This is a genomic window from Thioalkalivibrio sp. ALE25 (assembly GCF_000377285.1).
Taxonomy (GTDB): Bacteria; Pseudomonadota; Gammaproteobacteria; order Ectothiorhodospirales; family Ectothiorhodospiraceae; genus Thioalkalivibrio.
In genome coordinates this window covers 1-56879 of the sequence record NZ_KB897938.1, presented here as the reverse complement: position 1 = coordinate 56879, position 56879 = coordinate 1, and the positions used below count along the sequence as shown (strand labels likewise).

At 66.5% G+C, this 56879-nt stretch carries 53 protein-coding genes and 2 tRNA genes; 12 read left to right on the top strand and 43 right to left on the bottom strand.

Translation table 11 applies throughout. The annotated features are described in order from the left end of the window. The first annotated feature begins 202 nt into the window (after positions 1–202). The 4 genes from C996_RS0112810 to C996_RS0112795 all read left to right on the top strand — a co-directional run bounded on the left by C996_RS0112810 (position 203) and on the right by C996_RS0112795 (position 4902). Positions 203–1063 carry a diiron oxygenase gene (locus C996_RS0112810; RefSeq protein ID WP_018867827.1) on the top strand — a complete coding sequence of 287 codons (861 nt, stop codon included), beginning with the start codon at positions 203–205 and terminating at the stop codon, positions 1061–1063. 87 nt (positions 1064–1150) lie between these two features. Then, positions 1151–2704 (top strand): membrane-bound lytic murein transglycosylase MltF, encoded by a 1554-nt coding sequence (gene mltF / locus C996_RS0112805; protein ID WP_018867826.1) that lies wholly within the window; start codon positions 1151–1153, stop codon positions 2702–2704. 111 nt (positions 2705–2815) lie between these two features. Then, the gene (locus tag C996_RS0112800; protein ID WP_026279320.1) at positions 2816–4126 is read left to right on the top strand and encodes a TlpA disulfide reductase family protein; all 1311 of its coding nucleotides are present in this window, start codon (positions 2816–2818) and stop codon (positions 4124–4126) included. Positions 4127–4203: 77 nt separating this feature from the next. After that, positions 4204–4902, top strand: coding sequence for a rhodanese-like domain-containing protein (locus C996_RS0112795; protein WP_018867824.1), 699 nt, complete (start codon positions 4204–4206; stop codon positions 4900–4902). Positions 4903–4921: 19 nt separating this feature from the next. Here C996_RS0112795 and C996_RS0112790 read toward each other — a convergent pair whose 3' ends face one another. The 3 genes from C996_RS0112790 to C996_RS0112780 form a co-directional block, all read right to left on the bottom strand. Beyond that, positions 4922–6190 (bottom strand): TlpA disulfide reductase family protein, encoded by a 1269-nt coding sequence (locus C996_RS0112790; protein WP_018867823.1) that lies wholly within the window; start codon positions 6188–6190, stop codon positions 4922–4924. Between the two features lie 92 nt (positions 6191–6282). Further along, positions 6283–6855 (bottom strand): NUDIX hydrolase, encoded by a 573-nt coding sequence (locus C996_RS0112785; protein WP_018867822.1) that lies wholly within the window; start codon positions 6853–6855, stop codon positions 6283–6285. Between the two features lies 1 nt (position 6856). Continuing rightward, entirely contained in the window at positions 6857–7471 is a 615-nt protein-coding gene (locus C996_RS0112780) for a BMC domain-containing protein (RefSeq protein WP_018867821.1), read from the bottom strand. A gap of 264 nt (positions 7472–7735) precedes the next feature. On the opposite strand from C996_RS0112780, the gene C996_RS0112775 reads away from it, so the two are divergent. The 3 genes from C996_RS0112775 to C996_RS0112765 are packed head-to-tail and all read left to right on the top strand — an operon-like array spanning position 7736 to position 11232. Continuing rightward, positions 7736–9760: a site-specific recombinase gene (locus tag C996_RS0112775; RefSeq protein WP_018867820.1), complete on the top strand. Its 2025-nt coding sequence runs from the start codon at positions 7736–7738 to the stop codon at positions 9758–9760. Continuing rightward, entirely contained in the window at positions 9750–10787 is a 1038-nt protein-coding gene (locus tag C996_RS0112770; RefSeq protein ID WP_018867819.1) for an alpha/beta fold hydrolase, read from the top strand. The genes C996_RS0112775 and C996_RS0112770 overlap by 11 nt, the downstream gene beginning before the upstream one ends. A gap of 58 nt (positions 10788–10845) precedes the next feature. Continuing rightward, positions 10846–11232: a YajD family HNH nuclease gene (locus tag C996_RS0112765; protein WP_018867818.1), complete on the top strand. Its 387-nt coding sequence runs from the start codon at positions 10846–10848 to the stop codon at positions 11230–11232. Positions 11233–11247: 15 nt separating this feature from the next. Here C996_RS0112765 and C996_RS0112760 read toward each other — a convergent pair whose 3' ends face one another. Both C996_RS0112760 and C996_RS0112755 read right to left on the bottom strand, forming a co-directional pair. Further along, positions 11248–11829 carry a GNAT family N-acetyltransferase gene (locus C996_RS0112760; RefSeq protein WP_018867817.1) on the bottom strand — a complete coding sequence of 194 codons (582 nt, stop codon included), beginning with the start codon at positions 11827–11829 and terminating at the stop codon, positions 11248–11250. 25 nt (positions 11830–11854) lie between these two features. Then, entirely contained in the window at positions 11855–12892 is a 1038-nt protein-coding gene (locus tag C996_RS0112755) for a DUF21 domain-containing protein (RefSeq protein ID WP_018867816.1), read from the bottom strand. Between the two features lie 225 nt (positions 12893–13117). On the opposite strand from C996_RS0112755, the gene C996_RS0112750 reads away from it, so the two are divergent. Then, positions 13118–13567: a host attachment protein gene (locus tag C996_RS0112750; RefSeq protein ID WP_018867815.1), complete on the top strand. Its 450-nt coding sequence runs from the start codon at positions 13118–13120 to the stop codon at positions 13565–13567. A gap of 100 nt (positions 13568–13667) precedes the next feature. Here C996_RS0112750 and C996_RS0112745 read toward each other — a convergent pair whose 3' ends face one another. Both C996_RS0112745 and C996_RS0112740 read right to left on the bottom strand, forming a co-directional pair. After that, positions 13668–14252 (bottom strand): histidine phosphatase family protein, encoded by a 585-nt coding sequence (locus tag C996_RS0112745; RefSeq protein ID WP_018867814.1) that lies wholly within the window; start codon positions 14250–14252, stop codon positions 13668–13670. Positions 14253–14365: 113 nt separating this feature from the next. Next, on the bottom strand, positions 14366–14962 hold the full coding sequence (locus C996_RS0112740) for a histidine phosphatase family protein (protein ID WP_018867813.1): 597 nt from the start codon (positions 14960–14962) through the stop codon (positions 14366–14368). A 164-nt stretch (positions 14963–15126) separates the two neighbouring features. Here C996_RS0112740 and C996_RS0112735 point away from each other — a divergent pair, with 164 nt between their 5' ends. Then, the gene (locus C996_RS0112735; protein ID WP_018867812.1) at positions 15127–15951 is read left to right on the top strand and encodes a proteasome-type protease; all 825 of its coding nucleotides are present in this window, start codon (positions 15127–15129) and stop codon (positions 15949–15951) included. Positions 15952–15990: 39 nt separating this feature from the next. Here C996_RS0112735 and C996_RS0112730 read toward each other — a convergent pair whose 3' ends face one another. Together C996_RS0112730 and C996_RS0112725 are read right to left on the bottom strand one after the other, a co-directional pair. After that, positions 15991–16950: an alpha-E domain-containing protein gene (locus C996_RS0112730; protein ID WP_028485126.1), complete on the bottom strand. Its 960-nt coding sequence runs from the start codon at positions 16948–16950 to the stop codon at positions 15991–15993. 1 nt (position 16951) lies between these two features. After that, positions 16952–18400: a circularly permuted type 2 ATP-grasp protein gene (locus C996_RS0112725; protein ID WP_018867810.1), complete on the bottom strand. Its 1449-nt coding sequence runs from the start codon at positions 18398–18400 to the stop codon at positions 16952–16954. Positions 18401–18530: 130 nt separating this feature from the next. On the opposite strand from C996_RS0112725, the gene C996_RS0112720 reads away from it, so the two are divergent. Further along, positions 18531–18809 carry a hypothetical protein gene (locus tag C996_RS0112720; RefSeq protein WP_018867809.1) on the top strand — a complete coding sequence of 93 codons (279 nt, stop codon included), beginning with the start codon at positions 18531–18533 and terminating at the stop codon, positions 18807–18809. A 125-nt stretch (positions 18810–18934) separates the two neighbouring features. Here the strand turns inward: C996_RS0112720 and C996_RS0112715 are convergent, their stop codons facing one another. From C996_RS0112715 to rlmE, 31 genes are all read right to left on the bottom strand, one after another. Further along, entirely contained in the window at positions 18935–19552 is a 618-nt protein-coding gene (locus tag C996_RS0112715; RefSeq protein ID WP_018867808.1) for a class I SAM-dependent methyltransferase, read from the bottom strand. Between the two features lie 67 nt (positions 19553–19619). After that, positions 19620–21707 carry a polyribonucleotide nucleotidyltransferase gene (gene pnp / locus C996_RS0112710; RefSeq protein ID WP_018867807.1) on the bottom strand — a complete coding sequence of 696 codons (2088 nt, stop codon included), beginning with the start codon at positions 21705–21707 and terminating at the stop codon, positions 19620–19622. 121 nt (positions 21708–21828) lie between these two features. Continuing rightward, on the bottom strand, positions 21829–22098 hold the full coding sequence (gene rpsO / locus C996_RS0112705; protein ID WP_018867806.1) for a 30S ribosomal protein S15: 270 nt from the start codon (positions 22096–22098) through the stop codon (positions 21829–21831). 124 nt (positions 22099–22222) lie between these two features. Then, complete coding sequence (truB, locus tag C996_RS0112700) at positions 22223–23182, bottom strand: tRNA pseudouridine(55) synthase TruB (RefSeq protein ID WP_018867805.1); 960 nt, start codon at positions 23180–23182, stop codon at positions 22223–22225. A 31-nt stretch (positions 23183–23213) separates the two neighbouring features. After that, the gene (rbfA, locus tag C996_RS0112695) at positions 23214–23681 is read right to left on the bottom strand and encodes a 30S ribosome-binding factor RbfA (protein WP_018867804.1); all 468 of its coding nucleotides are present in this window, start codon (positions 23679–23681) and stop codon (positions 23214–23216) included. Next, positions 23681–26416: a translation initiation factor IF-2 gene (gene infB, locus C996_RS0112690; RefSeq protein ID WP_019592989.1), complete on the bottom strand. Its 2736-nt coding sequence runs from the start codon at positions 26414–26416 to the stop codon at positions 23681–23683. The genes rbfA and infB overlap by 1 nt, the downstream gene beginning before the upstream one ends. A 63-nt stretch (positions 26417–26479) precedes the next feature. Continuing rightward, positions 26480–27976, bottom strand: a complete 1497-nt coding sequence (gene nusA / locus C996_RS0112685; RefSeq protein ID WP_018867802.1) for a transcription termination factor NusA — start codon at positions 27974–27976, stop codon at positions 26480–26482. A 74-nt stretch (positions 27977–28050) separates the two neighbouring features. Then, the gene (gene rimP / locus C996_RS0112680; RefSeq protein ID WP_018867801.1) at positions 28051–28506 is read right to left on the bottom strand and encodes a ribosome maturation factor RimP; all 456 of its coding nucleotides are present in this window, start codon (positions 28504–28506) and stop codon (positions 28051–28053) included. A gap of 213 nt (positions 28507–28719) precedes the next feature. After that, positions 28720–28796 (bottom strand) — tRNA-Met (locus tag C996_RS0112675). Positions 28797–29141: 345 nt separating this feature from the next. Continuing rightward, positions 29142–29486, bottom strand: a complete 345-nt coding sequence (locus C996_RS0112670; RefSeq protein WP_018867800.1) for a DUF2818 family protein — start codon at positions 29484–29486, stop codon at positions 29142–29144. Positions 29487–29489: 3 nt separating this feature from the next. Beyond that, on the bottom strand, positions 29490–30938 hold the full coding sequence (gene nuoN / locus C996_RS0112665; protein ID WP_018867799.1) for an NADH-quinone oxidoreductase subunit NuoN: 1449 nt from the start codon (positions 30936–30938) through the stop codon (positions 29490–29492). Between the two features lie 13 nt (positions 30939–30951). Beyond that, positions 30952–32466, bottom strand: coding sequence for an NADH-quinone oxidoreductase subunit M (locus C996_RS0112660; RefSeq protein WP_018867798.1), 1515 nt, complete (start codon positions 32464–32466; stop codon positions 30952–30954). 52 nt (positions 32467–32518) lie between these two features. Next, the gene (nuoL, locus tag C996_RS0112655) at positions 32519–34528 is read right to left on the bottom strand and encodes an NADH-quinone oxidoreductase subunit L (protein WP_018867797.1); all 2010 of its coding nucleotides are present in this window, start codon (positions 34526–34528) and stop codon (positions 32519–32521) included. A 6-nt stretch (positions 34529–34534) separates the two neighbouring features. Continuing rightward, entirely contained in the window at positions 34535–34840 is a 306-nt protein-coding gene (gene nuoK, locus C996_RS0112650; RefSeq protein WP_018141813.1) for an NADH-quinone oxidoreductase subunit NuoK, read from the bottom strand. 99 nt (positions 34841–34939) lie between these two features. Continuing rightward, positions 34940–35596: an NADH-quinone oxidoreductase subunit J gene (locus C996_RS0112645; RefSeq protein WP_018867796.1), complete on the bottom strand. Its 657-nt coding sequence runs from the start codon at positions 35594–35596 to the stop codon at positions 34940–34942. A gap of 15 nt (positions 35597–35611) precedes the next feature. Continuing rightward, on the bottom strand, positions 35612–36100 hold the full coding sequence (nuoI, locus tag C996_RS0112640) for an NADH-quinone oxidoreductase subunit NuoI (protein ID WP_018141815.1): 489 nt from the start codon (positions 36098–36100) through the stop codon (positions 35612–35614). A 10-nt stretch (positions 36101–36110) separates the two neighbouring features. Beyond that, complete coding sequence (nuoH, locus tag C996_RS0112635) at positions 36111–37175, bottom strand: NADH-quinone oxidoreductase subunit NuoH (RefSeq protein ID WP_018867795.1); 1065 nt, start codon at positions 37173–37175, stop codon at positions 36111–36113. Between the two features lie 12 nt (positions 37176–37187). Further along, the gene (nuoG, locus tag C996_RS0112630) at positions 37188–39587 is read right to left on the bottom strand and encodes an NADH-quinone oxidoreductase subunit NuoG (protein WP_018867794.1); all 2400 of its coding nucleotides are present in this window, start codon (positions 39585–39587) and stop codon (positions 37188–37190) included. Positions 39588–39620: 33 nt separating this feature from the next. Next, positions 39621–40901, bottom strand: a complete 1281-nt coding sequence (nuoF, locus tag C996_RS0112625; RefSeq protein WP_018867793.1) for an NADH-quinone oxidoreductase subunit NuoF — start codon at positions 40899–40901, stop codon at positions 39621–39623. Position 40902: 1 nt separating this feature from the next. Beyond that, entirely contained in the window at positions 40903–41433 is a 531-nt protein-coding gene (nuoE, locus tag C996_RS0112620; protein WP_018867792.1) for an NAD(P)H-dependent oxidoreductase subunit E, read from the bottom strand. Next, the gene (locus tag C996_RS0112615) at positions 41433–42686 is read right to left on the bottom strand and encodes an NADH-quinone oxidoreductase subunit D (protein ID WP_017941350.1); all 1254 of its coding nucleotides are present in this window, start codon (positions 42684–42686) and stop codon (positions 41433–41435) included. The genes nuoE and C996_RS0112615 overlap by 1 nt, the downstream gene beginning before the upstream one ends. Then, positions 42679–43398: an NADH-quinone oxidoreductase subunit C gene (locus C996_RS0112610; RefSeq protein ID WP_018867791.1), complete on the bottom strand. Its 720-nt coding sequence runs from the start codon at positions 43396–43398 to the stop codon at positions 42679–42681. Before C996_RS0112610 ends, C996_RS0112615 begins: the two co-directional genes overlap by 8 nt. A gap of 17 nt (positions 43399–43415) precedes the next feature. Further along, a complete protein-coding gene (locus tag C996_RS0112605) occupies positions 43416–43892 on the bottom strand; it encodes an NADH-quinone oxidoreductase subunit B family protein (RefSeq protein WP_012982122.1) in 477 nt (158 codons plus the stop codon). After that, positions 43883–44239, bottom strand: coding sequence for an NADH-quinone oxidoreductase subunit A (locus C996_RS0112600; protein ID WP_017941353.1), 357 nt, complete (start codon positions 44237–44239; stop codon positions 43883–43885). The genes C996_RS0112605 and C996_RS0112600 overlap by 10 nt, the downstream gene beginning before the upstream one ends. 265 nt (positions 44240–44504) lie before the next feature. Further along, a tRNA-Leu gene (locus C996_RS0112595) sits at positions 44505–44589 on the bottom strand. A gap of 22 nt (positions 44590–44611) precedes the next feature. Continuing rightward, the gene (secG, locus tag C996_RS0112590) at positions 44612–44992 is read right to left on the bottom strand and encodes a preprotein translocase subunit SecG (protein ID WP_018867790.1); all 381 of its coding nucleotides are present in this window, start codon (positions 44990–44992) and stop codon (positions 44612–44614) included. Continuing rightward, the gene (gene tpiA, locus C996_RS0112585) at positions 44989–45756 is read right to left on the bottom strand and encodes a triose-phosphate isomerase (protein ID WP_018867789.1); all 768 of its coding nucleotides are present in this window, start codon (positions 45754–45756) and stop codon (positions 44989–44991) included. Before tpiA ends, secG begins: the two co-directional genes overlap by 4 nt. Before the next feature lie 179 nt (positions 45757–45935). Beyond that, a complete protein-coding gene (gene glmM, locus C996_RS0112580; RefSeq protein ID WP_018867788.1) occupies positions 45936–47276 on the bottom strand; it encodes a phosphoglucosamine mutase in 1341 nt (446 codons plus the stop codon). Then, positions 47276–48169 (bottom strand): dihydropteroate synthase, encoded by an 894-nt coding sequence (gene folP, locus C996_RS0112575; protein WP_018867787.1) that lies wholly within the window; start codon positions 48167–48169, stop codon positions 47276–47278. Before folP ends, glmM begins: the two co-directional genes overlap by 1 nt. Positions 48170–48247: 78 nt before the next feature. Further along, positions 48248–50212, bottom strand: coding sequence for an ATP-dependent zinc metalloprotease FtsH (gene ftsH / locus C996_RS0112570; protein ID WP_018867786.1), 1965 nt, complete (start codon positions 50210–50212; stop codon positions 48248–48250). A gap of 42 nt (positions 50213–50254) precedes the next feature. Next, positions 50255–50881: a 23S rRNA (uridine(2552)-2'-O)-methyltransferase RlmE gene (gene rlmE, locus C996_RS0112565; protein ID WP_018867785.1), complete on the bottom strand. Its 627-nt coding sequence runs from the start codon at positions 50879–50881 to the stop codon at positions 50255–50257. A gap of 68 nt (positions 50882–50949) precedes the next feature. Here rlmE and yhbY point away from each other — a divergent pair, with 68 nt between their 5' ends. After that, a complete protein-coding gene (gene yhbY / locus C996_RS0112560) occupies positions 50950–51249 on the top strand; it encodes a ribosome assembly RNA-binding protein YhbY (RefSeq protein ID WP_018867784.1) in 300 nt (99 codons plus the stop codon). An 18-nt stretch (positions 51250–51267) separates the two neighbouring features. Here the strand turns inward: yhbY and greA are convergent, their stop codons facing one another. From greA to carA, 3 genes are read right to left on the bottom strand one after another with little or no spacing between them, the layout of a single operon-like run. Continuing rightward, positions 51268–51747 carry a transcription elongation factor GreA gene (greA, locus tag C996_RS0112555; protein WP_018867783.1) on the bottom strand — a complete coding sequence of 160 codons (480 nt, stop codon included), beginning with the start codon at positions 51745–51747 and terminating at the stop codon, positions 51268–51270. Continuing rightward, complete coding sequence (gene carB, locus C996_RS0112550; RefSeq protein WP_018867782.1) at positions 51744–54977, bottom strand: carbamoyl-phosphate synthase large subunit; 3234 nt, start codon at positions 54975–54977, stop codon at positions 51744–51746. Before carB ends, greA begins: the two co-directional genes overlap by 4 nt. 49 nt (positions 54978–55026) lie before the next feature. After that, positions 55027–56160, bottom strand: a complete 1134-nt coding sequence (gene carA, locus C996_RS0112545; RefSeq protein WP_018867781.1) for a glutamine-hydrolyzing carbamoyl-phosphate synthase small subunit — start codon at positions 56158–56160, stop codon at positions 55027–55029. A gap of 490 nt (positions 56161–56650) precedes the next feature. Here carA and C996_RS0112540 point away from each other — a divergent pair. Next, positions 56651–56879: transposase (locus C996_RS0112540; protein ID WP_026279318.1), on the top strand; the 229-nt coding region annotated here is incomplete at its 3' end.

Sequence of the window (56879 nt, the reverse complement as noted above, 5' to 3'; positions counted from 1 at the left end):
CCGCTTGCGGGTAGAACCACTACCCGCTGCACGACGCGCCTTGTCTCGGAAAACAGGGGGCACCAACGCGGACGTGCGATTCAATCAGCGTCTCCTTAATCATGGGGGAGCAACCGCAGATTGCAACGGGTTGGCGTTGGTCCGGACGGGCAGAGCCGGTATGATTCCCGGCGTCATCCGCATGGGCCCCGGCACGCCAACGATGAATTCCTCCCAGGAGCTGCTCGATCACTTGAGCCGCAACAGTTCGCCATACCAGGATCCGCTCACGCGGATTCGCTGGGATGCGCTGTCGCCGGAGGACTTCTGGATCCCGGAAGAGGCCGTCTCGCTATTCGGTACGCCGGAATACTCGGCGTTGTCCGCCGAGCAGAAACGCCGCCTGTCGCAGTACGAGTTCCTTTACTTCATCAGCGGGGCACTGTGGCTGGAGGGCCTGTTCATGGAGCGCATCTCGCGCATCTCCATGCACTCGACCGGCCGGCTGGACCGACTGAACTACCGCCTGCACGAGCTGCGCGAAGAGGCCGGGCACAGCCTGATGTTCATCGAGTTCATGCGGCGCAGCGGCCTGGAGCTGCCGGAGAAGCGCTTCCCGAAGCCACGTCTCGCCACGCTGGTCGGACGCTTCGCCCCGTTCGAGTCCTCGATCTTCTGGATCGCGGTGATGATCGGCGAGGAAGTGCCGGATCGGATGAACCGGCTGATCCACCAGCGCCGCGACCAGATAAGCCCCACGGTGCATGACGTCGTCACCACCCACATGATCGACGAGGCCCGCCACATGGCGCATGCCCGCGACACGCTGGAAAGCTACCTGGACTCCCTGCCCGCCTGGCAGAAGACCACCTACCGGCCGCTGATGCGCCGGGTATTCCGTCAGTTCGTGCACGCCTTCTACTACCCGACGGCGGATATCTACCAGCTCGCGGGCCTGCCCGCGGGTCCGGACTACCGCCGACTGGCACGCGACAATCCGCGCCGGGCCGCCTTCATCGACACCTGTGTCGACCCCGCGCTGCAGATCCTGCGCGCTCAGGGGCTGGTCCTGAACTGGCGATAGGGAAACATTCCGGCCAGGACCAGCACCCGGACCCGGCGCCGCCGCGTCCCGCGCGGCCACGCCGCTTGATTGGGTATCATCCAGTCCATGGCCCCGCACCTTCAGCTCCGACCTCCAAGCACGACCTGGCGTCAGATCGAGCTCGGCATCTTCATCGTGCTGCTGGTGATGATTGGTCTGCGGGTCTGGTTCCAGCCACCCTCTGCACTGGAGCAGCTCACCTTTCGCGAGGAGTTGCAGGTCGTTCTGGTGGACACTCCACTTGGCCGTTCGGAACTGACCATGGCCAACGGCCACGACCAACTGGACCTCGACTTGCTGCACGGCTTTGCGCGGGAGCTGGGCACGCGCATCCGGGTCACCCGCGTGGACACAGCGGCCGAGGCCCACCAGCGTCTGCGCGAACAGCGCGTGGATCTTGCCGCCGGCTTGCTGGTCGATCCCGGCGATCCCGCGGTCAAACCGGGCCCGGAGATCCTCGCGATCCAGCAGCTCCTCGCCTTCTGGCGCGGCAACGAAGCGAACGCGGCCCTGTCCGCCCTCGACGATCTGCCTGCCGGAACCCGTCTGGGGTTCACCGCGCAATCCCCCTTGCCGGAACGCCTGCGGGACCACCTGGCCCAAGTCGAGGCCTCAAGACAACGGAGCTCGACCCTGGCGGAGGGTCCCGAATCCGCCGATCCGGAAGAGAACCCCTTGGAAACGCTGAGCGACGAGCCACCTGACCCAGCGATCGACCTGGTACCGCTGGGCACCGCCGAGGCGCTGCGCCAGGCCCTGGCCGCAGGCGAGATCGACTATGCCCTGATGAACTCGCTGGAGTTCGGGCGGCTGCGGCGCCTGCATCCGGAGCTGCGCACCGCGTACGAGTTCGAGCGCGGTGCGACCGTCACCTGGCTGTTCCCGTCCGGGTTCGACCACAGCCTGATCGAAGCGGCGGAACGCTATATCGAGCGCCTGCGCGAGAGCCGCGAACTGGAGCTGATGACCGACCGTTACCTGGGCCACCTGGAGACCCACGACCTGGTGGACGCCCTGACCTTCGCCCGCCGAGTGGAGGACCGCCTGGATCGCTTTCGCGACCTGTTCGAGAGCGCCGGCGAGCAATACGGCCTGGATTGGCGCTTCATCGCGGCGGTGGCCTATCAGGAGTCACACTGGAATGCCAACGCCGTGTCGCCCACCGGCGTGCGCGGGCTGATGATGCTGACCCAGAACACCGCTGCGGGTCTCGGCATCGACGACCGCACCGATCCCGCATCGAGCGTGGACGGTGGCACGCGATACCTGCTGGATCTGCGCGAACGACTCCCGGAGCGAATCCCGGAACCGGACCGCACCTGGATGACCCTGGCGGCCTACAACGTCGGCCTCGGTCACCTGCACGACGCCCGTCGCCTGGCGGATGCGCATGGCGACGATCCGGATCGCTGGCTGGACGTGATGCAGTGGCTCCCGCGCCTCGCCGACCCCGAATGGTACGAGCGCACCCGCTATGGCTACGCCCGTGGCTGGGAGCCGGTCGTCTACGTGCAGAACATCCGCAGCTACTACGACAAGCTGATCCAGCGCTTCCCCGAAAGCGGCGACCACAGACCGCCGCCCCCCGAGCCGTATCGCCGGGTCCCGGTGTCGCTCTAGGTGTGGAATCTCACAAGGATGTCCACGGGACGACCGGACTGCATTCAGCACCGGCGGATCAATATCGAGCCCTCGTGCGTCTCTCCCCGAACACCCTCCGGAAAGGCCTGCATGACCCGTTCTCTCGCCGTTGTTTTGCTCACTCTGGTAGCGCTTCTGGGGACGCCGCTTATCGCCCTGGCACAGGATGCCGGGGATCCAACCGGCGCTGCGAACGCAGCCGCCATCATCGAGGCCGGCGGCGCCGAAGTGCCGGTGGAGCGCTATCGCGCCGACGGCGACGCCGTGCTGCTGTGGTTCCCGTCAGAGCACGGGTTGCGCGACGGCCACCGCACCCAGGCCCTGGCCCTGCAGGCCATCGGCATCGAGGTCTGGCTGGTGGACCCCTTCAGCGGCCACTTCCTGCCGGAGGCCGCCTCCAGCTTCGATGACATGCCCACCACGACGGTCGCGGACCTGATCGAGTCGGCCCACGCCGATACCGGTCGCGCGGTCTTCGCGTTCGGCCACGACCGCGCCCTGCCCTGGCTGCTCACCGGGCTTTACCAGTGGCAGCTCGCCCACCCGGATGCGGGCCACCTAGCCGGTCTGCTGATGGCCAGCCCCTACCTGCACACCGGCGTGGACACCGAAGGTACCGAGCTGCAGGCCATCGTCGGGCTGACCAACCTCCCCGTGTACATCCTGCAACCGGCGCAATCCCCTCAGCGCCAGCAACTCGGCCGCATCCGCGCGGGTCTCTCGGAGGGCGGTAGTGCCGTGGGGGCCCGCCTGCTGCCCGGAATCCGCGACCGGTTCTTCGTCCGCCCCGATGCCACGGCCGGCGAGCAACTGGCGAGCGAACACTTCCATCGCGAGATCGCCTTCGGCATGGAGATGCTGTCGCGCCTGCCCCGCCAGCGGACGCCGGCCGTGGCCGAGGCGGACACCGACCTGGCCGTGCGCACCCCCACCGGCGGCGACGCGCAACTGAACACACTGGACGAACCCGTGGCCGCCCCGCCGCTGGAACGGCCCGACCTTGCCGGCGACACCCGGCGTCTGGAGGACTATCGCGGCGAGGTCGTGCTGGTGAACTTCTGGGCCAGTTGGTGCCCGCCCTGCGTGCACGAGATGCCATCCATGCAGTTGCTGGAGGATGAACTGCGCGCGGAAGGCTTTCGCATCCTCGCGGTGAACCTCGGCGAGGACGAGGCCACCATCCGCCGCTTCATCGAGGACGAAGTGCAAACGGACTTCACCATCCTCCTCGACCCGGACCAGGCCTCCCTGAATGACTGGCGCGCGATGGCCTACCCCACCAGCTACGTCATCGACCGCGAGGGCCAGCTGCGCTACTACCTGTTCGGCGCGATCGAATGGACCGAACCCGGCGTCATCGACCAGATCCGCAAACTCCTCGACGAACAGGCGCAAGGGTAACCCCGCGATCGCTCGAAATACCCGCCAGGCGTGGGCCCTTGCGCGTGCTCGTCAGCATTCGGGACTACGCTCAAGGAATGGCGGATGCCGAGGAGAATCCGATGAAAAAGCCCGAGCCCGCATCGCCCCTTGTACGCGGCCTGCTCGCGAGCCTGGCACTGCTGGTGGCCTCGCCCACCTTCGCGGAGGTGGAGGTGGGCATCACCACGGACATGGCCGAGTTCGAGGTGCGCCACGGCGACGAGCGCGTGACGGTGACCCGCGACCAGGACACCTTCGCGACCATCGATCTCGACTATGCGCAGATTGCGCGCCCCTGTCCGCCCTTCTGCATCCAGCCGATGAGCCTGGGTCGCGGGGTCGAGACGCTGGGTGAACTGGAGTTCATCGATTACCTGCGCCAGACCACCGAGCGCGACGACCTGCTGATCATCGATTCACGCACCCCGCGCGAATATCGCCGCGGCACCATCCCCGGGGCCATCAACATCCCCTGGGATCGCCTGCACTTCGCCTCCGGGGCCGACCCGGACGACGTACGCAATGTGCTCAGCGACCGGTTCGACGTGGTCTTCGACGGGGACTTCTACGACTTCAGCCACGCGAAGACCCTGGTGCTGTTCTGCAACGGCCCCTGGTGCGGGCAGTCCCCCACCAACATCCGCACGCTGACCAACCTCGGCTACCCGGCCGAACGCATCAAGTGGTACCGCGGCGGCATGCAGATGTGGCACGCCTTCGGCCTGACCACGGTGGAAGGCTCCACCGACGAATAACGCACGACCGTCCGGCCGGCTATTCGGGCTCGGTCATGAGGGTACGGACGCGGTTGATGACGTCGGGGTCGTCCCATTCGATGGCGCTGTTGACGGAATAGCGCACGCGGCCGTCGCGGCCAAGGATGAAGGAGCTGGGGAAGGCGAATACACGCCAGTCGGCGGCAACCCGGCCGTCGAAATCCATCAGCACCGGGAAATCCACCTGGACCTCGTCCATGAAGGCGGAGATGTGCTCGGCGCTCTCCTGGTAGTTGACCGAGACGATGGCGAAACCCGTGCCCAGGGTCTTGGCCATGCGGTTCATCGACGGGATCTCGTGGACACAGGGCGGGCACCAGCTGGCCCAGAAGTTCAGCAGGACCACCTGCCCTGCGTAATCGGACAGCGACTGCTCATCGCCCAGATGATCGGTGAGCGTGAAGTCGTCGACTGGTGGCGGGTGATCGCGCGCTACCAGCCCCCGGCCGGCCTCGACCTCGTGCGCGAGTTCCGGCATAGGCGCCGCCGCCAGCGGGCTCGGGACACTCGCCAGCAGCCGGCCCGCCTGCAGCAACTGCGCGGGCAGACGGGCCGCCATGGCCACTTCCTCCGGTTCGGGGTCGGAACGGCGCAGGTAGTAGAAGTCGCGCACCCCCGGGATCATCCGCACGAATACCGCGCTGCCACCCCGGCGCAGGTCGGTCAGGATCTCGTCCAGGTGCCAGCGGTAGACGCCCTGGGTCGGCTGCAGCAGAAACACCGGAAGGCTGGTGGCCCGCACGACATCCACAAACTCCGCGGGCGCCCCGGCGACTGGCGTGTCCACCATCAGATTGGGGAAGGCCAGGGCCGCACCCAACACGTAGGCCGCCTCGGGCCCGTCTTCCTGCCACTGGCGCAGGCCGCGCAGCGCGGTGATGGCCGGCCGACCGGAGGCCACCAGCATGACCTCCTTGCCCGTCTCTTCATGCGCGGCGCGCAGCAACGCGGCCACGCTGACACCATCCAGGCTGCGCATGCTCTCGTTGGTGCGGGGGAGGAAATGGGCATCCAGCAGGTCCACCTGCCAGACCTCAATGCCCAGGGCCGCCAGCTCGCGGCCGAACTCGGCATGGTTGGCGTGTGCGCCCGCCTGCGGCAGCAGCCAGAGGTAGAGGCGCTCACCCTCGGCCGGGTAGACGGTCACGTCCAGCTCCACGCCGGCGGGATCCGTCACGGTCATCGAACGCGGCTCCGCGACGTCGGCCAGCACCGGCGCAGCCAGAATCAGGCACAGCAGCAGGCCAAGACGTGGCAGAACGCTCATCGACACGGGACGCACGGATCAGGGAGACGGAAGGCGACTATAGCGCCCTGTCGGGCGGGCGGAAACATCGCCGGCCCATCCAGCAAACGGGATCAGCGCGGGTGAATGTGCCGGTAGGTACGCAGGCGGCGGGTCTTCTCCACCATCCGCCACAGGGAACGGCTGTTGTTGTAGCGCGAGACATGCTGCAGCGGGACCCACAGGATGTCGTGCGACTCGTGGCTGCCGGGCACCGGCAGGCGGTCATCGATCTCCAGCAGGAAGCGCACGTCGATGTGCTCGTGCATCGGGAAATGCGGGCTGGCGGGGATGGTGTGGATATCCAGGTCGAAGATGTCTTCCTCGACGAGCCGGATATGCTCGGGGGGCAGGCCAGTTTCCTCGTGTGTCTCGCGCAGCGCCACCTGCAGGATATCCGCCTGACCGTCGGCATGCCCGCCCGGCTGGAACCAGCGATGGTGCTTGCCGTGCAGCAGCAACAGGGCCTGCTCGCGATCCGGGCTGACCACCCAGGCCGAGCCGGTCACGTGGGCCGGCGTCAGGTCGCAATTGAAGCAGTCCGGGTGGTCGTTGACGAAATCCAGCGCGCGGCGGACGAAGCCGGCCTCCTCGATGAAGGTCGTCTGGTGACGGGCCAGCAGGTCCAGCAGCTGCGCGCGATGCATCTCAGGTCCCGGCGGGGTTGTGCAGCGCGTGGATCGCGGCGCGCGCCGCCTCGTCCACGTCGCCTTCGCGGCCGGCGAGGGTCAGGCGCCCGAAGGCACCCACCGCGCGCACATCAATCAGCGACACATTGGCCGCCTTCAGCGCCTGGTTCGCGGCGTAGATGATGTAGCCGGCCGGCTCCGCCTCGAGGATGAACATACTCTGGTCCGGCAGGATCATGTTCCCGCGGCGGTTCTGGCGGTTGATCAGCACGGTGTGGTCCGGGGTCATCCCGCGGATGGTCTCCTGCCACGGGATGCGGCAGGGCTGACGATCCTCCTGGCTGGCGCCCAGGCGCGAGAGCAGCACGCGACCGGCCTCCTGCACCTCGCTCTGGTCGCGGTGGTGGATCACCATGGAACCGAACTCGCGCTCCACGACCTGCTGCGCGAGGTGCACGTTGGTCGCCTTCAGCGCCACGTCGGTCAGACGGTGCACCGCCATCCCCGGCGAAACCTCCACCCACAGGCAGGAGTCCCCCGGTACGGGCAGAAAGCCCTGGGAGACCGTAGCCATGTATTCCGCCAGCTGCGGCTGGAGGGAATCCATGTAGACGTAGGTACGCAGCTGGATCATCGATTCGCTCTGGGCCGGGGCCTGGGCCCCATGGGTCCCGCGCGTCGCGGCCCGAACCCGCGCGGGGCGTCCGCGCACAGGTTACGCAAGCCGCCTGCTACCGCCGGCCTGCGTGAGTACACGGGAGAATTGAGGGGCGTATTGTGAACGCAGCGGGCCTCAAGCTCAATCTCCGGGCCGCATCGGAGCCCCTGCAACGCGCCGACACAACCCCCGTATGGCCTCGTATAATGCTACGCCAGCCCAGCCGCCACAGGGATTGTCATGACAAAGCAGGACGCGGAACACCTCCTGGCCCGCGTGGAAGATGCCGACCTCGACCTGGCCGAGACCCTGCGCGAACTCGTCGACTGGCTGCGCCCGGAAGATCCCCTCAATGTGGCCCCGGTTATCGGCCGGATCGAACAACTGACCCTGGCGCTCGCGGACCACCCGGGCCTGCAGGAACGGCTGCGTCAGCGACTGGAGGACGGGCTGGAGGACGCCCGGCACCTGACGCTGTACACCGGGATCGGCCTGTTCTCGCGCAAGGGATTCTTTCGCGAGGCGGCGGAGCTGATCTACGAGCGCATCAACCCGCGCCCGATGGATCGCCAGGATCTAAAAGATGTGCTGTTTCACGTCTTTCACCAGACCGACGATGCCGTATGGGTCGCCGCCCTTCCGGACGATGCCTGGTGGCGCCTGCTGGAGGCACTGGGCTGCCTGTCCGGCGAGCATCCCGGGGTCCTGCACCGGGCCCGCGAGGAGATCCTCTACGCCCTGGAGATGCTGTCCATCTGGGTGGCGGCCGAGGAACTGGAACCGGAACTCCTGCGCCTGGACCCGTCGATCGCGGAGCGCAACTCGGCGTTTGTGGCCCAGGAGCGCGAGATCTCCGCCTACGTGCGCGACTATCGTGCCGCGCTGGAGGACCCCAACCGCGAACGCATGGACGACCGCCACGCCCGCGTGCTGCTGGAGCAGTGCGGCGAGCAGATCGCGCGCCTGCGCCAGCTGGCCATCACCCACGGCAACAGCCTGTCCCTGACCCACCTGCTGGAACGCCTGGACCAGACCCTCCGGCGCATCCACAAGCTGCTCGACCTGCTGGAACCCGATGCGGAGCGCGATACCCGCGCCGCCTCGGTCGGCGTGTTCCGCGAACTCATCACCATCAGCGCCCGCCAGCACGGGGTGCGCGCGCTGTGGCAGGACAACATCAAGCTGGTCTCGCGCAGCATTACCCAGCATGTCAGCGACACCGGCGAGCACTACATTACCCAGTCGCGCGGCGAATACTTCCAGATGCTGCGCTCCGGGGCCGGCGCCGGGCTGATTATCGCGGTGATGGCGCTGATCAAGATCCAGATCGGGGCCCTGGATCTGTCCCAGGCGGCCTACACACTGTGGACCAGCCTGAACTACGGGCTCGGTTTCGTGCTCATCCACATCCTGCACTTCACGGTCGCCACCAAGCAGCCGGCGATGACCGCTGCGCGCCTGGCCGCCGCCATCGAGGAGAGCGAACGCGGGACGGCCGACCCGCGCAAGATGGCGGACCTCCTGATGCGGGTAGGACGCTCGCAGTTTGCCGCGGTACTGGGCAACGTGGGCATCGCCCTGCCCACCGCAATCCTGATCGGGCTGTTTTCCGCCCGCCTGCTCGATGCCCCGATCCTGTCCGGCCAGGAGGCCGACTACCTGATGGACGGCCTGCGCCCGATCATGGGGCTGGCGCTGTTCTTCGCCGCGATCGCCGGGGTCTGGCTGTTCGTCTCCGGCCTGATCGCCGGCTTCTTCGACAACCGCTGCGCCTATCTCGACCTGCCCGGCCGCCTGCGGGAACACCCTTGGCTGCGCCGCCTGCTGCCCACCGGCGCCCGCCACCGCCTGGCTGACTGGATCGGCTACAACTACGGGGCCCTGATCGGGAACTTCCTGTTCGGCGTCCTGCTCGGGGTCACCGGATATGTCGGCTACCTGCTGAGCCTGCCGCTGGATATCCAGCACGTGGCCTTCGCCTCGGCCAATCTCGGCTATGTCACCGCCAGCGAGGCACCCGGGCCGGGGATATTCACGCTGTTCCTGGTCTTCGTGCTGCTGATCGGGGCCGTCAACCTGTGGGTCAGTTTCGGCCTCGCGCTGTACGTCGCGCTGCGCGCCCGGGGCGTGCGTATGGGGGCCTTCGGCCGCGTCTTCCGCGCCTACGGCCATCATCTGCGCGAACGCCCGCGGGAATTCCTGTTCCCCCCGCGTGCCGTTGCCGCCGCCGACGACAACGACAACGACAAAGGCGATGCTCGGTAGCCACGCCCGGGGTCTCCTGCTGCTGCCGCTGGCCATCCTGTGGCTGGCCGGCTGTGCCGGAGCGGTGCCCAACCCGTCCGGCGGCGAGTCCCGCGTGCCGATCCTCGCCCCGGAGGTCATCCACACCGCGGACGGTGATCGACTGCCGCTGCATCGCTGGGGTCCGGAGACCCCGGATCAGGTGGTGCTGGCCCTGCACGGATTCAACGACCACGGCGGCAGCATGCAGGCCCTGGGCGAGGCCCTCGCCGAGCATGCCATCGCAGTCTACGCCTACGACCAGCGCGGCTTCGGCGGCACGCGCAATGCCGGCTACTGGTCCGGTCATCGGATCATGGCCGAGGACGCCCGCACCGCGCTGCGACTGCTGCAGGCGCGTTATCCCGATCGCACGCCCTACCTGGTCGGCAAGAGCATGGGCGGCGCGGTCGCCCTGCTGGCCGCGGCGGAGGCGCCCGACGCCGGGGAGGGGACACCGCTCGTGGCCGGCACGGTGCTGATCGCCCCGGCCGTCTGGAGCCGGGGCGACATGCCCTGGTATCAGCGCTTCGGCCTGTGGCTGGGAGCGCGCCTGGCCCCCGGCTGGCGCCTGGACGGCGAGATGGCGGCGGAACTGGATATCCACCCGACGGACGACCCCGCCGTGCTGCAACAGATGCGCGACGACCCGCTCGTGCTGCGCGACGCGCGCATCGATGCCCTCGACGGCCTGACCACCCTGATGACCCACGCGCTGGAGACCGGTCCCGACCTGCCCGCGCCCAGCCTGACCCTGTACGGCGCGCGCGACGATCTGGTGCCACCGCGCCCCCTGGCGCGCCTGCTGGAGGGGCTTTCCGCGCAGGAGTCCGGTGCCCACCGCGCCGTGCTCTACCCCGAGGGCTACCACATGCTGACCCGCTACACCCGCGCCGGAACTACCTTCGCCGACATCGCCGCGTGGCTGCAGGACCCGCAAGCCCCCCTCCCCTCCGGCCACGAACGCAGCCTCGATGCGCTAACGCAATACCTTCGAGACCTGGACTGACTGGCACCGCCGGCGCATCAAAGCTACGCTCGATGCAGCAACCTCTGGAGAACGCCCCATGAGCCACTCGACCTCCAACCGTCTTGACGACCTGGTGGCCCGCAGTCGGCGCGACCAGGCGGAGCGCGAACGCGGCTATCGCGAGCAGGCCCTGAAGATGTATCCGTGGGTTTGCGGGCGCTGCGGGCGGGAGTTCACCCGCGCCAATCTGCGCGAGCTGACGGTGCACCACCGCGACCACAACCACGACAACAACCCCCCGGACGGCAGCAACTGGGAACTGCTGTGCCTGTACTGCCACGACAACGAGCACCAGCGCTATACCGATGCCACCCCCGGAAGCGGCAAGACGGGCGGCACCACGGCCACGCACAACCCGTTCGCCGGGCTGGCCGGCATGCTCAAGGGGGACAACGATCCGCAGGGCGACGACTCGGGGGCGTAACCCCCGCGACCGCTTTCACAGCCGGCGCCACCAGAACTGCAATGGCTTGTGGGTTTCCTGCGTCTCGCCAATATCCGGCCAGGGAAACTGGCAGACCAGGCCCTCGGCCCGGGTGTAGCCGCGCCTCCTCCAGAAACCGTCCAGCGGCCGATAGTCCGCCGGGCGCCGCGGGTGATCCTGCGGGCGCACCACCGCACAGAAGGTGGCATGCGCAAACCCCAACCGGCGGGCCGCCGCCTCGCGCGCGGCGAAAAACCGGTGCCCGGCTCCCTGACCACGAAACTCCGGCTCCAGCACTGACTCCGCGAGGTAGTAGTACGCCGCCGGGTCCAGCCCCTGCTCGCGAAACGGGGCCTGGAATTCCGCCTCGGCCGCGGCCAGAGGCAACGCGGTGGAGGCGCCCACCACACGGCCATCTTCCAGCGCCAGCACCAGCGTGCTGTCCGGGCAGTCCGCGTAGTCCTGCAGGTACCGCGCCTCGTACTCCGCACTGCCGTCGTAGAGGTACGGCCACTCGCGGAACACCGCGATACGCAGGCGTGCCACGGCGTCCAGATAGGGCGTTATACCCGCCCCGCCCACGGTCCTGAATTCCATTCGTTTCGGCCTCCTGCGCTCGCGCTCAGACCGCTCCCGGGGTGTCGGCCGGGGCCGGCTGCCCCACACCGCGCAGCAAACGGCCCAGGATATCGGTCCCGCTCAGGATGCGGCGCTGATCATCGGTCCACAGCAGGATGACATCGTCGCCGACCACGGTGTCGCCACTGCTGGCCGGGCGCACCTTGAAATGCGGCACCAGCCCGCCCAGACGTCGGCCCCCATCACGCACCACCAGAGGATGATGGCAGTGATGGTGGGGATCAAAGCGTTCCGGTGCAAACAGGGCCTCGCGGGTAAACTCCGGGACCCGGATCACCGTGCGCGGCTCGCCTTCGGGGTCGGTAATCACTATCCAGCCCCGCCCCGGCCGATTGAGCCGAACCAGGAACGGATCATCGGTCCGCGGCGCGATCGCGGGGAAGACCGGGCGCCCGTCCGCGAATTCCATGGCGACCACGCTGTCCGGATCCAGCGCCTGCCCCTCGTGCTGCACCAGGATGTCGTCCAGCTCCAGGAAATTGCGGGCACCGCGGCCCTCGACCCGCGTGATCTCGCTGCCGTGCGCCTGCATATGCAGATCGATCAGATAGTGCAGATCGCGCTCCGGAAAGAACCGGATCTCCTCGCCGCCGAGCCAGCGATCCAGCACCCAGGCCGTGGGGCGCGCCACCGGATACATCAGGAACTGGTAGAACCGCAGCAGCGGATAGAGCGCCCCGGCCACCTTCAGCGCGTGCCGGGAGAAATAGGACTGCGGCAGGATCTCGGCAAAGATCGTGATCACGACCGTGGAGAACAGGAACGCCGCCACGCCCCCCATCACCGAGCCCGACAGCAGCGCCAGGAGCACGTTGACGGCGACATTGCCCCAGAGGATGGTCACCAGTGCAAAGTTCGCATCGCCGCGCAGGGCCAGCAGGCGTTCCGCGCGCGGATCCCCCTTCTGCGCCTGGACCTCCAGTTCCAGCTTGCTGCGCGAGAACAGCCCGAGATTGAGCCCGGACAGGATAGCCGATTGAGAGAGGCAGACGAGGATACCCAGCCAGGTCAGGAGGCTCATGGGGTCTTTACCTTGGCTCGCGCATACATGGCATCAGGGTACCGCGCCGTACGCCGTGCGCGCCCGCACGGAACAGGCCCTGCGCTTTGCGATACCACCCCAAGCCGCTGCAGAGCATCTACACTCGAAGACGGGGCCGGTGCCTGCCGGGCCGGCCCCGCAGCGGTCCCGTCGCCCCGTCCAACGGGTACCCGGGGCCACCGTCTACGCCACAGGAGGATCTGCATGGACACTGTCTGGATCGTTGTCGCCGATGCCGCGCGCGCCCGCATCTTTGCCTGCGAGGGCCGCGCCTGTCAGGGGATGCACGAGAGCGAGACGCTCTCGCACAGCGAGTCCCGCGCCCACAACCAGGATCTCGTCTCGGATCGCCCCGGGCGCAGCTGGAGCAGTGCCAGCGGGGATGCGCGGCACGCCATGCAGGAGAGTACCGATCCCGCCGCCAACGAACGCAACCGTTTTGCCCGCCAAGTCGCCGAGCGGCTCAAGGCCGCCTATCACGAGGGCACCTTCAAGCGACTCGTGATCGTCGCCGCGCCGACTTTCTTGGGCGCCCTGCGCGAGGTACTGGACCCGACCGTCGCCCAGAGCGTTACCGCCGAGGTGGCCAAGAACGTGACCAAGTCCACCGACGCCGCCAGCCTGCGCAAGCACCTGCCGGATTTCCTCTACTGACCGACCCGCCCCGGCCCCGACCCGGGGCCGGCCTTCACCACGCGCGCCACACCCAAGCGACGGGCGCGCGATTGTGTGCATGGATCCGAGTTTTCCTGGCTCAGTGCATCAGGTCATCGGGCTGCAGCGTTCCGAGCAGACGCGGCCCGTCAGTATGCGGCTCGAACACGGCCATCTCGGCCTCGTCGATCTCCACCTCCGCGGCGTGGCGCAGGTTCAGGTCATGGCCCACGATCAAAATGTTCTTCCCCGGGGCTTCGGGCGGCGTGTTCAGGTGCCGCCGCAGCCCTTCGATCAGCTCCTCGCGGCGCGCAGCATCCTGAATAATCGGCAGATTGTAGAGTTCGGTCCGGATCTCGTACTCGCCGAACCCGTAGTGCGCGGTCTCCCAGTTACGGCAGAACTCGCTGGTCAGCACCTGCTCGACCGGTATGGCGTGCCGCTCGAAGCCCTTGCCCACCTGCCGCGCCTGTTCCCGCCCGCGGGTGCTCAGGTTGCGCTGCCCTTCGCAGTCCGTCATGTCGGAGAGGTCATAGTCGTCGTGCGACCGATCCGTGGCCGCATGCCGCCAGTAGATCACCAGCCCGCCCGCCTGCAGGCGCTCGATCAGGGCCTTCGGTGCCAGCGGCTCGGCGCCGGCCGGGGCCACCATCGCCAGCATCAGGGCCAGTACTCCACCCACCATCCCGTTCCTCACCACATCACCCCCGATCTTTCCGCCCTCCCCTTTGCGTAGACGCTCCGGCGTCATTCTGCCCGGCCACGCGACCCCGGCCCGCCAGGGCGGGCCGGGGTCGCTTAGTCGAAATCCTCCGGGGTCAGTATGCCGAGCACGCGGGGCGCATCCCCGCCCGGCTCGAACACCGCGATCTCGCCTTCGTCGATGCGCACCCGCGCCGCGCGCTGGAGGTTGATGTTGTGCCCCACGATCACCACGTTGCTGTCGCCATCCTCCGGCGGCGTCACGAGATAGTCCCGCAGGGCCGTCACCAGCGCCTGCTGTCGCTGACGGTCGCGCACCGGCGGCACGTTGAACAGGTCGTCCCGAACCTCCCAGGAGCCCTCGCCGAAGGCGATCCGGGCGCTGTCGATATTGCGGCAGAACGCCGAGCTCAAAATGCGCTCGACCGGGATCGCGTGACGTTCGAAGCCGGCGCCGACCCGGCGCGCCTGCTCGCGTCCGCGGTCGTCCAGATTGCGCTGCAGTTCGCAGCGGCTCATGTCGGTCAGGTCCTGATCGCGGCGGCTGTGATCGGTCGCGGCGTGGCGCCAGTAGATCACCAGCCCGCCCGCCTGCATGCGCTCGATCAGGGCATCGGGCTCGAGCGCATCGGCACTCGCCAACGTGGGCAGGAACAGCATGGTCAGCAACAGCCACAGGCCGGAACGAAACATCGGCATCTCCTCGCAAGAACACGCATTCAGTAGGCCTGCAGACCACGCGGCGGGGGCACCGGTTCGGTGCATCCGCCGACGGCACTCAACGCGACACTGCGTTGACGCCCCCCGACCCCAGCCCTAGTATGCCGTCACTGCCTTGCCCGGAAACCCGCGCCCCCATGACCTACTGTGTCGCCATCGACCTGGACGACGGCCTCGTCTTCGCCTCCGACTCCCGCACCAATGCGGGCGTGGACCAGGTGAGCACCTACAGCAAGATGCACACCTTCGAGATCGAGGGGCAGCGGGTATTCGTGGTCCTCGCGGCCGGCAACCTGGCCACCACGCAGTCGGTGGTGCAGCAGCTCAAGCGCGACATGGAGGAAGGCGCCGAGGAAAGCCTGGCGACGGTGGAGCGCATGTCGGATGCCGCCGAATACCTCGGCCGGCTCAACCGCGAAGAGGCGGAGAAGCATTCCGAGGCCCTGTCCCGCTCCGGTATCAAGGCCGAGGCCACCCTGATCATCGGCGGCCAGATCGGCGACGATGCCCCGGCGATCTTCATGGTCTACCCGCAGGGCAATTACATCACCACCTCGCAGCAGACGCGCTTTTTGCAGATCGGCGAGAGCAAGTACGGCAAGCCGATCCTGGACCGCATCATCGAACCGGCCACCCCGCTGGGGGATGCCGCGCGCTGCGCGCTGGTCTCCATCGACTCGACCATTCGTTCGAACCTGACTGTGGGGCCCCCGATCGAGGTGATGGTCTACGAGCGCGGCACCCTGACCTTCGACCATTACCTGTGCCTGGAGACCGACGACGCCTACCTGCGCTCGCTCACCCAGGCCTGGGACACCAACATCAAGAAGGCCTTCACCGACCTGCCGCGCTTCGACTGGGAGTCCGCCCACGCGCGCAAGCAGCGCGGGACCCGCGTCAGCCGCGGCTCCGGCAAGGCCGCAACGCCCGCTTCGAGCAAAGCGAAAAAGTCCCGCCGCTGAACGGATCGCAGCTTCACCCGCGATCCATCGACTACCTCCCTATGCCGCCTGCGTCTGGGTTTGCGCCGGCGCGATCCGGAACCAGGTCTCCACGTTCGCACCGTGGATGTCCCCGATATCCCGCTGCAGCACATCCATGAAGGCATGCAGGCCGTCTTCCGCGATCAGCTCTTCCACATGCGCACTGGAGGCGTGGCGGCGCGCCTGGATCACCAGGCGCAGCGGCAGTTCGTTGCGCGGCAGCTTCTCCAGCGCATCCTGCACCTGAGTCAGGGCGTGGGTCACCGAACGCGGGAAGGCGGTGTCCTGCAGCAGGAACCGCACCACGTCCACACCGTTGATCCGCCGCTTCACATGCTGGCGGTACATCTGAAAGCCACTCCCCGAACGCAGGATGCTGGTCCATAGCAGCCCCTCGTAGGGCTCGGGATCCTCGCCGTCCTTTTTCAGGAGTTTGAGGGCGCCCACGTCGACATGCCGGGTGGACATGTCGGCGCGCTCCAGATTGCGCCCCAGGCGGATGAAGTCATAGGCCGCATCATGACTCATGGTGCCGGCCAGCAGCCCTGTCAGGGTCTGGCAGCGCTGAACCACCTCGGAGAGAAACTCGAACCGGCCGCGCTTGCCGATGCCCTGATCGATATGGTCACGGGCGAACAGGTACAGCTCGTTCATCACCTCCCAGGCCTCGGAGGGAACCAGGTCGCGGGTGGTACGCACATTCTCGCGCGCCGCCCGCAGGGAGTTGAGCACCGAACTCGGGTTGTCGGCATCCGCCAGCAGGAATTTCACGCAATTGCGTTCATCGTCCCGCTGATAGTGGTTATCGAACAGGTCCTCGTTGCCGGTGACCTCGACCAGGCCCTTCCACGACACCTGCACCGATTTCGGCATGTCCAGCGCCAGCAGATTGAAGGCCGTGACCATGCGTGCCGTATTCTCGGCGCGCTCGACATAGCGTGCCATCCAGTAAACGCGTTCGGCGACTCTCGAGAGCATCTCAGTTCTCCTCGTCCACGATCCAGGTGTCCTTGCTGCCCCCGCCCTGCGAGGAGTTCACCACCAGCGAGCCCTTGCGCATGGCCACGCGCGTCAGCCCGCCGGCGGTCACGTCGGTGCGCACCCCCTGGAGGATGAACGGGCGCAGGTCCAGATGGCGCGGCTCGATCTCGTCGCCGCACAGGGTCGGGGCGACGGAAAGATCCAGCGTCGGCTGGGCGATATAGTTGCGCGGGTCCTTCTTGATCAGCTGGGCAAACTCGGCCCGCTGCTTCTTGGTCGCGTGCGGGCCCACCAGCATGCCGTAGCCGCCGGACTCGTTGGCCGGCTTCACCACCAGTTCGTCGAGGTGATCCAGCACATAGGTGCGATCCTTCTCGTTGACGCAGAGATAGGTCGGCACGTTGGGGATGATCGGTTCCTGGTCCAGGTAGTAGCGGATGATGTCCGGCACATAGGCATACATCACCTTGTCGTCGGCCACGCCGGCACCGGGGGCGTTGGCCAGGCCCACGTTACCCTTGCGCCAGGCGCGCATCAGTCCGGGCACGCCCAGCATCGAATCGGGGTTGAACACCTCCGGGTCGAGGAATTCGTCGTCGATGCGGCGGTAGATCACGTCCACGCGCTCAAGACCGTCGATGGTGCGCATGTAGACGCAGTCGTCGTCCCCGACGACCAGGTCCGCGCCCTCCACGAGCTCGGCGCCCATGCGCTGGGCCAGGAAGGAGTGCTCGAAGTACGCGGAATTGTAGATGCCGGGCGTCAGCACCGCGATCTCGGGATAGTCCTGCGGGCGCGGCGAGATCGACGCCAGCATATCGAACAGCTGAGTCGGGTATTCATCCACCGGCAGGATGCTGGAGCTCTCGAACATCTCCGGGAACACGCGCTTGGTGACCTGACGGTTCTCCAGCATGTAGGAGACCCCGGAGGGTACGCGCAGGTTGTCCTCCAGCACGTAGAACTGCCCCGATCCGTCGCGCACCAGGTCGGTACCGCAGATATGCGCCCAGACGCCCTGCGGCGGCTTGATGCCGATGCACTGCTCGCGGAAATTCTTCGACTGGTTCAGAACGTAGCGCGGGATCACCTTGTCCTGAAAAATGCGCTGCTCGTTGTAGATGTCATCGATAAAGAGATTCAGCGCGTTCAGGCGCTGCTCCAGGCCGGCGGACACCTGGTCCCACTCCTTGCGCGCGATCACCCGGGGGATGATGTCGAACGGCCAGGCGCGGTCGATATTCTCGCCCTCGGTATACACGGTAAAGCTGATCCCCATCTCGAGGATCGCGCTGTCCGCGGCCTGCTTGCGGCTGTGGATCTCGCCCTCGTCCAGCGAGGCCAGGTATTCCGCCAGCGCCTTGCCCGGCCCGCGCGGCTTGCCGGGCTTATTGATCAGTTCGTCATAGAATGGGGCGGGGTCATAGCGCTTCCAGTCGATGGCCATTCGTCGGATCCTCTGACGCGGTGGGCGGGTTCCTCTACAGTAACGCCTTTTCCGACCACTGGCGCGACGGCCAGGGCCACTCAGACGTCTCTCTGAGGCTTTCGTCCGCTACAGCCCGACCGAGGTTCCCATGCCCGACGCACTCGAACACCGCCTGATCGCGCTCTTCCAGCACCCGAAGATCCAGGGCTGCAACTGGCAGCCGCGGCTGTTCTGGCACGCCGCCGCGGACGGGTCACCGTTTGGGCGCCTGCGGGTGGACGGGGGCGAACTGGAGGTCTTCCTGGCCACGATCGTCGGCGAGGCTTCCACCGAGCAGGCGCGCCTGGACCGCGAACAGGACGGGAGAGGCCGGTTCATCGCGGCCAATGCGCGCCGCCACGAGCTGCCGCTCTTCACACGCCTCTGACACACCCCGGAATCATCACGCACCCCGTCATCGCGAGGAGCGTAGCGACGTGGCGATCTCCCGGGGCGGCCCCTGCGGGGCATTCCAAGGCAGTGCTTGTAGCGGAGCCCGGCGAGCGGCGCCGCTCAGGCAGGCTTGCGAAATTCGACCTGTTTCCAGTAGCCGAACAGGCTGGCCGGGGCGACCATGCAGGGTTCCTGCCCGGTGACGCGGACAAAGTCCTCGAACTCCATATCGGGGCGAAATCCGACGGCCTTGGACAGCGGGCGCAGGCAGCGCTCGAAGCCGCGCAACAGCCATTGCTGCGAGGCGAAGTGATTCACCACCAGCAGGCGACCGCCGGGGCGACAGACCCGCCACATCTCGGCGAACAGGGCGTCGGGGTTCGGCACCACCGTGGCCACGTACATCGCCACCACCGCATCGAAGCTGTTGTCGGCAAAGCCGAGTTGCTCCGCGTCCATTTCGCAAAGCCCGGATACGGCCGGGAGCCCCCCGTTCAGGCGGCCCCGTGCGACCTCCAGCATCTCCCGGGAGACATCGATCCCGACGACCTCGCAGTCGTCCGGGTAGTCCGGCAGCGAGATGCCCGTACCCACCCCGACCTCGAGGATGCGCTTGCCGGAGAGCGGCGCCAGGGTTTCCTGCGCACTTGCGCGCCCGGTCGCGAACACCCGCCCGAACGTCGCGTCGTAATGACGGGCGTAGCGCCGGTAGCTCTTGCGAATGCTGACGAGATCCATGCCGAAGCGTCCCGAATCTGAATGGCCGGGCACCGCAACCCGGTGCCCGTGAACGAAACGAGCCCGATCAGGACTCGGGTTCGACTGCCTTCATGCTCAGACGAATGCGCCCCTGCTTGTCCACCTCGAGTACGCGAACCGTCACGGAATCCCCCTCGGCGAGGAAATCGCCCACGTTCTCGACTCGCTCGTCGGAGATCTGCGAGATGTGCACCAGGCCGTCGCGCCCCGGCAGGATGGAGACGAACGCACCGAAATCCATGATCTTGGCGACCTTGCCGGTGTACTGCCGGCCCACCTCGATATCCGCGGTCAGCTCCTCGATGCGGCGCTTGGCCTCGAGACCCGCCGCCTGGTCGGTGGAGGCAACCTTGACCGTCCCGTCGTCCTGGATGTCGATGCTCGCGCCGGTCTCCTCGGTCAGGGCCCGGATGGTGGCCCCGCCCTTGCCGATCACATCGCGGATCTTGTCCGGGTTGATCTTCATGGTGATGAAGCGCGGCGCGTGGGAGGACATCTCGTCGCGATGACGCGGCAGCACCTCGTTCATGCAGCCGAGGATGTGCATGCGGCCCTCGCGCGCCTGCGCCAGCGCCTGCTCCATGATCTCGCGGGTAATGCCGTCGATCTTGATATCCATCTGCAGGGCGGTGACGCCGTCCGACGTCCCGGCGACCTTGAAGTCCATGTCGCCCAGGTGGTCCTCGTCTCCGAGGATGTCGGACAGCACCGCAAAGCGGTCCCCTTCCTTGATGAGGCCCATCGCGATCCCCGCGACCGGCGCCTTCAGCGGCACCCCGGCATCCATCAACGCGAGCGACGTACCGCACACCGAGGCCATGGAGCTGGAGCCGTTGGATTCGGTGATCTCGGAGACCACGCGGACCACGTACGGGAAGTCCTCGTCGTTCGGCATGGCCGCTGCGACGCCGCGCTTGGCCAGACGCCCGTGCCCGATCTCGCGGCGCTTGGGCGAGCCCACGAATCCGGTCTCGCCGGTGCAGTAGGGCGGGAAGTTGTAGTGCAGCATGAAGCGGTCGCGGCGCTCGCCCTCGATCGCGTCGATCACCTGGGCGTCACGGTCGGTCCCCAGCGTCGCGACTACCATGGCCTGGGTCTCGCCGCGCGTGAACACCGCGGAGCCGTGGGCACGTGGCAGCACGCCGGTGTCGATGCGGATCGGGCGGACCGTCTTGTTGTCGCGGCCGTCGATGCGCGGATTGCCGTCGAGGATGCGATCGCGCACCAGACGGTACTCGAGATCGTGGAAGGCGGTCTTGATGGCATCCGCCGACGGGCCGGCCTCGGCGTCGCTCGCCAGGGCCTCGACGGCCTGGGTACGCAGCTCGCCGATGCGCTGGGTACGCGCCTGTTTCTCGGCAATCTGGTAGGCCTCGACCAGGGCATCGCCCACTACGGCCTTCACCTGATCCTCCAGCGAATCGCTGGTGGCCGGGGCCTCCCACTCCCAGGCCGGCTTGCCGGCCTCGGCCGCCAGCTCGCGGATCGCCTGGATCGCGGCCTGCATCTGCTCGTGGCCGAACATGACTGCCCCCAGCATCGCCTCTTCGGAGAGTTGGTTGGCCTCGGATTCGACCATCAGCACGGCATTCTCGGTGCCGGCCACGACCAGATCGAGGTCGGACTCCTCCAGCGCGCTGTAGGTCGGGTTCAGCAGGTACTCGCCGGCGCGGTAGCCAACCCGCGCGGCCCCGATCGGACCCGCGAACGGGACCCCGGACAGCGCCAGCGCCGCGGACGTGCCGAGCATCGCGGGGATGTCGGGATCCACCTCGGGGTTGATCGACATCACCGTCGCGACCACCTGGGTCTCGTTCTTGAAGCCTTCCGGGAACAGCGGGCGGATCGGGCGATCGATCAGGCGCGAGGTCAGGGTCTCCTTCTCGCTCGGACGCCCTTCGCGCTTGAAGAACCCGCCGGGGATCTTGCCCGCGGCGTAGGTGCGTTCCTGGTAGTTCACGGTCAGGGGAAAGAAGTCGCGTCCCGCATCGGCCTCCTTGCGGGCGACCACGGTGACCAGGACCACGGTCTCGGCCATGTTGACGAGGACGGCGCCACTGGCCTGGCGAGCGATGTCACCGGTTTCGAAGGTGACCGTATGGTTTCCGTACTGGAACGACTTCTTGTATGCCACGTTATTTCCCGTTTCCCGTGTTCATCCAACGTTGATGCCTGAATTCTGGCCTTCGCGGGCCATTGCGCGGCCCCGAAAGCGAACAGGCCCGCACCAGTGGCGCGGGCCTGTCGTGCCGGCCTTAGCGGCGCAGCCCAAGCTCCTGAACCAGGGCCTGATAGCGGTCCTGGTCGTGGCGCTTGAGGTAGGTCAGCAGCTTGCGACGCTGGCTGACCATCTTCAGCAGGCCGCGGCGCGAGTGATGATCCTGCTTGTGCTTGTCGAAGTGCCCCATCAGATGCTGGATGCGGGCCGTCAGCAGCGCGACCTGGACCTCCGGCGAACCGGTGTCGTTGGCATCGCGCTTGTGCTTCTCGACGATGGCCGATTTTTCTTCGGTAGTGAGCGACATGAAAACCTGACTCCTGAGATTACTTGACCGTTAATCGACCAGTGGCGCTGGCGATAGGCGCGCAATGGTACCACGGCCCACGCCGGCATGAACAGAATACAACCACCCGCTTGCCGGGCCGCCGTCAGGCCGCGGGAACGAACAGCCGCCGCGCCCGCACCTGCCCCGCGTCGTCGCGCACCCCCACCGCCAGGAAGGCCCCTGCGGCATCGAACACCCGGACCAGGGCCCAGCCGGTTTCGGATTCGCGCGGGGCATCGGACGCGCCCGGGGCCTCGGCGATCACCGCCGTCGCCGCCGCGGGATTGCCATGGCGCATGGCGGCACTGGCGGCCGCATCCAGGGTGACCGCCGGCCAGTGCGCGAGCGCCGCCTCGGCGGGTTGCAGCAGGGCTTCGATGGCCGCGGCCCCGCCGGCCTCGAACGCGGCCTCGACCGTCTCCAGCGACACCATGGACTCGGCATCGAAATGGCCATGCCCGACCCGGTGCAGGGTATCCACCGCCGCACCGCACCCCAGCGCATGCCCGATATCGGCGACCAGCGACCGGATGTACGTGCCCTTGGAGCAGTGCACCTCCAGGCGCAGCCGGTCCGGGGCGGTCTGCTCGATACGCAGGGAATGTATACGGACCGGGCGCGGCGGCCGCTCGACCTCCACCCCGCGCCGCGCCAGCTCGTACAGCCGCTGGCCCTGGTGCTTGAGCGCCGAGACCATCGGCGGGACCTGGGCCTGATCGCCGCTGAAACGCTGCTCCAGCTCGCGCAGGGTGGTCGAATCAATCGCCGGCACCCGGGACTCGCGGATCACCTCGCCATCGAGGTCGGCGCTGTCGGTCTCCACTCCCAGCTGTGCCTCGGCGATGTAGCGCTTGTCCGCATCCAGCAGCCAGCCGGAGACCTTGGTCGCCTGACCGAAGCACAACGGCAGAAGGCCGGTCGCCCGCGGGTCCAGTGCCCCGGTGTGACCGGCCTTCTTCGCCTGCAGCAGATACTTGACGCGACCCAGCGCCTGGTTGGAACTGCGCCCCCGAGGCTTGTCCAGCAACAGGATGCCGTCGACCTCGCGCCGCTTGCCCGCCATGGATGGATCGCCCGACCGGAAACGCCGGGGCTCAGGCCCCGCGTTCCGGCCCTTCGCCCGGGTCACGGGCGTCCTCGGCATCCCCCTGTGAGGACTCGCCGCTACCGTCCCCGGCATCGGGATCGTCCGCGTGGTGCGCACGATCCTCGGCCAGTGCCTGGTCGATCAGCGACGACAGGTGCGCCCCGCGCTCCGGGGTGTCGTCGTAGGTGAAGCGCAGTTGCGGCACCGAGCGCAGGCGCATGCGCTGCCCCAGAGCCCGGCGCAGGAACCCGGCGGCATTGTTCAGCCCCTGCTGCGCCTCCGCGCCCTTCTCGGCTCCGCCCAGCTGGGTGAAATACACCCGGGCATGAGCCAGGTCGCGGGATACCTCGACCCCCGCCAGGGTGATCATGCCAACGCGCGGATCCTTGACCTCCATGCGGATGAGCTCGGCCAGCTCGCGCTGAATCTGCTCGCCGACCCGGTCCGAGCGATGAAAGTCGCGGTTTCCGGGCATCAGAGGGTCCGTGCCACCTCGACGCGCTGGAAGACCTCGATCTGGTCGCCCGCCTTCACGTCGTTGTAGTTCTTCACCGCGATCCCGCACTCGGTGCCGGCCTTGACCTCGTTCACGTCGTCCTTGAAGCGACGCAGGCTTTCCAGCTCGCCCTCGTAGACCACCACGTTATCGCGCAGCACGCGGATCGGGTTGCCACGCTTGACCGAGCCCTCGACCACGAGACAGCCAGCGACCTGGCCGAAGCCGGAGGCCTTGAACACATCGCGGACCTCGGCCAGACCGATCACCTCTTCGCGGATCTCGGCCGACAGCAGGCCGGACAGCGCCTGCTTCACGTCGTCGATCGCCTCGTAGATCACCGAGTAGTAGCGCACGTCGATGTCGTTCTCCGCGGCCAGGCGCTTGGCGCCCGCATCGGCACGCACGTTGAACGCAATCACGATCGCCTCGGAGGCCATCGCCAGGTTCAGGTCGGACTCGGAGATCCCGCCAACCCCGGCGGAGACCACCTTCACGCGCACCTCGTCGGTGGACAGCTTGACCAGCGATTCGCGCAGCGCCTCGGCCGAGCCCTGCACATCCGCCTTGATCAGGATGTTCACGGTGGCGATCTCGCCTTCCTGCATCTGGTTGAAGATGTTCTCCAGCTTGGCCGCCTGCTGCGCGGCCAGCTTGCGCTCGCGCTGCTTGGTGTCGCGATGTTCAGCCACCTCACGGGCAGTCTTGTCGTCCGCGACCACCAGGACCTCGTCACCCGCCTCCGGCACACCGGACAGGCCGAGGACCTCCACGGGCATGGACGGACCGACTTCCTTCACCGCCGTGCCGGTATCGTCGAACATCGCCCGCACACGGCCGTACTCCTTGCCCGAGAGCAGGATGTCGCCGTGCTTGAGCTTGCCGGACTGGACCAGGATGGTGGCCACCGGGCCGCGGCCCTTCTCCAGGCGCGATTCGATGACCACGCCACGCGCCGGGCCCTCGTCCGGGGCCTTCAGTTCCATCACCTCGGCCTGCAGGCCCAGGGCCTCCAGCAGTTCGTCGATCCCCTGTCCGGTATGGGCAGAGACTTGAATGAACTGCGTATCGCCGCCCCAGGCCTCCGGGATCACCTCGTGCTGGGCCAGCTCGTTCATGACCCGCTCCGGTTCGGCCTCCGGCTTGTCGACCTTGTTGACCGCGACCACAACGGGCACACCCGCCGCCTTCGCATGCTGGATAGCCTCTATGGTCTGCGGCATCACGCCGTCATCCGCCGCCACCACCAGGATCACGATATCCGTGGACTGCGCGCCCCGGGCCCGCATCGCGGTAAACGCGGCATGGCCGGGCGTATCCAGGAAGGTCACGCCGTCGTGGTTGTTCTTCACATGGTAGGCGCCGATGTGCTGGGTAATACCACCGGCTTCGCCGGAGGCGACCTTCTCCTTGCGGATGTAGTCCAGCAGCGAGGTCTTGCCGTGGTCCACGTGACCCATCACGGTGACCACCGGCGGGCGCGGCTTGGCCTCGGCGGTCTGCTCCAGACCGGTATCGATCTCGTCCTCGACCGAGGTCTCCTTGGCCGCGATGGGGTTGTGCCCCATCTCCTCGACCACCAGCATCGCGGTGTCCTGGTCAATGGACTGGTTGATGGTGGCCATCACACCCATGCCCATCAGCGCCTTGATCAGCTGCGGCGCCTTGATCGCCATCGCCTGCGCCAGGTCCGCCACGGTAATGGTCTCCGGCACCTCGACATCCCGCACCACCGGCGCGGTCGGCTTGGCAAAGCCATGCTTGCTGGTCACCGCCTGGGCGGCCGCGGACTGGGCCTTGCGGCTCTCGCCCTTCTTGCGGCGCCCGCGACGATCGCCGGCCACATGCAACTCCTTGCGATCGTCCTTGCGCCCACCCTTGCGGGCACCCTTGCTGGACTTCGCATCGCCTTCCGGCGCCGCGGGCGCGGCCGCCCTGGCCGCCGCCTCGCGTTCCAGACGGGCCTGTTCTTCCTTCTCGCGCTTGGCCTCCTGGGCCTCCAGTTCCTTCTGCCGGCGCTTCTGGCGTTCCTCGCGTTCAGCCGCCTCTTGCTTGCGCGCCTCGGACGCCTTGCGCTGGGCCTCGCGCTCGGCCTCGACCTGCAGGGCCAGCTGCTCGGTGCGGCTCAGCGGACGTTTCGGCTTGGCCGGCTCCGGCTCCGGTTCCGGCGCGGCCTCCTCGGCGGGCGCCTCCTCTACGGGTTCGGGCTCCGGCTCGGCGGGCGCATCGGGCTCCTCGACCGGGAGCTCCTCGGCCGCCGGGGTCTCCTCGACCGGCGACTCGGCGACCGGCTCCTCCACCGGGGCCGCGGCGCGGGTCTCTTCGGGGGCCTCCGGCGCCGGGGCCTGTTCCTCGACCGCCGGGGCCTCTTCTACCGGCGCCTCGGGCTGCGCCTCGGCGGGCTTGCGCTTCAGCGTGCGCTTCTTGCGCACCTCGACGTTGACCGTCTTGGAGCGGCCCTGACCGGAGCTGACCTTGAGGGTCTGCGCCTGGGTGCGGCGTTTCAGGGTCACGCGCCCCGACTCGCCGCCTTCGCCGTGCGACTGGCGGAGGTGATCGAGCAGCTTGCGCTTTTCGGCATCGGTGATCGCCGCCTCGGGACCATCGACCTCGACGCCCGCCTCCTTGAGCTGAACCATGAGGCGGTCAACCGGTGTCCCCACCGATTCCGCGAATTGCTGCACTGTCATTTGCGCCATGGCGCCTACCTCCATTCCAGATTCTTTTCAGGCCTGCCGACAGCCCGGATACGGGTTCGCGATAACGGCGACCGGGGCTTAATCCCCGGTCTCGAACCACGGGGCGCGCGCGGTCATGATCAGCGCCGACGCCTCTTCCGTATCCAGACCGGTCATCTCGACCACATCGTCGGATGCCTGCTCCGCCAGGTCCTCCATGGTGCACACGCCATGTGACGCCAGCTTGTTCGCCAGCGCCGCGGTCATGCCCTCCATGTTCAGGAGATCCTCGGCGGGCTGATAGCCCTCACGGCCTTCCTCGGCCGCAATGGCCTTGGTCAGAAGCGCATCGCTCGCGCGGTTGCGCAGCTCCTCGACCATGTCCTCGTCGAATTCCTCGATCGCGAGCAGCTCGGCCTCGTCTACGTAGGCCACCTCGTCCAGGGTGGTAAAGCCTTCCTGGACCAGAATGCCGGCGACTTCCTCGTCGACATCCAGGGCCTCCATGAAGAAGGTGACCAGCTGTTGTGCCTCGGCCTCGCTCTTCTCGGCCGCCTGTTCCTCGGTCATCACGTTCAGCTCCCAGCCGGTAAGCTGGGAGGCCAGGCGGATGTTCTGTCCGCCGCGACCGATCGCGAGCGACAGCTTGTCCTCCTCGACCGCGATGTCCATCGACTGCTTGTCCTCGTCGACCACGATCGACAGGACCTCGGCCGGCGACATCGCATTGATCACGAACTGGGCCGGGTTCTCGTCCCAGACGATGATGTCGATGCGCTCGCCCGCCAGTTCATTGGAGACCGACTGCACACGCGAGCCGCGCATGCCGACACAGGCCCCGACCGGATCCAGGCGCGGATCGTTCGAGCGCACCGCGATCTTCGCGCGCATACCCGGATCGCGCGCCGCGCCCATGATGTCGATGATGTTCTGCCCGACCTCCGGCACCTCGAGCTTGAACAGCTCGATCAGGAACTCCGGCGCGGTACGGCTGAGGATCAGCTGCGGGCCGCGCGCCTCGGGACGGATCTCCTTGAGGAAGCCGCGCAGCCGGTCATTGGTGCGCACCGTCTCGCGCGGGATCATGTGCTCGCGCGGGATCAGCGCCTCGGCGTTGCTGCCAAGATCCACGTAGGTCCCGTTGCGATCGGTGCGCTTGACGATACCCATGACCAGCGTGCCTACGCGATCCTGGTACTCCTCGACCACCTTGGCGCGTTCGGCCTCGCGCACCTTCTGCACGATGACCTGCTTGGCGGTCTGGGCGGCGATACGCCCGAAGTCGACGGCCTCGACCGGCTCCTCGATCACGTCGCCAACCTGCGCATCGGGGTTCTTCTGCTGGGCATAGGACAGCAGGATCTGGTACTCCGGGGACTCGAACTCCGGGTCCTCGTCGTCCACCACGGTCCAGCGGCGAAAGGCCTCGTAGTCGCCCTCCTCGCGGTCGATGCTTACACGCACGTCCATCTTGCCGCCGTGGTACTTGCGGGTCGCCATCGCCAGGGCCGATTCCAGGGCGTCGAAGATGATGTCCTTCTCCACTCCCTTCTCGTTCGCCACGGCATCGGCGACCAGCAGGATCTCCTTGTTCATGTCTTGCCTCTCCGCACTCGGCAGTCACCTGCCGATTCAACAAAAGCGTAGCAGCGTCCCACGCAGCAGCCGCGTTACAGCTGCTCCAGGACGCGCGCGTTGTGGATCGCGGCCAGCGGCAGCTCGTAGGCCATGCCGTCCACTTCCACCTCGATCATGGGTTCGTCCACCGACAGCAGCACGCCACGGAAATTGCGGCGATCGTGCTCCGGCCATGACAGGCGCACCTTCACCGGGTGTCCGATGTAGCGCCGGAACTGCTCGGGGGTGAACAGGGGGCGTTCAACGCCCGGGCTGGAAACTTCCAGGGTGTAGTTGCCCTTCAGGACCTGCTCGACTTCCAGTACCGCGCCCACCTGCTCGCTGACCCGCGCGCAGTCATCCACGGTGACGCCGTTCTCGCCGTCGATAAAGATCCGCACGACGGGCGGCTTGGAACCGGCGTGATACTCCAGCCCCCAAAGCTGCATTCCCTCCCCCTCGACCACCGGGGTGAGCAGCGTGTTCAGTTGTTCAGCCTTCTGCGACAAGGGCGTCTCGATCGACTCCGTCCCGATGGCGGGACCCGGAAACAAAAAAAGGGCGCCGAACGCCCCTCGTACACCTCTAACGATGGCTGCAGCGAAACGTCCGCTGCGAGGCGCGCGGGAGCGCGGCCTTAAGGACCCAACCCGGCCGCGAGCAGTTGCGGCCGGACCATCGATCCTTAACAAAAAGGCCCCATACGGGGCCTCTCTGACAATTGGTAGCGGGGGCAGGATTTGAACCTGCGACCTTCGGGTTATGAGCCCGACGAGCTGCCAGACTGCTCCACCCCGCATCCGAGACGCAGAACTATACCAAAGCGCCGCCCTGGCCCGCAAGGGAAACACTGATTAATGTACACGTTCGCGCTCGAGTCGCTTTTGCGTGCGAACAAGGCGCGGTGACTGCCGTGCAGTCATTCTGCACAAGGGAGCCGCAACGCCGTTCCCGCGCAAAAGCGGCCGAGCCCCTGCTTTCAATGGCTTGCGGGGGTTGGCACCCCAGGTTCCCCGATCCCGCGTTGCGCCGCTTGCGGGTAGAACCACTACCCGCTGCGCACCGCGTCTTGTCTCGGAAAACCTGGGGTGCCAACGCGAACGTGTACATTAATCAGTGTTTCCCAAGGGCTGGCGGCGATTATTTACCGGGTGCGGCGCTCGCCGGTACGCAGATGCGGGCGCAGGTCGTAGCGCCAGATGTACCCCGGCAGCGCGAACATCGCGAACAGCGACAGGGTGATGACATAGAACTCCCAACCCTGCGAATGGATGCCGCCGGTTGCCTGGAACTCCAGCCCCTTGCCGATCAGCCCGGCGAGGATATAGAGCCCGAACCACTCGAAGATCCGGGTCCAGGGCCCCTTGGTCCCATTTTTCGGCAGCACCATCAACGCGATGCGTTCACTCAGCCACGGCAGGTTCGCGCTGATGAACGCGACTACCACAAACCCCCAGACGAGGGCCTCGAACGGAATCCACTGTGTCACGACTTACCCAATGATTGCGTAGTGGGTGAGAGACAGCAGAAGCCCCGGGAAAATTCCCAGCAGCAGTACCGCCAGCCCGTTGATGCTGAGCGCGGTGGCCAGCGCGCCGGACGGCTGCACCGGCTCCTCGGCGCCCTCCTGCGGGTCATCGAAGAACATCATCTTGACCACGCGGAGGTAGTAGAAGGCGCCAATGATGGAGAAGATCACCGCGACGATCGCCAGCCACACCAGGTCCGCGCCCACGGCCGCCTGGATCACCGCCAGCTTGGCGTAGAACCCGACGGTCGGCGGCACGCCGGCCATCGAGAACAGCAGCAGCAGCATGATGAAGGCGAACCACGGGTTACGCTTGGCCAGGCCCTTGAAGTCGTCGATCTGGTCGGCTTCATACCCCTTGCGCGACAGGAACACGATCATGCCGAAGCCACCGGCCGCGGTGATCGCGTAGACCATCACGTAGAACATCGCCGAGGCGTAGCCGCTGTCGGTCCCCGCCAGGATGCCCATGAACAGGAAACCGATATGGGCAATGGTCGAGTAGGCGAGCATGCGCTTGATGCTGGTCTGCGCGATCGCGATCACGTTGCCCACCGCCAGCGACAGCACGGCCAGGATGATCAGCATCCCCTGCCAGTCCGCGTGCATCGGGCCCATGCCCTCCACCAGCAGGCGCATCAGGAAGGCGAACGCGGCGATCTTCGGCGCGGTGGCAATGAACAGCGTCACCGCCGTCGGGGCGCCGTCGTAGACATCCGGCACCCACATATGGAACGGCACCGCCCCCAGCTTGAAGGCGACGGCCACCACCAGGAACACCAGGCCGAACACCAGCGGGATGTTCAGGCTGTCGTCCGCGGCCACCAGCTCGGCGGCGATCACGGCGATGTCCAGCGAGCCGGTCATGCCATAGATCATCGACATGCCGTACAGCAGCAGGCCGGAGGCCAGCGCGCCCAGCACGAAGTACTTCATCGCAGCCTCGGTCGCCCGGCTGTTGTCGCGCCAGAAGGCGACCAGCGCGTAGGACGACAGCGACAGCAGTTCCAGACCCAGGTACAGGGTCAGCAGGTTGTGCCCGGAGATCATGATCATCATGCCGAGCACCGCAAACAGGCCCAGCACGTAGAACTCGCCCTTGTGGATACCGCGCTCCATCAGGTACGGACGGGCATACAGGAACACCAGGAAGCTGGTCACGTACACCGCGATCTTCAGGATGTCGGCCATCGGGTCCTTCACGAAGGTATCCGAGAAGGTCAGGACCGTTTCCGGCCCCATCAGCCACAGCGTCAGGCCGGCCGCCGCGACCAGCGTCGCCTGCACCAGGCCGTAGGTGACATCGCGCCGCGAATCCGGCAGGAACGCGTCGATCACCAGGATCAGGCACGCCATCCCGAGCACGAACATCTCGGGCACGGCGGGGAGGAAATTGGGGATCTCGAAATTCATGTCAGGCGTCCCTTCAGAGCTTCGACTGCGCGATATGCGCCACGAGGTGGTCGATGGTCGCGTTCATCACATCCAGCAGCGGCGCCGGCCACACACCCAGCAGCAGGGTGAAGAAGGCCAGCACGCCCATCAGGAAGAACTCGCGGCGGTTCATGTCGGACAGGCCGGCCACGTTGTCATTGGCCACCGCGCCGAAGATCACGCGCTTGACCAGCCACAGGGTGTAGCCCGCGGCCAGGATCAGCGTGGTCGCGGCGAGGAAGGCGATCCAGAAGTCCGCCTTGAACGCGGCCAGGATGACCATGAACTCGCCGACGAAGCCGGAGGTGCCCGGCAACCCGGTGTTGGCCATCGCGAACAGCACGAAGAACGCGGCGAACCACGGCATGGTGTTCACCACGCCACCGTAGTCGGCGATCTGCCGGCTGTGCAGGCGGTCGTACAGCACGCCAACCGCGAGGAACATCGCCGCCGAGATGAAGCCGTGCGAGATCATCTGCACCATGCCGCCGGCAATACCAAGCGAGGCCCCTTCCCAGTCACCGGTGTTGGAGTAGATGTAGAAGGCGAGGAAGAAGCCCAGGGTCACAAAACCCATGTGCGCGATCGACGAATAGGCGATCAGCTTCTTCATGTCGCTCTGGATCAGGGCGACCACCCCGATGTAGACGATCGCGATCAGCGACAGCACGATCATCAGCGTATCCAGCACCGCGCTGGCATCCGGGGTAATCGGCAGCGAGAAGCGCAGGAAGCCGTAGCCCCCGATCTTCAGCATGATCGCGGCCAGGATCACCGAGCCGCCGGTGGGCGCCTCCACGTGCGCATCCGGCAGCCAGGTATGTACCGGGAACATCGGGATCTTCACCGCGAACGCCATGAAGAAGGCGAGGAAGATCAGGATCTGCGCGGTCATGCCGATTTGCAGGGCATGGAAGTCCTGGATCAGGAAGCTGCCGGACTGGATGTACATCCAGATCAGCGCGACCAGCATGAACACCGAGCCGAGGAAGGTGTAGAGGAAGAACTTCAGCGTCGCATAGACGCGCCGCGGCCCGCCCCAGATCCCGATCACCAGGAACATCGGGATCAGCATCGCCTCGAAGAACACGTAGAACAGCACCGCGTCCATCGCCGCAAACATGCCGATCATCAGGCCTTCCATCACCAGCATCGCGGCCATGTAGTAGGCGATGCGGTCCTTCACCGATTCCCAGGCCGCCACCACGACCACCACGGTGATCAGCGTGGTCAGCAGGATCAGCGGCATGGAGATCCCGTCCACACCCAGGTGGTAGTTCACATTGAACGCGGGAATCCACGAGGCCAGCTCCTGGAACTGCATCTCGGCGGTGCCACGCTCGAACGCGAACCACAGCGGCAGACTGGCCACAAAGGTCGCCACGGCCACCGCGAGCCCGAGCCGCCGCGCGACATGGGGCGCGTCGCGCCCGGCGGCAAGCACCAGGAAGCCGCCGAGAATCGGCAGCCAGATCAACAGACTCAAGATAGGCCAGTCAGCAAACATGGTCGTTCCTTGAAACAGCGATGGGCTTCGAGCGCATGGGTGTCGAAGCCGCTCAGATCACGTAGGCGAACATCAGGACCAGCAGGCCGATGATCATCACGAACGCATAGTGGTAGAGGAAGCCGGACTGCATGTGGCGAATGCGCGCGGCGATCCAGCCGACCGAGCGCGCGGTCCCGTTGACCAGCAGCCCGTCGATGATCAGCGCGTCCCCGTAGCGCCACAGCGCGCGGCCCAGGCGAACAGTCCCGCCCGCGAAGAACCAGTCATTGAAGCGGTCGAAGCCATACTTGTCCTCGAGGATGCGCACGCCCAGCTTCAGCCGTTCGGCGATCACGCCCGGCAGCTCGGGCCGCTTCATGTACAGGTACCAGGCCGTCGCCAGGCCGGCCATCGCCAGCCAGAACGCGGGCAGCATCAGGCCGTGCAGGACGAAGCCGATCACCCCGGTGTAGGTCTCGCCCTTGGTCGCCAGCACGTCCTGCTCCGGCAGCACGAACAGGCTGTCGGCGAAGAAGTCGCCGAACAGCATCGGGCCGATGAAGTAGCCGGCCACCACCGACGGGATCGCCAGCAGCACCAGCGGAACGGTCACCACCCACGGCGATTCCTTCGGCTGCAGCGGTCCGTGGTGATGATCGTCACCATGTTCGTCGTCGTGGTCATCGCCATGGTCAGGCATGTACTTGTGCGCCTGGTCATAGCGCTCTTCGCCATGGAACACCATGAAGAACATGCGGAAGGTGTACAGCGCGGTCACGAACACCCCGGCCAGGACCAGCCAGTAGGCGAACGTCGCCCCCGGGATCTGCGAGTACCCGACCGCCTCGATGATCGCGTCCTTGGAGAAGAAGCCGGAGAAAAACGGGAACCCGATCAGCGCCAGCGAACCGATCAGCGCGGTCACGTAGGTGACCGGCATGTGCCGGCGCAGCCCGCCCATCGCACGCATGTCCTGCAGGTGGTGCATCGCGATGATCACCGAGCCCGCGGCCAGGAACAGCAGCGCCTTGAAGAAGGCGTGCGTCATCAGGTGGAACAACCCGGCGGCGTAGGCCGAGGCCCCCAGCGCCACGGTCATGTAGCCGAGCTGCGACAGCGTCGAATACGCGACCACGCGCTTGATGTCGTTCTGCACGAGCCCGATCAGGCCCATGAAGAACGCGGTGATCGCCCCGATGATCAGGATGAACGACAGCGCCGGAACGGAGAACTCGTACAGGGGCGACATGCGCGCCACCATGAAGATACCCGCGGTCACCATGGTCGCCGCGTGGATCAGCGCGGAGATCGGGGTCGGGCCCTCCATGGAGTCCGGAAGCCAGACGTGCAGTGGCACCTGGGCGGACTTACCCATCGCACCGATGAACAGGAAGATCAGCGCCAGGTCCAGCAGACCGAAGGTCCAGCCCGGCCAGATGGTGATGGTCGCATCCCGCATCGACTCGGCTTCGGCAAACACCTCGGTGTAGTTCAGGCTGCCGGCGTAGAACACCAGGGCGGCGATCCCGATCAGGAACCCGAAGTCCCCCACCCGGTTCACGATGAACGCCTTCATGTTGGCGTAGATCGCGGTCGGGCGCTTGTACCAGAAGCCGATCAGCAGGTAGGAGACCAGACCCACAGCCTCCCAGCCGAAGAACAGCTGCATGAAGTTGTTCGCCATCACCAGCATCAGCATGGAGAAGGTGAACAGCGAGATGTAGGCGAAGAAGCGCTGGTAACCCGGGTCGTCCTGCATGTAGCCGATGGTGTAGATGTGCACCATCAGCGAGACGAAGGTGACCACCAGCATCATCATCGCGGTCAGGTTGTCGACCAGGAACCCGACCTCGAACTGGATGCCGTCGGAGACCATCCAGGTGTAGACGGTCTCGTTGTAGACCCCGGCATCCCCGAACACGTGGGCCCAGAACACCACCACGGACAGGATGAACGAGATCGCCACCCCCAGGATGGTGACGCTGTGCGCGCCGGTACGCCCGATCTGGCGGCCGAAAAGTCCGGCGGCGATCGCGCCGAACAGCGGCGCCAGAACGATAAGCAGATAGATCGTATCCATGGCCCGTTATCCCTTCATTGCGTCCATGTCCTGGACGTTGATGGTTCCGCGGTTACGGAACAGCAACACCAGGATGGCGAGGCCGATGGCCGCCTCGGCCGCGGCGACGGTCAGGATGAAGAACACGAACACCTGGCCCGCGAGGTCCTGCAGGAAGAACGAGAAGGCGATGAAGTTGATGTTGACCGCGAGCATCATCAGCTCGATGCACATCAACAGCACGATCACGTTTTTCCGATTCAGGAAGATCCCGGCCACGCTGATGGAAAACAAAAGCGCGGCCAGCACCAGGTAGTGCTCTAGCGTAATCATGTTCTAGCCCTGAGTTCTTTCGGGGGCGGCGTCCGCCCCCGGTGTCCGGGTCCCGCCGCGCGCGGCCGGGATCCCCGATTGGGATTGCACTCGGTTTGCCTACTTGGATTCGTCCTTGCCGCCCGGCGCGTCGGCCCCGGACCCCTGCCCACCCCGGCGCGGGGCCTTCTTCTTCTCCGACGCCATGGTGACCATGCGCACGCGACCCTCGCGCGAGACCGCCATCTGCTTGCCCGGATCGATGGACTTGTTGTCCGGACGCTTGCGCATGGTCAGCGAGATCGCGGCGATGATCGCGACCAGCAGGATCACCGCGGCAATCTCGAACGGATACACGTATTCGGTGTACAGGATCGCGCCCAGGGCCTCGGTATTGGCGTACTCGGGCCCGGCGCGTTCCGGGACGTCCATGGTGATGTAGCGGGTGATCACCAGCACCAGCACGGTGGCCATGGCCAGCGCGACCACGATGCCCACCGGCAGGTACTCGGTGAAGCCCTCGCGCAGCTTGGCCAGGTTGATGTCCAGCATCATCACCACGAACAGGAACAGCACCATCACCGCGCCGACGTACACCAGCACCAGCACGATACCGAGGAACTCGGCCTCCGCCAGCAACCACAGGGCGGCGGCCGCCACGAAACACAGCACCAGGAACAGCGCCGCATGTACCGGGTTGCGCACACTGATCATGGCCAGCGCGCCGCCCAGCAGGATCGCGCCGAACAGATAGAAAAGGACGAGCTCGAAGGTCATGAGGCGTTCCCTGCGTTACCGGTAGGGGGCATCGACCGCGCGCGCCTGCGCGATCTCTTTTTCGAAGCGATCACCAATGGCCAGGAGCTTGTCCTTGGTCATGATCTGCTCGCCCCGGTTCTCGAAGTGGTACTCGAAGATGTGCGTCTCGACGATGGAATCCACCGGGCAGGCCTCCTCGCAGAAGCCGCAGAAGATGCACTTGAACAGGTCGATGTCATAGCGCGTGGTGCGGCGCGTGCCGTCGGCGCGCTCCTCGGAATCGATGGTGATCGCCAGCGCCGGGCAGACCGCCTCGCACAGCTTGCAGGCGATGCAGCGCTCTTCCCCATTGGGGTAGCGGCGCAGGGCATGCAGGCCCCGGAAACGCGGCGACATCGGAGTCTTCTCGTCCGGGTACTGCACGGTGAACTTGCGACTCAGCAGGTAGCGCCCGGTCAGGCGCAGCCCCAGCAGCAGCTCGAAGAACAGGAAACTCTTGAAGAAACGGCGCACGGCTTTCATCTCGAACTCCTCACGCGAACCACGGGCCGACGTTGAAGGCGACCAGCACGCCCTCGACGAACAACCAGACGATGGTCACCGGGATCAGGACCTTCCAGCCCAGGCGCATAATCTGGTCATAGCGATAGCGCGGGAAGGTGGCGCGGAACCACAGGAAGGCGAACAGGAAGATCGCGGTCTTGAACAGGAACCAGTGGATCCCGTGATCCAGCAACGAACCGATCACCGGCAGATCGAAGGCGGCCGCCGGCAGGATCCCCTGGAACGGCGACAGCCAGCCGCCGAGGAACAGGATCGCGGTCAGCGCCGAGATCAGGATCATGTTGGCATATTCCGCGAGGAAGAACACCGCGAACGCCATGCCCGAGTATTCCACATGGAAACCCGCGACGATCTCGGACTCGCCTTCCGCGACGTCGAACGGGGCGCGGTTGGTCTCCGCGATCCCGGAGATGAAATACACGAAGAACATCGGCAGCAGCGGGAGCAGGAACCAGTGGTACATGCTCCCCGACTGCGCCTCGATAATCCCGCCCACGTTCAGGGTACCGGCGGCCATCAGCACCCCGACCAGGGCAAAGCCCATCGCGATCTCGTAGGACACCAGCTGCGCGGCCGAACGCAGCGAACCCAGCAGCGCGTATTTCGAGTTCGAGGCCCAGCCGGCGATGATGATGCCGTACACACCCAGCGAGGTCAGCGCCAGCAGGTACAGGAGTCCGGCATTCACATCCGCCAGCGCCCCGCCCTCGAAGAACGGCACCACCGCCCAGGCGGCCAGGGCCGGGGCGATCGTCAGTACCGGCGCGCTTAGGAACAGAAAGCGGTTGGCGTTGGTCGGGAGGATGACCTCCTTGGTCAGCAGCTTCAGCGCATCCGCGATCGGCTGCAGCCAGCCCCGCGGGCCGACCCGGTTCGGGCCCACCCGCACGTGGGCGTAGCCGATCACCTTGCGCTCGGCAAAGGTGGTGTAGGCCACGGCCAGCATCAGCGGGATCACGATCAACTGAATGCCGATCAGGATCTGCATCACGGTTGGCAGGCTGTAGAAGAGGTTCATCATCCAGTCGAACATGTCTTAAGTCCCTCAGGCCCGCGCCAGCGCGACCGTGGTGTTCGGCAGGCCGAGGGCCCCCATCGCCGCGGAGCCCGCGAAGGTCACGGCCAGGCCCGGCGGTACCGAATCGTCCAGCAACAGGGTCAGTTCCGTCTCGGCCTTGCCCTGACGCAGCCGCACGCGACTGCCGTGGTCATGCCCGCCGGCGGAGTCGGGGTGCACCAGCACGCTCTCCGCCAGTTGCCCCTCGGGGCTGGCCTGCAACGGCTCGGCGCGGCGCAGCAGCGGATCGCCGCTGTAGAGAGCGGCCGCCTGCACGCGCAGAAGGCCCTCGCCGCTGCCGGCCTCGGGCAGCTCCACATGCACCTTGTTCAGGTTGACGCCCGTGTCGAAGCTGGCATCGGCCAGCTGCCCCTTCAGCTCGTCCCGCACGGCAGGCGAGTCGAGATAATCGAAGCCGGCCTGCTCCATCAGATTGCCCAGCACACGCCACACCTTCCACCCGGGGCGCGCGTCATCCGGCGTGCGCGCGGCGGCGCGGAAGCTCTGCCAGCGACCCTCGGCGTTCACGAAGGTCCCGGAGTGCTCGAAGCTGGTGGCGATCGGCAGCAGAACATCGGCGACCGCCTCGAGGTCCTCGTTCGCGAAACTGGTCAGCGCGACGACCAGCCCGGCCTGTTGCAGGGCCGCGCGGAAGGCCACCGGGTCGGCGCCGTCACGCCCCGGCTCGAGCCCGGCGATCACGAAGGCGTCGCGGCCCTGTTCCAGCATCGCGGCGGCATCGGCGCCGGCAGTCTCCAGCTCGCGGCCGGCCGGACCGCGATGCGGCAGTACACCCGCGAGCCACGCGCCCCCGGCATTGGCGCCCTGCGGGAGGTAGCCCAGGCTCGCCCCGGTATGCTTGGCGATCCAGCCGGCCAGGGCCCGCAACGTGGAGAAGGCCGGCCCCTGCATCGCGGCAGCCCCGAGCAGGACGTGACCCTGCTTCGCGTCCAGCAGGGCCCGCGCGGCGCGTTCGAAGGCCTCGCGCGTGGCGGGGTCGTCGGTCTCGGCCGCCTTGACGACCTTTTCCAGCTTCTTCGGCAGCGCCTTGCCGGCCGCGGCGATCTGTCCGGCGACCCCGGCCAGCGCCAGCACCTGGTCGTGCGCGTCACCGACCAGCTGGGCCTGCACTGGATAGGTCAGATCCAGCAGCATGTCGTTGATCAGGCTGACCCGGGCACCACGCGAGGCGGCCTTGCGCAGGCGGTGCGCAATCAGCGGCTGCTCGCGACGCGGGTTGCTGCCGACCAGCAGGACGCCATCGGCGTTTTCCAGATCGCCGATCGCGGCACCCAGATAGGGGAACAGCGGCGCTGCGGCCTCGTCGCGGAAATCGCGCTGGTTCACGCGGTGATCGATATCGGTCACACCCATGCCGCGCAGCACCTTCTGCGCGAGATAGTGCTCCTCCAGCGAGAGCGAAGGCGACAACAGGGCGCCGATGCGCTCCGGAGCGACCTCTTTGAGGCCCTCGACCGCATAGCTCAGCGCGGTCTCCCAGGAGACCTCCTGCCACTGGCCATCGACCTTGATGCGCGGACGGGTCAGGCGATCCTCGGCGTACAGGCCCGTGTAGCTGAAACGGTCGCGGTCGGAGATCCAGGTCTCGTTGACGGCCTCGTTCTCCCGCGGGACCACGCGCATCGCGCGGCCGTCATCGGTATGCAAAAACAGGTTGGAGCCCACGGCATCGTGCGGGGCAATGGTGGCGGCCTGGGCATATTCCCAGGCACGCGCGCCATAGCGCGACGGCTTGGCGGTCAGCGCGCCCACCGGGCACAGGTCGATCACGTTGCCCGACAGCTCGTGGGCGACGGTCTTCTCGACGTAGGTGCCGATGCGCATGTGCTCGCCGCGCCCGGTCGCCCCCAGCTCGCGCACCCCGGCGATCTCCTCGCCGAAGCGCACACAGCGGGTGCAGTGGATGCAGCGGGTCATCTCGGTCTCGATCAGCGGACCGATGTCCTTGTCCTTCACCACGCGCTTGGCCTCGGTGTAGGTGGACACGCTCTCGCCGTAGCCCATGGCCACGTCCTGTAGCTCGCACTCGCCGCCCTGATCGCAGATCGGGCAATCCAGCGGGTGGTTGATCAGCAGGAACTCCATGGTCCCCTTCTGCGCGCGCAGCGCCAGCGGGGACTGGGTGTACACCTTCATCCCGTCCATCACGGGCGTCGCACAGGCCGGCAGCGGCTTCGGCGCCTTCTCCACCTCCACCAGGCACATGCGGCAGTTGGCCGCCACCGACAACTTCTTGTGATAGCAGAAGCGCGGGATGCGGATATCGGCATCATCGGCGACGTCGATGAGCATGGCGCCCTTGGGCGCCTCCACCGTACGGCCGTCAATCTCGATGCTGACCAGATCCTGTTTCTGATCCTGACTCATGCTCGATTCCTGATGCGATGGCGCGGTAGAGCGTCAGGCGGCGTCTGCCACCGGGCTCCGGCCGTGCTGGATGTAGTATTCGAATTCGTGGCGGAAGTGCTTGACGAAGCTGCGCACTGGCATGGCCGCGGCGTCACCCAGGGCGCAGATGGTGTGCCCCTCGATCTTGCTCGCCACGTCGTCCAGGCGTTCCAGGTCCTCGGGACGGCCCTGGCCTTCCACGATGCGGGTCAGCATGCGGTAGAGCCAGCCGGTCCCCTCGCGGCAGGGCGTGCACTGGCCGCAGGACTCGGAGAAGTAGAAACGCGAGATGCGCTGCAGGGCCTTGACCATGTCGGCGGTCTCGTCCATCACGATCACCGCGCCGGAACCCAGCATGGAGCCGGCATGGGCGATGGAGTCGAAGTCCATGTTGGCCTGCAGCATCACGTCGCCCGGGACCACCGGCACCGAGGAGCCGCCCGGGATCACCGCCTTCAGCTTGCGGCCGTTCAGCACCCCGCCGGCCATCTCGAGGAGATCCTTGAACGGCGTGCCCAGCGGGATCTCGTAGTTGCCCGGCTTGTTCACATGCCCGGAGACGGAGAACAGCTTCTCGCCACCCGACTTGGGCACGCCGAGATCCGCGAACCACTGGCCACCATTCCGAATGATGGACGGGATGGACGCCAGCGACTCGGTGTTGTTGATCGTGGTCGGCTTGCCGTACAGACCGAAGTTGGCCGGGAACGGCGGCTTGAAGCGCGGCTGGCCCTTCTTGCCCTCCAGCGACTCCAGCAGGGCCGTCTCCTCGCCACAGATGTAGGCGCCCGCGCCCAGCGACGGGTGGAGATCGAAGTCGACCCCGGACCCGAAGATGTCCTTGCCCAGATAGCCGGCCTCGTAGGCCTCTTTCAGCGCCGCGGTGAAGCGCGTGTTCACCTCGTCCATGAACTCGCCGCGCATGTAGTTGTAGCCCACGGTCGCGCCAATCGCGTAGCCGGCGATCGCCATGCCCTCGATCAGGGCATGCGGGTTGTACATCAGGATCTCGCGGTCCTTGCAGGTGCCCGGTTCGGACTCGTCCGAGTTGCACACGATGTACTTCTGCCCGGGGGTATTGCGCGGCATGAACGACCACTTGAGCCCGGTCGGGAAGCCCGCCCCGCCGCGGCCGCGCAGGTTGGAGGTCTTGACCTCCTCGATCACGTCCTCGGGGGCCATCTTGCCCTTGTAGACCTTCTCCAGCGCCTGATAGCCGCCGACGCTCTTGTAGGTCTCGAGCGAGGCCGGATCGTCCAGGTAGCGGGTCGCAAAGCAGATCTGGTTGGCCATGCTACTTCTCCAGACCGTCGAGGATCTCGTCGACCTTTTCAGGCGTGAGATTCTCGTAGTACTTGTGGTCCACCTGCATCATCGGGGCGCCGCAGCAGGCCGCCAGGCACTCCTCTTCCATCTTCAGGTAGAACTTGCCATCCGGCGTGCTCTCGCCGAGCTTGATGCCGAGCCGGTTCTCCAGGTGCTCGATGATCTGTTCCGAGCCGCGCAGCATGCAGGAGATGTTGTTGCACACCATGATGGTGTGCTTGCCGACCGGCTCCAGCTCGTACATCGAGTAGAACGAGCCCACCTCGTAGACCGCGATCGCCGGCAGGCCCAGGTAGTCGGCCACGGCGTCCATCTTCGCGGTGGAGAGATAGCCGTCCTCGTGCTGTACCGCGCGCAGGGCGCCCAGCACCGCGGAGCGCTTCTGATCCTCGGGATAGCGCGCCAGCCAGGCGTCGATCTCTTCGCGCTCGTGGTCGCTGAGCTCCACCTTCTTGCCGGCGGGCTTGTGGAAGGCGACGGTTTTCTGTTCGGCAGCCATCAGCGGTCGATCTCCCCGAATACGATGTCCTGGGTCCCGATAATGGCGACCACATCGGCCAGCATGTGGCCGCGCGCCATCTCGTCCAGCGCGGACAGGTGCACAAAGCCCGGCGGGCGAACCTTCAGGCGATAGGGCTTGTTGGAACCATCGGAGACCAGATACACCCCGAACTCGCCCTTCGGATGCTCCACCGCGGCGTAGGCCTCGCCTTCCGGCAGGCACATGCCCTCGGTGAACAGCTTGAAGTGGTGGATCAGGGCCTCCATGTCGGCCTTCATCTCCTCGCGCTTCGGCGGGGTGATCTTGTGATCCTCCAGCAGCACCGGGCCCGGGTTCTGGCGCAGCCAGTCCACGCACTGACGGATGATGCGGTTGGACTGGCGCATCTCCTCGATGCGCACCAGATAGCGGTCGTAGCAGTCGCCGTTGACGCCCACCGGGATATCGAAATCGAGGCGGTCATAGACCTCGTAGGGCTGCTTCTTGCGCAGGTCCCACTCGATCCCGGAGCCGCGCAGCATCGGACCGGTAAAGCCCAGCTGCTTGGCACGGTCGGGATCGACCACGCCGATGCCCACGGTGCGCTGCTTCCAGATCCGGTTGTCGGTCAGCAGGGTCTCGTATTCGTCCACGCAGCCGGGGAAGCGCTCGGTGAAAGCCTCGATGAAGTCCAGCAGCGAGCCCTGGCGGATTTTATTCAGGTCATCCACCACTTCCTGGGATTTCCAGGAGGACGGCTGATACTTGGGCATCGTGCCCGGCAGGTCGCGCGCGACGCCGCCCGGACGGTAATAGGTCGCGTGCATGCGCGCACCCGAGACCGCCTCGTAGCAGTCCATCAGGTCCTCGCGCTCGCGGAAGGCATACAGGAACACCGCCATCGCGCCGATATCCAGCGCATGCGCACCCAGCCACATCAGGTGATTCAGGATGCGGGTGATCTCGTCGAACATTACCCGGATGTACTGCGCCCGCAGTGGGGCCTCGATGCCCAGCAGCTTCTCCATCGCCAGCACGTAGCCGTGCTCGTTGGCCATCATCGACACGTAGTCGAGACGGTCCATATAGCCGATGGACTGGTTGTAGGGCTTGCTCTCGGCGAGCTTCTCGGTGCCGCGATGGAGCAGACCGATATGCGGGTCGGCGCGCTGCACGACCTCGCCGTCCATCTCCAGCACCAGACGCAGCACGCCGTGGGCGGACGGATGCTGCGGCCCGAAGTTCAGGGTGAAGTTGCGAATCTCAGGCATTCTCGGCTCCTTCGCCCGGCTTCTCGCCCTCGCTATAGCGATGGTCGTCGCGGATCACCTTGGGCACCAGCACGCGGGGTTCGATGGTCACTGGCTGGTACACCACGCGCGCCTGTTCGGCGTCGTAACGCATCTCGACGTGGCCGATCAGCGGGAAGTCCTTGCGGAACGGGTGGCCGACAAAGCCGTAGTCGGTGAGGATGCGGCGCAGGTCCGGGTGCCCGGAGAACAGGATGCCGAACAGATCGAAGGCCTCGCGCTCGAACCAGTTGGCCGAGGCCCAGACCTCCACCAGCGACTCGATCTCGGGAAATTCCTCATCGTCCAGCCAGGCCCGCATGCGGACGCGGCGGTTGTGCGCCACCGACAGGAGGTGGGCCACCACGGTGAAGCGCGGCCCGTCCCAGTTGGAATCTTCCGGCGCGTCATCGAAGGTGAAGCGACCCGAGGTCGCAGCCTCGACTCCCCGGGAGAAGCCCGTATTGGTGGCGGAATCGGTACCCCACTCGTCCTGGCCGTATTCGAGGTAATCCACCCCGCACAGGTCGATCAGGATCTCGAAACCCAGCGCATCACGAAGCTTCTCGCCCGCCTCGCGCCAGGACCCGGGCGTGATATCGACGGTGATCTCGTCGTTCGCCTCGTGCAGGCTTTCCAGGGCATCGCCCAGTTCCGCCCGCAGGGCGTCGATCCAGTTGTCTTGTTCAGCCATCGGAAACCCCGGGTGCGTCAGCGCGCGATGGTGTTCGTGCGCCGGATCTTGTTCTGCAGCTGGATGATGCCGTAGAGCAGCGCCTCGGCCGTCGGCGGGCAACCCGGCACGTAGACATCCACCGGCACGATGCGGTCGCAGCCGCGCACGACGGCGTAGGAGTAGTGGTAGTACCCGCCCCCGTTGGCACAGGAGCCCATGGAGATCACCCAGCGTGGCTCGGGCATCTGGTCGTAGACCTTGCGCAGGGCCGGGGCCATCTTGTTGACCAGGGTGCCGGCGACGATCATCACGTCCGACTGGCGCGGACTGGGCCGGAAGATAATCCCGAAGCGGTCGAGGTCATAGCGCGCCGCGCCGGCGTGCATCATCTCCACCGCGCAGCACGCCAGGCCGAAGGTCATCGGCCACAGGGAGCCGGTACGGGCCCAGTTGATGAGCTTGTCCGCCGAGGTCGTGACGAAGCCCTTTTCAAGAACGCCTTCTATTCCCATTCCAGCGCCCCCTTCTTCCACTCGTAAATGAAACCGACCACCAGAATGACGAGAAACAGCGCCATCGCAAGAAGCCCGAACAGGCCAATGGTGTCTAGCGACACTGCCCACGGAAACAGGAAGGCGATCTCCAGATCGAAGATGATGAACAGGATCGCCACCAGGTAGAAGCGCACATCAAACTTGAGCCGCGAGTCCTCGAAGGCCTCGAAGCCGCACTCGTAGGGCGAGTTCTTGGCGGCGTCCGGCTTGCGCGGACCCACCGCCATACCGACGATCAGCGGTACGATCCCGATCACGATGCCCACTGCGATGAACAGCAGGATGGGTAGATAACCTTCCAGCATTTCTCTCTCCCGTACGCCGCCTCTGGCGGGCAGGTTCGCGAGGCGTCGCGTGGATCGGGCGCGCCGGCGAGCCGTTCAGCGTTGCTGGTTGAAAGCGCGGGTACGGACCGCCCTCGTGGAGACGAGACAGGACCGCACACCGGGCACGGAGTCTAGGTGATGCCCAAAAACGGTGTCAAGTATTCGTAATTTTATAAGACGCTGATTTTATTGTTATTTGGCCCGGGCACTCAGGAACAGAGAGCAACCCGGGCCATCCAGAATTTGGTGCAGATGGTGGGACTCGAACCCACACGGCTTGCGCCACTACCCCCTCAAGATAGCGTGTCTACCAATTCCACCACATCTGCCGTTTGGTACAGGTACCCGGGATCAGTCGGGCACGTCGGCCGGCCGGCCGGATTGCGGGGTATCGCCCGCGGGCTCCTGCCCCGGGACCACCTCGCGCGGAAGATCCGGCGGACCGTCACCTTCCTCTTCCATGGCCTCCATCTGGTCCAGCAGGCTCTCGGCCTCCGGGCTGGAGGCGGCCAGATAGGCCAGTGTCAGGCTGTTCAGGAAGAACACCACCGCCAGAAACGCGGTCGAACGGCTCAGAAAGTTGGCCGAACCGGCCGCCCCGAACACCGTTGCCGAAGCCCCGCTGCCGAAGGCGGCGCCGGCATCGGCCCCTTTGCCGTGCTGCATCAGGATCAGCGCGATCAGGCCGATCGAGACCGCGACCTGGACAACCAGGAGCAGGCCGTAAATCATGCTGCGACTCGCTCGCCCGCGGCACGGACGATGGCGGTGAACCCGTCGGCATCCAGCGAGGCGCCGCCGATGAGACCGCCGTCGATATCCTCCAGCGCCAGCAGCCCGGATGCATTGTCGGCCTTCATGCTGCCGCCGTAGAGAATGCGCAGCTCCGCGGCGATGCGCGGGTCGCGGCCGGCGACGCGATTACGGATGAAGGCATGCACCTCCTGGGCCTGTTCCGGCGTGGCGGTCAGCCCGGTGCCGATCGCCCAGACCGGCTCGTAGGCCACCACGGCACTGGCGAAGGCCTCGACCCCGGCCGCGCCCAGCACCGCATCCAGCTGCTCGGCCACGACGCTCTCGGTACGGCCACCCTCGCGGTCGTCCTTCTGCTCGCCGACACACAGGATCGGAATCAGGCCGGCCGCCTGGGCCGCAACGAATTTCGCGGCCACCCAGGCACTGTCCTCGTTCTGCCGCTCACGGCGCTCGGAGTGCCCGACGATCACGTAACGGCAGCCGACCTCGGCCAGCATGGCGCCGGCCAGTTCGCCGGTGTAGGCGCCCTTCTCTTGGTCCGAGCAATCCTGGGCACCCACCGCAATGGGGCCGCCCGAGAGGTCGTCGGCGATTTCGGCGAGGTAGACCGCGGGCGGACACACCGCCACGTCCACGCCCCGGATATCGCCCAGGCTGCCCTTCAGGGCGCTCAGGAGCGCGCGGTTCGCGTCCCGCGAACCGTTCATCTTCCAGTTTCCGGCGACCAGCGGCGTGCGCATGCGGATCTTCCTCCTGCGGTCGGACGCACCCCATGGATAGACGGGGTCCGATCATGATGATTAGAGCGGCGGGATGTTACCGGCGCACCGGGAGCAAATCAACCAAGCCGGCACGCGCCACGCCGGCGGCGCCCGGCGCGGGGTGACGCAGGGAGAGCCGCCCGCGGGCGCCGAGGGCGTCAGATCGCCGCGCGGATACTGTCGGCGATGCGCTCAGCGGCCGAGCGGGTCTCGTTCGCGTCCTCGCCCTCGACCATCACCCGCACCAGCGGTTCGGTACCCGAGGGACGCAGCAGCACTCGGCCGCGCTGGCCCAGCTGGCCCTCGACCGCGGCAACCTCCGCGCGTACCGGCTCGGCCTCCAGGCAGCCCGAAGCGGCACCGCTGACGGGCACATTGATCAGGCACTGCGGGAGCTTGGGGATCGCACCGGCCAGCGCCGACAGCGGCTGGCCGGTGCGATGCATCAGGTGGGCGACCTGCAGCGCCGCGACCGTGCCATCACCGGTCGTGGTGTGCTCGAGGCAGACGATGTGGCCCGACCCCTCGCCACCCAGGGTCCAGTCGCGACGCCGGAGCTCCTCCAGCACGTAGCGATCCCCGACCTTCGCGCGCACGAACGGGATGCCGGCGCCATTCAGGGCCTGCTCCAGGCCGAGGTTGGTCATCAGCGTCCCGACCACCCCACCATCGAAGCCCCCGCTCTGCTGCCGCGCCAGCGCCAGGATGCCGAGGATCTGATCGCCGTCCACGACCGTGCCATCGGCATCGGCCAGGATCACGCGGTCACCATCGCCGTCCAGGGCAATCCCGAGGTCCGCCCCGCTGGCGCGCACCTGCGCCGCCACCTTCTCGGGGTACAGGGCGCCCACGCCCTCGTTGATGTTGTAGCCGTCAGGACTCGCGCCAAGGATCTCGACACGGGCGCCCAGCTCCTCGAATACATGCGGGGAGACGTTGTAGGTGGCCCCATGGGCGCAGTCGATCACCACCTTCATGCCGCGCAACTCGGAGCGCGCCGGGATGGCGCTCTTGCAGAACTCCACATAGCGCCCGGCCGCATCGCTGATGCGCACGGCCTTGCCCAGTCGCGCCGCGTCGATCGGCTGCGCCGGCTGATCCAGGCGCGCCTCGATCGCGGCCTCGGTCGCATCCGGCAGCTTGTCGCCCTCGGGCGTGAAGAACTTGAACCCGTTGTCGTGGAACGGGTTGTGCGAGGCACTGATCACGATGCCCGCGGTCGCACGGAAGGTATGGGTCAGGTAGGCGATCGCGGGCGTGGGCATCGGCCCCAGCAGCGCGACATCCAGCCCGGCGGCCGACAGCCCGGCCTCCAGCGCCGACTCGAACATGTAGCCGGACACCCGCGTGTCCTTGCCCACCAGCACCGGGCCCTGGCGCTGGCCGTTCTCGCCCAGCACCTCGCCCACGGCATACCCCAACCGCAGCGCAAACTCCGGCGTCATGGGCCACTCGCCGGTGCGCCCGCGAATCCCGTCCGTCCCGAAATACTTGCCCATCAGTTCCCTCGATTGTCCTGCTCTTCGCCGCCATCCGGCCGCAACTCCGAGTATAGCGCCAGCGCGTCGCGGGTCGCCGAGACGTTGTGCACACGCAGGACACGCGCCCCGGCCTGCGCCGCCAGCATCGCCGCCACGGCACTCCCCGGGTCCCGCTCGGCGACCGGGCGATCCCCCAGCAACTGGCCGATCATCGATTTGCGCGAAACGCCGACCAGCAACGGCAGGCCGGCCCCGGCCAGATGCGGCAGGCCACGAAACAGGGCGACGTTGTGCGCCAGGGTCTTGCCAAAGCCGAACCCCGGGTCCAGCAGGATCTGGCCTCGCGGCACGCCGGCGGCCCGCAATTCGCGCACCCGCTGGTCCAGAAAGGCCGCGATCTCGGTCACCACGTCGTCATAATGCGGCGCACGCTGCATCGACTGCGGCTCGCCCTGCATATGCATCGCGCAAAGCGCCACGCCATCCTCGCGCGCCGCCTCGACCGCCGCCTCCAGGGCCCCCTCGGCTCGGAAGCCGTTGACGTCGTTGAGCAACCCGGCGCCGGCCGCGACCGCCTCGCGCATCAACGCCGGCTTCATCGTATCCACGGACAGCGGCACACCGATTTCCGCGTGCAGCGCCTCGATCACCGGCAGCACCCGGCGGCGCTCCTCCTCCAGTGGTACCGGCTCCGCGCCGGGACGCGTGGACTCACCCCCCACATCGAGGAGATCCGCCCCCTCCGCGACCATGGCGCGGGCGCGCGCCAGGGCCTCTTCGACCCGGGCATATTGCCCGCCATCGGAGAACGAGTCCGGGGTCACATTGAGGATACCCATGATGCGTGGCCGCCCCAGGTCCAGGCGGCGCGCTCCGCATTGCAGCACGGGTGCATCGGTCGGCACGATCATTCTCCTTTGCTACCAACGAAAAAGGCCGCCAGGAAAGGGCCTGGCGGCCTGGGTTCGACGCGTCGGCGGGGGCCCCGCTCAGGACTGCGGCGCGGGCCCGCCTACAACACCCTTGTTGTCGTCGTCATCGCGACCTTCGGAGCCGTCACCCGAGCCACTGGCGTCGGACTCCTCGCCGGCCTGCGCGGTACCGCCGGGGCCGCCGCCGCTGTCCCAGTCGGCGGGTTCGCGGGGTTCGCGCCCGGCCATGATGTCCTCGATCTGCTTGTCGTCGATGGTCTCGTACTTCACTAGTGCCTGGGCCATCGCATGCAGCTTGTCGATGTTGTCCACCAGGATCTGCTTCGCGTGCTGGTAATTCGTGTCGATGATCTGGCGCACCTCGGCGTCGATCTCGCGCGCGGTCTCGTCGGACATCGGCTTGGACTTGCCCATCTGCCCGCCCAGGAAGGGATGCCCCTCTTCCTCGCCGTAGTCCAGCGGGCCCAGCTTGTCCGACAGGCCCCACTTGGTGACCATATTGCGCGCGATCTGGGTGGCACGCTCGATGTCGTTGGAGGCCCCGGTGGTCACCTTGTCGTGGCCGAAGATGATCTCTTCCGCCAGCCGCCCGCCGAACAGGCTCGCCAGCTGGCTTTCCAGACGCGTCTTCGAGTGGCTGTAGCGGTCTTCCTCCGGCAGGAACATGGTCACCCCGAGGGCGCGCCCGCGCGGGATGATGCTGACCTTGTACACCGGGTCATGCTCCGGCACCGTCAGGCCGACGATCGCATGCCCGGCCTCGTGATAGGCGGTCAGCTTCTTCTCGTCCTCGGACATCACCATGGACTTGCGCTCGGCACCCATCATGATCTTGTCCTTGGCGCGCTCGAAGTCGGACATATCCACCAGGCGCTTGTTGGCCCGGGCCGCGAACAACGCCGCCTCGTTGACCAGGTTGGCCAGATCCGCCCCGGAGAAGCCCGGCGTACCGCGGGCAATCAGGTCCGGGCGCACATCCTCCGCGATCGGGGTCTTCTTCATGTGGACCTTGAGGATCTGCTCGCGGCCGCGCACGTCCGGCGGCGGCACCACCACCTGGCGGTCGAAGCGGCCCGGGCGCAGCAGCGCCGGGTCCAGCACGTCCGGGCGGTTGGTCGCGGCGATCACGATGACCCCCTCGGTGCCCTCGAAGCCGTCCATCTCGACCAGCAGCTGGTTCAGCGTCTGCTCGCGCTCGTCGTGACCACCGCCCATGCCGGCGCCGCGCTGGCGACCGACCGCATCGATCTCGTCGATGAAGATAATGCAGGGAGCGTGCTTCTTGGCCTCGGAGAACATGTCGCGCACGCGCGAGGCGCCCACGCCGACGAACATCTCGACGAAGTCGGAACCGGAGATGCTGAAGAACGGCACCTTGGCCTCGCCGGCGATGGCCTTGGCCAGCAGCGTCTTGCCGGTACCCGGAGAGCCCACCATCAGCACCCCGCGCGGGATCTGGCCGCCGAGTTTCTGGAACTTGGACGGGTCGCGCAGGAAGTCCACCAGTTCGGTGACCTCTTCCTTGGCCTCGTCGCAGCCGGCCACGTCACCGAAGCCGACCTTGACCTGGTCCTCCGACATCAGCTTGGCCTTGGACTTGCCGAAGGACATCGCGCCCTTGCCGCCGGCGCCACCGCCCTGCATCTGGCGCATGAAGTAGATCCACACGGCGATCAGCAGCAGGATCGGGAACCAGCTGATCAGGATGCTCATCAGCAGGGAACGCTCGGCCTCCTCGTGGGCATTGACCTCCACATTGTTCTGCAGCAGGTCGCCGATCAGGCCCGGGTCGTTCGGATTCACCGTGGTGAATCGCTGGCCTTCCAGCGTGGTGCCCTCGATCTTCTCGCCCTTGATGGTCACGTTATCCACGCGACCGCCCTGCACATCGCGGATGAACTCGGAGTAGGTAATGCTCCGCACATCCTGCGTCTGCTGCTGTGGGCCGAAGTTGTTGAAGACAGACATCAGGACGACGGCAATCACCGCCCAGATGATCAGGTTCTTGGCCAGACCGTTCAAAACGACACCTCGAAAAACATCAATCGTCAGTTGCAGGCAGCTTTACACATCCCGGGGCTCGCGTGCCAATACATACACTTCCCGTGACCGAGGCCGCGAGGCCTTCGGTTTGCGCACCTTGACCGAGCGAAACCGGCGGCGCACCTCGGCCAGGTAGGCATCGGAACCTTCGCCCTGAAACAGCTTGACCAGAAAAGCCCCCCGGGGGTTCAGAATCTGGGTGGCCAACTCCAGCGCCAGTTCACACAGATGGATGGAACGCGGCTGATCCACGGCATCCGTACCGGTCAGGTTGGGGGCCATATCGGAAAGCACAAGGTCGGCCGGCTCGTCCCCGAGCGCGCTCAGGATCGCATCCAGCACGGCGTCCTCGCGGAAGTCGCCGGTCACGATCTCCGCGCCCGGCACGGGATCCATGGGCAGGATATCGGTCGCGACCAGGACCCCTTTGCGCCCGATTTTCTGCGCGGCGTACTGGGTCCAGCCGCCCGGCGCCGCACCCAGGTCCACCACGCGCATCCCGGGCTTCAGCAGCCGGTCGCGCTCGTCGAGCTCCTGCAGCTTGTAGACCGCGCGCCCGCGGTAGCCCTCCTGCTGGGCCCGCTGGACGTAGGGGTCATCGAAATGTTCCTTCAGCCAGCGCTGGCTGGAGCGGCTACGCTTGGGCATGCCCGATCCTTGCGCCGGCACTCGGCGTGCTACAATTTTGGCTTTCCAACACCGAAAAACGGCCTCCCGTGAATCTGACCGACGCGCAACGCCGCCACCTGCGCAGCCTCGCCCATCCCCGCAAACCCGTCGTGACCATTGGCCGCAACGGGCTGACCGACGCGGTGCTGGCGGAACTGGAACTGGCGCTCACCCACCACGAACTGGTCAAGATCAAGGTGAATATCGGGGATCGCGAGGCCCGCAACGGGGCCGTCGAGGAACTGTGCGAGCGCACCGGCGCCGAGCGGATTCAGCGCATCGGTCATGTCGCCACCCTGTTCCGGCGCAACCCGGAGGACCCGAAGGTCTCGCTGGACCCGGCCTGACAGCCGGATACGGCGGCGTCAGTTGACGTAGCGGACCTCCAGGATCTCGTACTCCGTCTCCCCGCCCGGGGCCTGCACGGTGACCACATCGCCCTCTTCCTTACCGATCAGCGCCCGCGCGATTGGGGAAGACACCGAGATCATGTTGTTCTTGATGTCGGCCTCGTCCTCGCCCACGATCTTGTAGGTCACCTGGCGCCCGTCCTCGGTCGCCTCCAGCACCACCGTGGTGCCGAACACGACCTTGCCGGTCTGCGGCAGGGCCGTGACGTCGATGATTTGGGCATTGGAGAGCTTCGCCTCCAGCTCTCGGATGCGGCCCTCGATGAAGCTCTGCTGCTCGCGCGCGGCGTGATACTCGGCGTTCTCCTTGAGGTCACCATGCTCGCGCGCCTCGGAGATCGCGTTGACCACGCGCGGGCGGTCCTCGCCCTTCAGCTTCTTCAGCTCTTCCTTCATCTTTTCCGCGCCAGTCACGGTCAAGGGCGTCTTGTTCATGCGCTTTTCCCTCCGAGATTTTCCTGGTGGAGGTCCTGCAGCCGGAAGACGTCGTTCGCCCCCAGATGATCCAGGGCCTGCACGGTGGCCTTGGCCCCAGCAATGGTGGTGGTATAGCCCACCTTGTGCATCAGCGCCTCGCGGCGGATGGTGTAGGAGTCGGAGGTCGACTGCTTGCCCTCCACGGTGTTGATGATGAAGCTGATCTCGTCGTTCTTGATCATGTCCACGATATGCGGACGACCCTCGGTGACCTTGTTCACGCGGGTCACCGCGATCCCGGCCTCCTCCAGCACGTTCGCCGTGCCCCGGGTGGCCAGAACCTCGAAACCCAGCTCGACCAGGCGGCGCGCGACTTCACCCACCAGCGGCTTGTCGATCTCGCGCACGGACACGAAGGCCTTGCCGGTGGACGGCAGCAGCACGCCCGCCCCCAGCTGGCTCTTGGCGAAGGCCTCGGCGAAGCTGCGACCGACCCCCATCACCTCGCCGGTGGACTTCATCTCCGGCCCCAGGATCGGGTCCACGCCCTGGAACTTGGCGAACGGGAACACCGATTCCTTTACCGAGTAGTAATCGGGGTAGACCGCATCGCCCACGCCCTGCTCGGGCAGGGTCTGCCCGGCCATGCAGCGGGCGGCAATCTTGGCCAGCGGCCGGCCGACGCTCTTGGAGACATACGGCACGGTGCGCGAGGCGCGCGGATTGACCTCCAGCACGTAGATATCGTCGCCCTTGATCGCGAACTGGGTGTTCATCAGGCCGACGACCTTGAGCCCCAGCGCCATCTTGCGCACCTGCTCGACCATCTCGTCCTGTAGCGCCATCGACAGCGAGAACGGCGGCAGCGAACAGGCCGAGTCGCCCGAGTGCACGCCGGCCTGCTCAATGTGTTCCATGATCCCGCCGATGATCACGTTCTCGCCATCCGAGATGGCATCGACATCGACCTCGATCGCGTCATCCAGGAAACGATCCAGCAGCACCGGGGCATCGTTGGAGACGGACACCGCGTTCTGCATGTAGCTGCGCAGGTCCTCGCGGTCGCGCACGATCTCCATCGCGCGGCCACCGAGCACGTAGGACGGACGCACCACCAGTGGGTAGCCGATCTCGTCGGCCAGCTTCTCCGCCTCTTCCTCGCTGCGCGCGGTGCGGTTCGGCGGCTGCTTGAGTCCCAGCTTGTTCAGCAGGGCCTGGAAGCGTTCGCGGTCCTCGGCCAGGTCGATCGAGTCCGGGCTGGTGCCGATAATCGGCACCCCGGCCGCCTCGAGATCCCGCGCCAGCTTCAGCGGGGTCTGCCCGCCGTACTGCACGATCACGCCGGCCGGGTTCTCGGTCGCCACGACCTCCAGCACGTCCTCCAGGGTCAGCGGCTCGAAGTACAGCCGATCCGAGGTGTCATAGTCGGTGGAGACGGTCTCCGGGTTGCAGTTGACCATGATGGTCTCGTAGCCATCCTCGCGCATCGCCAGCGCCGCGTGCACACAGCAGTAGTCGAACTCGATGCCCTGGCCAATACGGTTCGGCCCGCCGCCCAGGACCATGATCTTCTGTTTGTCGGTCGGTTCCGCCTCGTTCTCCTCTTCGTACGATGAGTACATATAGGCGGTGGTGGTCGCGAACTCGGCCGCGCAGGTATCCACCCGCTTGTACACCGGGCGCACGCCCAGGCCGTGGCGGTGCTTGCGCACGGCCTTTTCCGTCTCGTTGAGGATCGTCGCCAGGCGCAGGTCGGAGAAGCCGCGCTGCTTCAGGCGGTACATCTCCTCGGCCTTGATGTCGCCCAGGATGCGGTCGCGCAGGCCCTTCTCGACGTCCACCAGTTCCTGGATCTGGGCCAGGAACCAGGGGTCGATCGCGGTCAGGTCGAAGATGTCCTGGATCGAGAAGCCGGCGCGGAAGGCGTCGGCCACGTACAGCACCTGCTCCGGGCTGGGGTTGGCGAGCCGGGTGCGCAGCTGATCGACCACGTCGTCGGCATCCAGGTCAATGCGCTCGTCGAGACCGTCCATGCCGGTCTCCATCGAACGCAGCGCCTTCTGGAACGACTCCTGGAAGGTGCGGCCGATGGCCATCGCCTCGCCCACCGCCTTCATCTGCGTGGTCAGCCGCGCCTCGGCCTGCGGGAATTTCTCGAAGGTGAAGCGCGGGATCTTGGTGACCACGTAGTCGATAGACGGCTCGAACGAGGCCGGGGTCAGCCCGCCGGTGATCTCGTTTTTCAGCTCGTCGAGGGTGTAGCCCACCGCCAGCTTGGCCGCGACCTTGGCGATCGGGAAGCCGGTCGCCTTGGAGGCCAGCGCGGAGGAACGCGACACCCGCGGGTTCATCTCGATCACGATCATGCGCCCGTTCTCGGGGTTGATCGCGAACTGCACGTTGGAGCCGCCGGTTTCCACGCCGATCTTGCGCAGCACCGCCAGCGAGGCGTCGCGCATGATCTGGTATTCCTTGTCGGTCAGGGTCTGCGCCGGGGCCACAGTGATCGAGTCCCCGGTGTGGATGCCCATCGGGTCCAGGTTCTCGATGGAACAGATGATGATGCAGTTGTCCGCCTTGTCGCGGACCACCTCCATCTCGAACTCCTTCCAGCCCAGCGCCGATTCCTCCAGCAGCACCTGGTTCACCGGGGAGAGATCGAGCCCGTTCTTGACGATGTACTCGAACTCCTCGCGGTTGTAGGCGATACCGCCGCCCGAGCCGCCGAGGGTGAACGACGGGCGGATGATTACCGGGAAGCCGATCTGCGGCTGGATCTCCTGCGCCTCCTCCCAGGAGTGCGCGAGCATCGCGGTCGGGGTGTCCAGACCGATATCGGCCATGGCCGCCTTGAAGTGGTCGCGGTCCTCGGCCATGTCGATCGCCGCCTCGTTGGCGCCGATCATCTCCACCCCAAACTTCTCGAGCACGCCTTCCCGCGAAAGGTCCAGCGCGCAGTTCAGCGCGGTCTGACCGCCCATGGTCGGCAGCACCGCATCCGGGCGCTCCTTCTCGATGATCTTGGCGACCGTCTCCCACTCCACCGGCTCGATGTAGGTGGCATCCGCCATCTCCGGATCGGTCATGATGGTCGCCGGATTGGAGTTCACCAGGATCACCCGGTAACCCTCCTCGCGCAGGGCCTTGCAGGCCTGGGCGCCGGAGTAGTCGAACTCGCAGGCCTGACCGATCACGATCGGGCCGGCCCCGAGGATCAGGATGCTCTGGATGTCGGTACGCTTGGGCATGTGACGGCTCTCGCAGGCTGTCGATATCGGAAATTCGGGAGGAGGAGCTTTAGCGACGCGCGGCGCGCATCATCTCGACGAAGTCGTCGAACGCCGGGGACACGTCGTGGGGGCCCGGGCTGGCTTCGGGGTGTCCCTGCAGGCTGAAGGCCGGGCAGTCGGTGCGGGCGATCCCCTGCAGCGTGCCGTCGAACAGCGACCGGTAAGTCGGCGTCAGCGTATCGGGCAGGTTGTCCTCGTCGATCGCAAAGCCGTGATTCTGCGACGAGATCATCACCCGCCCGCTTTCCTCGTGGCGGATCGGGTGGTTCGCCCCGTGATGGCCGAACTTCATCTTCACGCTCTTGCCGCCGCTGGCAATGCCCAGCAGTTGGTGCCCGAGGCAGATACCGAACAGCGGCAGCTTGCGCTCGCAGATGTCGCGGATCGCATCGATCGCGTAGGTGCAGGGCTCCGGGTCGCCCGGGCCATTGGACAGGAACACGCCGTCCGGCTTGAGCTCCATCACCTCGTCCACCGGCGTCTCGGCCGGGACCACGGTCACCCGGCAGCCACGATCCGCCAGCATGCGCAGGATGTTCTGCTTCATGCCGAAGTCGTAGGCCACCACATGATATTCGGCATTCTCGGGGTCGACCCGCGCCGGCTCCTCGCCCAGCTGCCAGGTCCCTTCCAGCCACTCATAGCGGTTGCGCGTGGTGACCTCGCGCGCCAGATCCATCCCCTTGATACCGGGGAACTCGCGCGCCGCTTCCAGGGCCGCGGCCTCGTCCACCTCGCCGGCCTGGATGCACCCGTTCAGCGCGCCCTTCTCGCGCAGGATCCGGGTCAGCTTGCGGGTATCGATCCCGCTTATCGCCACGATGCCGTGACGCAGCAGGTAGTCCGGCAAGGATTCGCGCGAGCGCCAGTTGGACACCAGCGGCGGCAGGTCGCGGATGATCAGCCCGGCCGCATGGGCGCGGGCGGATTCATCGTCCTCCGGGTTGGTGCCGGTGTTGCCGATATGCGGATAGGTCAGCGTGACCATCTGCCGGTGGTAGGAGGGATCCGTCAGGATCTCCTGATAACCGGTCATCGCGGTGTTGAACACCACCTCGCCAACCGTCTGGCCCTGGGCGCCAATCGCCTGACCATGAAACACAGTGCCATCTTCCAGGACGAGCAGAGCGGGCGCGGACACGGGGACCTCCGGATGGTCTGGGTCGGGGCCGCCAGGCGGTTCGCCGGCGGCGGTACTGCGATCGATTCGGGTCTTTGACCCGGCCTCGCCCGCACCGTTTCAACAGGGACGGGACCCTGTTCTGGACAACGGTTCGGTGCTCGCGGGACGGGTACGGATACGCCTTCAAGTGTACGCGAGCGCCGCGCGCGGCGTCCAACGAGATGCCCGCTTGCGACGTCATCCGCCTCTCCGCTCCAGCCCGGCGATCCCTCATTCTATGCCGTTGATGGCTGGCCCCCGTTCGTCGCCTGGTGTTTCACCTGCCTTCGGTCCGCCGCCTGCCTCGTGGTGGCTGGTCCTGGTTCAGCATCCGGTGTTTACGGTGCCTTCGGTCCGCATACTGCCTGGCGCTGACTCGCCAGCGCGCCCCGAGGTCCTTTCTTGCTTGCCCAAGAAAGTGAACCGTACCGACTTTTCCGGAGGCTCTGATCCTTGGGAGGATAGAGCGATGAGTGAGACGACACGGTATAGCCCGGAGGTCCGGGAACGGGCGGTGCGGTTGGTGTGGGAACACCAGGAGGAGTATTCGTCGCAGCATGCGGCGATCCAGTCGATTGCACCGAAGATTGGCTGCACGGGCGAGACGCTGCGGCTGTGGGTCCGCCGCGCGGAGCGCGAGCGGGACGATGCCTCGGCGTTGTCGGATAACGAACGGGCACGCCTGAAGGCGCTGGAGC

Excerpts from the sequence above, each read along its gene's own strand:
- C996_RS0112780 (WP_018867821.1), bottom strand. The coding sequence starts at position 7,471 with ATGATCCAGCTGCGTACCTACGTCTACATGGATTCCCTCCAGCCGCAG.
- C996_RS0112660 (WP_018867798.1), bottom strand. The coding sequence starts at position 32,466 with ATGTTTGCTGACTGGCCTATCTTGAGTCTGTTGATCTGGCTGCCGATT.
- C996_RS0112770 (WP_018867819.1), top strand. The coding sequence starts at position 9,750 with ATGCTCGGTAGCCACGCCCGGGGTCTCCTGCTGCTGCCGCTGGCCATC.
- C996_RS0112800 (WP_026279320.1), top strand. The coding sequence starts at position 2,816 with ATGACCCGTTCTCTCGCCGTTGTTTTGCTCACTCTGGTAGCGCTTCTG.
- C996_RS0112740 (WP_018867813.1), bottom strand. The coding sequence starts at position 14,962 with ATGTTTCGTTCCGGCCTGTGGCTGTTGCTGACCATGCTGTTCCTGCCC.
- nuoF (WP_018867793.1), bottom strand. The coding sequence starts at position 40,901 with ATGGCCAACCAGATCTGCTTTGCGACCCGCTACCTGGACGATCCGGCC.
- C996_RS0112605 (WP_012982122.1), bottom strand. The coding sequence starts at position 43,892 with ATGGGAATAGAAGGCGTTCTTGAAAAGGGCTTCGTCACGACCTCGGCG.
- nuoI (WP_018141815.1), bottom strand. The coding sequence starts at position 36,100 with ATGAAAGCCGTGCGCCGTTTCTTCAAGAGTTTCCTGTTCTTCGAGCTG.
- nuoG (WP_018867794.1), bottom strand. The coding sequence starts at position 39,587 with ATGAGTCAGGATCAGAAACAGGATCTGGTCAGCATCGAGATTGACGGC.
- nuoH (WP_018867795.1), bottom strand. The coding sequence starts at position 37,175 with ATGTTCGACTGGATGATGAACCTCTTCTACAGCCTGCCAACCGTGATG.
- C996_RS0112765 (WP_018867818.1), top strand. The coding sequence starts at position 10,846 with ATGAGCCACTCGACCTCCAACCGTCTTGACGACCTGGTGGCCCGCAGT.
- nusA (WP_018867802.1), bottom strand. The coding sequence starts at position 27,976 with ATGAACAAGGAGATCCTGCTGGTCGCCGATGCCGTGGCGAACGAGAAG.
- rbfA (WP_018867804.1), bottom strand. The coding sequence starts at position 23,681 with ATGCCCGGAAACCGCGACTTTCATCGCTCGGACCGGGTCGGCGAGCAG.
- C996_RS0112785 (WP_018867822.1), bottom strand. The coding sequence starts at position 6,855 with ATGCATCGCGCGCAGCTGCTGGACCTGCTGGCCCGTCACCAGACGACC.
- C996_RS0112810 (WP_018867827.1), top strand. The coding sequence starts at position 203 with ATGAATTCCTCCCAGGAGCTGCTCGATCACTTGAGCCGCAACAGTTCG.
- nuoN (WP_018867799.1), bottom strand. The coding sequence starts at position 30,938 with ATGAATTTCGAGATCCCCAATTTCCTCCCCGCCGTGCCCGAGATGTTC.
- nuoK (WP_018141813.1), bottom strand. The coding sequence starts at position 34,840 with ATGATTACGCTAGAGCACTACCTGGTGCTGGCCGCGCTTTTGTTTTCC.
- C996_RS0112725 (WP_018867810.1), bottom strand. The coding sequence starts at position 18,400 with ATGGCCATCGACTGGAAGCGCTATGACCCCGCCCCATTCTATGACGAA.
- C996_RS0112715 (WP_018867808.1), bottom strand. The coding sequence starts at position 19,552 with ATGGATCTCGTCAGCATTCGCAAGAGCTACCGGCGCTACGCCCGTCAT.
- C996_RS0112755 (WP_018867816.1), bottom strand. The coding sequence starts at position 12,892 with ATGAGCCTCCTGACCTGGCTGGGTATCCTCGTCTGCCTCTCTCAATCG.
- greA (WP_018867783.1), bottom strand. The coding sequence starts at position 51,747 with ATGAACAAGACGCCCTTGACCGTGACTGGCGCGGAAAAGATGAAGGAA.
- nuoE (WP_018867792.1), bottom strand. The coding sequence starts at position 41,433 with ATGGCTGCCGAACAGAAAACCGTCGCCTTCCACAAGCCCGCCGGCAAG.
- carB (WP_018867782.1), bottom strand. The coding sequence starts at position 54,977 with ATGCCCAAGCGTACCGACATCCAGAGCATCCTGATCCTCGGGGCCGGC.
- folP (WP_018867787.1), bottom strand. The coding sequence starts at position 48,169 with ATGATCGTGCCGACCGATGCACCCGTGCTGCAATGCGGAGCGCGCCGC.
- C996_RS0112750 (WP_018867815.1), top strand. The coding sequence starts at position 13,118 with ATGGACACTGTCTGGATCGTTGTCGCCGATGCCGCGCGCGCCCGCATC.
- infB (WP_019592989.1), bottom strand. The coding sequence starts at position 26,416 with ATGGAGGTAGGCGCCATGGCGCAAATGACAGTGCAGCAATTCGCGGAA.
- C996_RS0112645 (WP_018867796.1), bottom strand. The coding sequence starts at position 35,596 with ATGACCTTCGAGCTCGTCCTTTTCTATCTGTTCGGCGCGATCCTGCTG.
- C996_RS0112790 (WP_018867823.1), bottom strand. The coding sequence starts at position 6,190 with ATGAGCGTTCTGCCACGTCTTGGCCTGCTGCTGTGCCTGATTCTGGCT.
- tpiA (WP_018867789.1), bottom strand. The coding sequence starts at position 45,756 with ATGCGCACGCCGCTGGTCGCCGGAAACTGGAAGATGAACGGTTCGCGG.
- C996_RS0112720 (WP_018867809.1), top strand. The coding sequence starts at position 18,531 with ATGCCCGACGCACTCGAACACCGCCTGATCGCGCTCTTCCAGCACCCG.
- C996_RS0112615 (WP_017941350.1), bottom strand. The coding sequence starts at position 42,686 with ATGCCTGAGATTCGCAACTTCACCCTGAACTTCGGGCCGCAGCATCCG.
- rlmE (WP_018867785.1), bottom strand. The coding sequence starts at position 50,881 with ATGCCCAAGCGTAGCCGCTCCAGCCAGCGCTGGCTGAAGGAACATTTC.
- truB (WP_018867805.1), bottom strand. The coding sequence starts at position 23,182 with ATGGCGGGCAAGCGGCGCGAGGTCGACGGCATCCTGTTGCTGGACAAG.
- C996_RS0112735 (WP_018867812.1), top strand. The coding sequence starts at position 15,127 with ATGACCTACTGTGTCGCCATCGACCTGGACGACGGCCTCGTCTTCGCC.
- C996_RS0112730 (WP_028485126.1), bottom strand. The coding sequence starts at position 16,950 with ATGCTCTCGAGAGTCGCCGAACGCGTTTACTGGATGGCACGCTATGTC.
- mltF (WP_018867826.1), top strand. The coding sequence starts at position 1,151 with ATGGCCCCGCACCTTCAGCTCCGACCTCCAAGCACGACCTGGCGTCAG.
- C996_RS0112795 (WP_018867824.1), top strand. The coding sequence starts at position 4,204 with ATGGCGGATGCCGAGGAGAATCCGATGAAAAAGCCCGAGCCCGCATCG.
- secG (WP_018867790.1), bottom strand. The coding sequence starts at position 44,992 with ATGATTTACGGCCTGCTCCTGGTTGTCCAGGTCGCGGTCTCGATCGGC.
- C996_RS0112610 (WP_018867791.1), bottom strand. The coding sequence starts at position 43,398 with ATGGCTGAACAAGACAACTGGATCGACGCCCTGCGGGCGGAACTGGGC.
- glmM (WP_018867788.1), bottom strand. The coding sequence starts at position 47,276 with ATGGGCAAGTATTTCGGGACGGACGGGATTCGCGGGCGCACCGGCGAG.
- C996_RS0112760 (WP_018867817.1), bottom strand. The coding sequence starts at position 11,829 with ATGGAATTCAGGACCGTGGGCGGGGCGGGTATAACGCCCTATCTGGAC.
- nuoL (WP_018867797.1), bottom strand. The coding sequence starts at position 34,528 with ATGGATACGATCTATCTGCTTATCGTTCTGGCGCCGCTGTTCGGCGCG.
- C996_RS0112775 (WP_018867820.1), top strand. The coding sequence starts at position 7,736 with ATGACAAAGCAGGACGCGGAACACCTCCTGGCCCGCGTGGAAGATGCC.
- rpsO (WP_018867806.1), bottom strand. The coding sequence starts at position 22,098 with ATGTCGCTCACTACCGAAGAAAAATCGGCCATCGTCGAGAAGCACAAG.
- C996_RS0112745 (WP_018867814.1), bottom strand. The coding sequence starts at position 14,252 with ATGGTGGGTGGAGTACTGGCCCTGATGCTGGCGATGGTGGCCCCGGCC.
- C996_RS0112600 (WP_017941353.1), bottom strand. The coding sequence starts at position 44,239 with ATGCTGGAAGGTTATCTACCCATCCTGCTGTTCATCGCAGTGGGCATC.